Annotated in this window: 52 protein-coding genes, 2 tRNA genes and 5 pseudogenes (2 of these 59 running past the window's edge); 31 read left to right on the top strand and 28 right to left on the bottom strand. The window is 55.5% G+C overall.

The window, feature by feature from the left end:
• A protein-coding gene (locus tag A1830_RS14305; RefSeq protein ID WP_067707353.1) for a glutamine amidotransferase-related protein crosses the window boundary here: on the bottom strand, positions 1-690 show its 5' portion. It extends 450 nt beyond the left edge of the window; only the first 690 of its 1,140 coding nucleotides appear in the window; the start codon lies at positions 688-690; the stop codon falls past the left edge of the window.
• A 75-nt stretch (positions 691-765) separates the two neighbouring features.
• On the opposite strand from A1830_RS14305, the gene A1830_RS14300 reads away from it, so the two are divergent.
• Entirely contained in the window at positions 766-1,977 is a 1,212-nt protein-coding gene (locus A1830_RS14300; protein WP_067707349.1) for a pyridoxal phosphate-dependent aminotransferase, read from the top strand.
• Between the two features lie 62 nt (positions 1,978-2,039).
• Here A1830_RS14300 and A1830_RS14295 read toward each other — a convergent pair whose 3' ends face one another.
• Positions 2,040-3,584 carry a methyl-accepting chemotaxis protein gene (locus tag A1830_RS14295; protein WP_067707346.1) on the bottom strand — a complete coding sequence of 515 codons (1,545 nt, stop codon included), beginning with the start codon at positions 3,582-3,584 and terminating at the stop codon, positions 2,040-2,042.
• A gap of 287 nt (positions 3,585-3,871) precedes the next feature.
• Here A1830_RS14295 and zinT point away from each other — a divergent pair, with 287 nt between their 5' ends.
• Positions 3,872-4,522 (top strand): metal-binding protein ZinT, encoded by a 651-nt coding sequence (gene zinT, locus A1830_RS14290; protein WP_073981020.1) that lies wholly within the window; start codon positions 3,872-3,874, stop codon positions 4,520-4,522.
• Positions 4,523-4,542: 20 nt separating this feature from the next.
• Here the strand turns inward: zinT and A1830_RS14285 are convergent, their stop codons facing one another.
• The 7 genes from A1830_RS14285 to A1830_RS14255 form a co-directional block, all read right to left on the bottom strand.
• Positions 4,543-5,286: a fimbrial biogenesis chaperone gene (locus tag A1830_RS14285; RefSeq protein ID WP_067707340.1), complete on the bottom strand. Its 744-nt coding sequence runs from the start codon at positions 5,284-5,286 to the stop codon at positions 4,543-4,545.
• A gap of 1 nt (position 5,287) precedes the next feature.
• A complete protein-coding gene (locus tag A1830_RS14280) occupies positions 5,288-6,565 on the bottom strand; it encodes a fimbrial protein (protein WP_067707336.1) in 1,278 nt (425 codons plus the stop codon).
• Positions 6,566-6,581: 16 nt separating this feature from the next.
• A complete protein-coding gene (locus tag A1830_RS14275) occupies positions 6,582-9,107 on the bottom strand; it encodes a fimbria/pilus outer membrane usher protein (RefSeq protein WP_067707333.1) in 2,526 nt (841 codons plus the stop codon).
• The gene (locus tag A1830_RS14270; protein ID WP_067707330.1) at positions 9,104-9,808 is read right to left on the bottom strand and encodes a fimbrial biogenesis chaperone; all 705 of its coding nucleotides are present in this window, start codon (positions 9,806-9,808) and stop codon (positions 9,104-9,106) included. Before A1830_RS14270 ends, A1830_RS14275 begins: the two co-directional genes overlap by 4 nt.
• Before the next feature lie 41 nt (positions 9,809-9,849).
• Complete coding sequence (locus A1830_RS14265) at positions 9,850-10,401, bottom strand: fimbrial protein (protein WP_067707326.1); 552 nt, start codon at positions 10,399-10,401, stop codon at positions 9,850-9,852.
• 361 nt (positions 10,402-10,762) lie between these two features.
• Positions 10,763-11,215 (bottom strand): hypothetical protein, encoded by a 453-nt coding sequence (locus A1830_RS14260; protein ID WP_082804182.1) that lies wholly within the window; start codon positions 11,213-11,215, stop codon positions 10,763-10,765.
• A complete protein-coding gene (locus A1830_RS14255; protein ID WP_067707323.1) occupies positions 11,212-12,051 on the bottom strand; it encodes a transcriptional regulator in 840 nt (279 codons plus the stop codon). Before A1830_RS14255 ends, A1830_RS14260 begins: the two co-directional genes overlap by 4 nt.
• Positions 12,052-12,892: 841 nt before the next feature.
• On the opposite strand from A1830_RS14255, the gene citC reads away from it, so the two are divergent.
• The 7 genes from citC to A1830_RS14220 all read left to right on the top strand — a co-directional run bounded on the left by citC (position 12,893) and on the right by A1830_RS14220 (position 19,774).
• Positions 12,893-13,933, top strand: coding sequence for a [citrate (pro-3S)-lyase] ligase (gene citC, locus A1830_RS14250; RefSeq protein ID WP_067707468.1), 1,041 nt, complete (start codon positions 12,893-12,895; stop codon positions 13,931-13,933).
• Between the two features lie 29 nt (positions 13,934-13,962).
• Entirely contained in the window at positions 13,963-14,268 is a 306-nt protein-coding gene (citD, locus tag A1830_RS14245; RefSeq protein ID WP_067707319.1) for a citrate lyase acyl carrier protein, read from the top strand.
• On the top strand, positions 14,255-15,172 hold the full coding sequence (locus A1830_RS14240; protein WP_156485011.1) for an aldolase/citrate lyase family protein: 918 nt from the start codon (positions 14,255-14,257) through the stop codon (positions 15,170-15,172). Before citD ends, A1830_RS14240 begins: the two co-directional genes overlap by 14 nt.
• 44 nt (positions 15,173-15,216) lie before the next feature.
• Positions 15,217-16,674 (top strand): citrate lyase subunit alpha, encoded by a 1,458-nt coding sequence (gene citF, locus A1830_RS14235; RefSeq protein WP_369815715.1) that lies wholly within the window; start codon positions 15,217-15,219, stop codon positions 16,672-16,674.
• Positions 16,664-17,224, top strand: a complete 561-nt coding sequence (gene citX / locus A1830_RS14230; RefSeq protein ID WP_231877635.1) for a citrate lyase holo-[acyl-carrier protein] synthase — start codon at positions 16,664-16,666, stop codon at positions 17,222-17,224. The genes citF and citX overlap by 11 nt, the downstream gene beginning before the upstream one ends.
• 106 nt (positions 17,225-17,330) lie before the next feature.
• Complete coding sequence (citG, locus tag A1830_RS14225) at positions 17,331-18,281, top strand: triphosphoribosyl-dephospho-CoA synthase CitG (protein ID WP_369815714.1); 951 nt, start codon at positions 17,331-17,333, stop codon at positions 18,279-18,281.
• Between the two features lie 32 nt (positions 18,282-18,313).
• Positions 18,314-19,774 carry an anion permease gene (locus tag A1830_RS14220; RefSeq protein ID WP_067707307.1) on the top strand — a complete coding sequence of 487 codons (1,461 nt, stop codon included), beginning with the start codon at positions 18,314-18,316 and terminating at the stop codon, positions 19,772-19,774.
• A gap of 106 nt (positions 19,775-19,880) precedes the next feature.
• Here the strand turns inward: A1830_RS14220 and A1830_RS14215 are convergent, their stop codons facing one another.
• From A1830_RS14215 to A1830_RS14200, 4 genes are read right to left on the bottom strand one after another with little or no spacing between them, the layout of a single operon-like run.
• A complete protein-coding gene (locus tag A1830_RS14215) occupies positions 19,881-20,717 on the bottom strand; it encodes a metal ABC transporter permease (RefSeq protein WP_067707304.1) in 837 nt (278 codons plus the stop codon).
• A complete protein-coding gene (sitC, locus tag A1830_RS14210; protein WP_067707300.1) occupies positions 20,714-21,568 on the bottom strand; it encodes an iron/manganese ABC transporter permease subunit SitC in 855 nt (284 codons plus the stop codon). Before sitC ends, A1830_RS14215 begins: the two co-directional genes overlap by 4 nt.
• The gene (locus A1830_RS14205; RefSeq protein WP_067707296.1) at positions 21,568-22,374 is read right to left on the bottom strand and encodes a manganese/iron ABC transporter ATP-binding protein; all 807 of its coding nucleotides are present in this window, start codon (positions 22,372-22,374) and stop codon (positions 21,568-21,570) included. Before A1830_RS14205 ends, sitC begins: the two co-directional genes overlap by 1 nt.
• On the bottom strand, positions 22,371-23,282 hold the full coding sequence (locus A1830_RS14200) for a metal ABC transporter substrate-binding protein (RefSeq protein WP_067707292.1): 912 nt from the start codon (positions 23,280-23,282) through the stop codon (positions 22,371-22,373). Before A1830_RS14200 ends, A1830_RS14205 begins: the two co-directional genes overlap by 4 nt.
• A 364-nt stretch (positions 23,283-23,646) precedes the next feature.
• Here A1830_RS14200 and katG point away from each other — a divergent pair, with 364 nt between their 5' ends.
• A complete protein-coding gene (gene katG / locus A1830_RS14195; RefSeq protein ID WP_067707289.1) occupies positions 23,647-25,857 on the top strand; it encodes a catalase/peroxidase HPI in 2,211 nt (736 codons plus the stop codon).
• 243 nt (positions 25,858-26,100) lie between these two features.
• Complete coding sequence (locus A1830_RS14190) at positions 26,101-26,640, top strand: DUF2058 domain-containing protein (protein ID WP_067707458.1); 540 nt, start codon at positions 26,101-26,103, stop codon at positions 26,638-26,640.
• 110 nt (positions 26,641-26,750) lie between these two features.
• On the opposite strand, the gene A1830_RS14185 is transcribed toward A1830_RS14190, so the two are convergent.
• Positions 26,751-27,446 (bottom strand): RluA family pseudouridine synthase, encoded by a 696-nt coding sequence (locus A1830_RS14185; protein ID WP_067707286.1) that lies wholly within the window; start codon positions 27,444-27,446, stop codon positions 26,751-26,753.
• Positions 27,447-27,578: 132 nt separating this feature from the next.
• Here A1830_RS14185 and A1830_RS14180 point away from each other — a divergent pair, with 132 nt between their 5' ends.
• On the top strand, positions 27,579-29,381 hold the full coding sequence (locus tag A1830_RS14180) for a DNA/RNA non-specific endonuclease (RefSeq protein ID WP_067707283.1): 1,803 nt from the start codon (positions 27,579-27,581) through the stop codon (positions 29,379-29,381).
• A 231-nt stretch (positions 29,382-29,612) separates the two neighbouring features.
• Here A1830_RS14180 and A1830_RS14175 read toward each other — a convergent pair whose 3' ends face one another.
• The 3 genes and pseudogenes from A1830_RS14175 to A1830_RS24010 all read right to left on the bottom strand — a co-directional run.
• The gene (locus tag A1830_RS14175) at positions 29,613-30,119 is read right to left on the bottom strand and encodes an Imm15 family immunity protein (RefSeq protein WP_067707281.1); all 507 of its coding nucleotides are present in this window, start codon (positions 30,117-30,119) and stop codon (positions 29,613-29,615) included.
• 256 nt (positions 30,120-30,375) lie between these two features.
• Positions 30,376-30,571: pseudogene (locus A1830_RS24015) on the bottom strand (RHS repeat-associated core domain-containing protein); the annotation flags it as partial.
• Between the two features lie 245 nt (positions 30,572-30,816).
• Positions 30,817-31,179, bottom strand: a pseudogene (locus A1830_RS24010) (hypothetical protein); the annotation flags it as partial.
• 404 nt (positions 31,180-31,583) lie between these two features.
• Here A1830_RS24010 and A1830_RS21565 point away from each other — a divergent pair.
• Positions 31,584-31,805 (top strand): annotated as a pseudogene (locus tag A1830_RS21565) (transposase); the annotation flags it as partial.
• A 65-nt stretch (positions 31,806-31,870) separates the two neighbouring features.
• Here the strand turns inward: A1830_RS21565 and A1830_RS14165 are convergent.
• The 6 genes and pseudogenes from A1830_RS14165 to A1830_RS14140 form a co-directional block, all read right to left on the bottom strand.
• A complete protein-coding gene (locus A1830_RS14165; RefSeq protein WP_067707275.1) occupies positions 31,871-32,317 on the bottom strand; it encodes an SMI1/KNR4 family protein in 447 nt (148 codons plus the stop codon).
• An 8-nt stretch (positions 32,318-32,325) separates the two neighbouring features.
• Positions 32,326-33,592 (bottom strand): annotated as a pseudogene (locus tag A1830_RS14160) (HNH endonuclease); the annotation flags it as partial.
• The gene (locus A1830_RS22685) at positions 33,567-33,809 is read right to left on the bottom strand and encodes a hypothetical protein (RefSeq protein ID WP_067707268.1); all 243 of its coding nucleotides are present in this window, start codon (positions 33,807-33,809) and stop codon (positions 33,567-33,569) included. The pseudogene A1830_RS14160 and the gene A1830_RS22685, both read right to left, overlap by 26 nt.
• 17 nt (positions 33,810-33,826) lie before the next feature.
• Positions 33,827-34,264, bottom strand: a complete 438-nt coding sequence (locus tag A1830_RS14150) for a DcrB-related protein (RefSeq protein ID WP_067707263.1) — start codon at positions 34,262-34,264, stop codon at positions 33,827-33,829.
• Between the two features lie 226 nt (positions 34,265-34,490).
• Positions 34,491-35,144 (bottom strand): LysE family translocator, encoded by a 654-nt coding sequence (locus A1830_RS14145; protein ID WP_231877634.1) that lies wholly within the window; start codon positions 35,142-35,144, stop codon positions 34,491-34,493.
• Between the two features lie 78 nt (positions 35,145-35,222).
• Positions 35,223-36,071, bottom strand: coding sequence for an AraC family transcriptional regulator (locus A1830_RS14140; RefSeq protein WP_067707451.1), 849 nt, complete (start codon positions 36,069-36,071; stop codon positions 35,223-35,225).
• Between the two features lie 116 nt (positions 36,072-36,187).
• Here A1830_RS14140 and A1830_RS14135 point away from each other — a divergent pair, with 116 nt between their 5' ends.
• The 4 genes and pseudogenes from A1830_RS14135 to A1830_RS14125 all read left to right on the top strand — a co-directional run bounded on the left by A1830_RS14135 (position 36,188) and on the right by A1830_RS14125 (position 38,727).
• On the top strand, positions 36,188-36,673 hold the full coding sequence (locus tag A1830_RS14135; RefSeq protein WP_255362084.1) for a glutathione peroxidase: 486 nt from the start codon (positions 36,188-36,190) through the stop codon (positions 36,671-36,673).
• A 40-nt stretch (positions 36,674-36,713) separates the two neighbouring features.
• Positions 36,714-36,857 (top strand): annotated as a pseudogene (locus A1830_RS23395) (TetR/AcrR family transcriptional regulator); the annotation flags it as partial.
• 117 nt (positions 36,858-36,974) lie between these two features.
• A complete protein-coding gene (locus A1830_RS14130) occupies positions 36,975-37,907 on the top strand; it encodes a DMT family transporter (RefSeq protein ID WP_369815713.1) in 933 nt (310 codons plus the stop codon).
• Positions 37,908-38,256: 349 nt separating this feature from the next.
• Positions 38,257-38,727: a DUF1203 domain-containing protein gene (locus A1830_RS14125; protein WP_067707257.1), complete on the top strand. Its 471-nt coding sequence runs from the start codon at positions 38,257-38,259 to the stop codon at positions 38,725-38,727.
• A gap of 139 nt (positions 38,728-38,866) precedes the next feature.
• Here the strand turns inward: A1830_RS14125 and A1830_RS14120 are convergent.
• Positions 38,867-38,942: transfer RNA gene (locus tag A1830_RS14120), tRNA-Asn, on the bottom strand.
• A gap of 11 nt (positions 38,943-38,953) precedes the next feature.
• A tRNA-Asn gene (locus tag A1830_RS14115) sits at positions 38,954-39,024 on the bottom strand.
• A 314-nt stretch (positions 39,025-39,338) separates the two neighbouring features.
• On the opposite strand from A1830_RS14115, the gene A1830_RS14110 reads away from it, so the two are divergent.
• Both A1830_RS14110 and yajD read left to right on the top strand, forming a co-directional pair.
• The gene (locus tag A1830_RS14110; protein WP_067707252.1) at positions 39,339-40,460 is read left to right on the top strand and encodes a Gfo/Idh/MocA family protein; all 1,122 of its coding nucleotides are present in this window, start codon (positions 39,339-39,341) and stop codon (positions 40,458-40,460) included.
• 445 nt (positions 40,461-40,905) lie between these two features.
• Positions 40,906-41,253 carry an HNH nuclease YajD gene (yajD, locus tag A1830_RS14105; RefSeq protein WP_067707249.1) on the top strand — a complete coding sequence of 116 codons (348 nt, stop codon included), beginning with the start codon at positions 40,906-40,908 and terminating at the stop codon, positions 41,251-41,253.
• A gap of 186 nt (positions 41,254-41,439) precedes the next feature.
• On the opposite strand, the gene A1830_RS14100 is transcribed toward yajD, so the two are convergent.
• Together A1830_RS14100 and A1830_RS21550 are read right to left on the bottom strand one after the other, a co-directional pair.
• Positions 41,440-41,838 (bottom strand): VOC family protein, encoded by a 399-nt coding sequence (locus tag A1830_RS14100; RefSeq protein ID WP_067707245.1) that lies wholly within the window; start codon positions 41,836-41,838, stop codon positions 41,440-41,442.
• Between the two features lie 182 nt (positions 41,839-42,020).
• Positions 42,021-42,200, bottom strand: a complete 180-nt coding sequence (locus A1830_RS21550) for an alpha/beta fold hydrolase (RefSeq protein ID WP_304439244.1) — start codon at positions 42,198-42,200, stop codon at positions 42,021-42,023.
• Positions 42,201-42,632: 432 nt separating this feature from the next.
• Here A1830_RS21550 and A1830_RS14095 point away from each other — a divergent pair, with 432 nt between their 5' ends.
• From A1830_RS14095 to A1830_RS14075, 5 genes are all read left to right on the top strand, one after another.
• Positions 42,633-43,748, top strand: a complete 1,116-nt coding sequence (locus A1830_RS14095; RefSeq protein WP_067707241.1) for a branched-chain amino acid ABC transporter substrate-binding protein — start codon at positions 42,633-42,635, stop codon at positions 43,746-43,748.
• Positions 43,749-43,879: 131 nt separating this feature from the next.
• Entirely contained in the window at positions 43,880-44,794 is a 915-nt protein-coding gene (locus A1830_RS14090) for an ABC transporter permease subunit (protein WP_067707238.1), read from the top strand.
• A 10-nt stretch (positions 44,795-44,804) separates the two neighbouring features.
• On the top strand, positions 44,805-46,091 hold the full coding sequence (livM, locus tag A1830_RS14085) for a high-affinity branched-chain amino acid ABC transporter permease LivM (protein WP_067707235.1): 1,287 nt from the start codon (positions 44,805-44,807) through the stop codon (positions 46,089-46,091).
• Entirely contained in the window at positions 46,088-46,963 is an 876-nt protein-coding gene (locus A1830_RS14080) for an ABC transporter ATP-binding protein (protein ID WP_067707230.1), read from the top strand. Before livM ends, A1830_RS14080 begins: the two co-directional genes overlap by 4 nt.
• A complete protein-coding gene (locus A1830_RS14075; RefSeq protein ID WP_067707227.1) occupies positions 46,960-47,676 on the top strand; it encodes an ABC transporter ATP-binding protein in 717 nt (238 codons plus the stop codon). The genes A1830_RS14080 and A1830_RS14075 overlap by 4 nt, the downstream gene beginning before the upstream one ends.
• Before the next feature lie 72 nt (positions 47,677-47,748).
• On the opposite strand, the gene A1830_RS14070 is transcribed toward A1830_RS14075, so the two are convergent.
• Positions 47,749-49,209 (bottom strand): AMP nucleosidase, encoded by a 1,461-nt coding sequence (locus A1830_RS14070; protein ID WP_067707223.1) that lies wholly within the window; start codon positions 49,207-49,209, stop codon positions 47,749-47,751.
• A gap of 978 nt (positions 49,210-50,187) precedes the next feature.
• On the opposite strand from A1830_RS14070, the gene A1830_RS14055 reads away from it, so the two are divergent.
• From A1830_RS14055 to A1830_RS14025, 7 genes are all read left to right on the top strand, one after another.
• Positions 50,188-50,835, top strand: a complete 648-nt coding sequence (locus tag A1830_RS14055) for an RES family NAD+ phosphorylase (protein ID WP_067707213.1) — start codon at positions 50,188-50,190, stop codon at positions 50,833-50,835.
• 145 nt (positions 50,836-50,980) lie between these two features.
• A complete protein-coding gene (locus tag A1830_RS14050) occupies positions 50,981-51,592 on the top strand; it encodes a TetR/AcrR family transcriptional regulator (RefSeq protein WP_067707444.1) in 612 nt (203 codons plus the stop codon).
• A gap of 159 nt (positions 51,593-51,751) precedes the next feature.
• Positions 51,752-53,743, top strand: coding sequence for a sigma-54-dependent Fis family transcriptional regulator (locus A1830_RS14045; protein WP_067707210.1), 1,992 nt, complete (start codon positions 51,752-51,754; stop codon positions 53,741-53,743).
• Positions 53,744-54,071: 328 nt separating this feature from the next.
• Positions 54,072-55,133 carry an ATP-NAD kinase family protein gene (locus tag A1830_RS14040; RefSeq protein WP_067707205.1) on the top strand — a complete coding sequence of 354 codons (1,062 nt, stop codon included), beginning with the start codon at positions 54,072-54,074 and terminating at the stop codon, positions 55,131-55,133.
• Positions 55,134-55,183: 50 nt separating this feature from the next.
• Entirely contained in the window at positions 55,184-56,149 is a 966-nt protein-coding gene (locus A1830_RS14035; protein WP_369815712.1) for a thiamine pyrophosphate-dependent dehydrogenase E1 component subunit alpha, read from the top strand.
• 11 nt (positions 56,150-56,160) lie between these two features.
• Positions 56,161-57,273 (top strand): alpha-ketoacid dehydrogenase subunit beta, encoded by a 1,113-nt coding sequence (locus A1830_RS14030; RefSeq protein ID WP_067707441.1) that lies wholly within the window; start codon positions 56,161-56,163, stop codon positions 57,271-57,273.
• Positions 57,273-57,671, top strand: the 5' end (the start) of a protein-coding gene (locus tag A1830_RS14025) for an acetoin dehydrogenase dihydrolipoyllysine-residue acetyltransferase subunit (RefSeq protein WP_067707198.1). 717 nt of this gene lie beyond the right edge of the window; the window shows 399 of its 1,116 coding nt (coding positions 1-399); its start codon is at positions 57,273-57,275; its stop codon lies beyond the right edge, outside the window. Before A1830_RS14030 ends, A1830_RS14025 begins: the two co-directional genes overlap by 1 nt.

Here is a 57,671-nt window from a genome sequence, read left to right as displayed (position 1 = left end):
CATACCGAGGCACAGGCCCAGGGTGGGTAGATGACTCTGCAGGGTGGCGTGGGCCACGCGGATCTGCCCGCTGACGGCCGCCATGGAGGCACCGCCGGGCAGTACTACCGCGTCCAGTTCGCTCAGCTCATCCAGAGGGGCGGACAGGTCGGCAGGCGGTAAAAAACGCAGGCGGAGCTGAATGCCGAGCGGGTGGGCGGCATCGTCAAGTGCCGCCAGGGTGGCAGGATAAACCTCACGGTGATCCGCTTCCCGTCCCACCAGCCCCAGTACCAGGGTTTCACCGACCGGCTGGGTGCGTGAGCGGCCGCCAGGCGCAGGTTGTCGCAACAGCACGCAGCCTGCGGCGTCGCAGAGCTGTAACAGCCCGCCTGCGTGCTGAGCGTAAAGCCGGTTTCCCGGCAGGTGCGCCACGCGCTCAGCATCACCTGCGGCAAGCACCACGACGGCATCATGCGCAGGAAGCTGCGCGATATCGCTCACCTCCCGCAGCTGCGGGTCGCAGGTATAAAGCCCGCTGGTGACGCAGTAACTGGCCGCGACCACGTGCTGATGGCTGTCGGGGTAGTCGCCGCTAAAGGTCGGCCGCAGGCTCCACAGGGGCAGGCGCTGCTGCCTGGCCCAGGTTACCGCACAGGCACCATAGTGGGCGGGCAGTCTGGCATCGTCGAGGATAAAAGTCAGTGACACGGCAAGCTCCTGGCTGTCTGGGATGAGGTACGCAATCGATTGTATTCACTGAGTCAACATATACAAAGAGGATTTATGAATAACACCACTACCGCCCGCCGTATGCAGCGGGTAAGACCTTCGCCGACCGCTGCGATTTCCGATCGCGTTCGTGAACTGGAGGCCGCAGGGAAACGGATCATCAACCTGGGAGAGGGGGAGCTGGACTTTGCCACTCCCGATGTCATCAGCTATGCCGGGATAGCGGCCATTGTGGGGCAGCAGACCAAATACACCGCCGTGGCGGGCACCGCCGAGCTGAAACGGGCCATCGCGCATAAGTTTGCCCGGGATAACGGCCTGACGTTCCAACAGCATGAGATCATCGCGGGCAGCGGGGCTAAACAGCTGATCTTCAATGCGCTGCTGGCGACGGTTGACCCGGGTCAGCAGGTGATTATTCCCGCGCCCTACTGGGTCTCTTATCCGGATATGGTGGCGCTGGCCGAGGGCGAGCCGGTAATCGTGCCCTGCGAGGAGCAGCACGGCTGGAAACTGCGACCGGACACCCTGGCGCAGGCCATTACCCCGCAGACGCGCTGGGTGATTCTGAACTCCCCCGGCAACCCTACCGGGGCGATCTACAGCCTTCAGGAGCTGCGCGCGCTGGCCGGTGTGCTGGCCGACCATCCGCAGGTACTGATTATGGCCGATGATATCTACGAGCCGCTGCGCTATAACGGCGCGCCGTTTGCTACCTTTGCTCAGGCGGCGCCGCAGCTGGCAGAGAGAACGCTAACGATTAACGGCGTCTCGAAAAGTCATGCGATGACCGGCTGGCGGCTGGGCTATGCCGCCGGACCCGCCTGGCTGATCGCAGCGATGCAAATTCTGCAATCGCAGAGTACCTCCAACCCCAGCAGTATTTCGCAGGCGGCGGCCGTGGCCGCCCTGCAACAGCCCGCCGCCTTTTTTACCCAATGGCTGGAGAAGCTGGCCCGCCGTCGCCAGCGCGTGATGGCATGGGTGGCGGCAACGGACGGGCTAAGCGCCACCCCGCCCGAAGGAGCATTCTATCTGTTTGCCAACTGTAAAGGGCTGATTGGGCGCATCACCCCGACGGGCGAATCCCTGGCTGACGATAGCGACGTGGCCCGCTGGCTGCTGGCAGAGGCGGGTGTTGCGGTACTGCACGGATCGGCCTTCGGCATGCCGGGCTATCTGCGCATCGCCTATGCGGTAAAAGACGAACTGCTGGAGGAAGCCTGCCAGCGGCTTGAGGCCGCCTGCCGTCGCTTAACGGCCTGAAAGAGGCGTCGGCAGAGATAGCCGACGCCGTGTTTTAGCCTGCGGTGTTAGCCCGGCGGGATTCAGACCCGGAAGGTGTCCACCATGCTCCGCAGCGCATGAGCCTGCCCGGAAAGGGAGTGTGAAGCCGAGGAGGATTCCTCAACCAGTGCCGCATTATTCTGCGTGACGCCATCCATCTGACTCACCGCGATGCTGACCTGCGAAATTCCCTGCATCTGCTCTGATGACGCCAGTGATATCTCCTCCATCGCGTCGGCGAGGCTGCCGACCATATTAACGATTTTGATGATGCTTTGCCCCGTTCCCTGTGCAACGGCCACGCCGCCTTCCACCTGCGTCACGGCCTGCTCGATCAGCGCTTTTATCTCTTTTGCTGCCACCGCACTGCGCTGCGCCAGCGTCCTGACCTCGCCGGCGACCACCGCAAAACCTCTGCCCTGTTCTCCGGCTCGGGCCGCTTCGACCGCGGCGTTCAGCGCCAGGATATTAGTCTGAAAGGCGATGCCTTCAATCACGCTGGTAATATCACGCACCTTACCCGCACTGAGGGAAATATCGCTCATGGTCACCGTCATTCGCTGAACCTCGGCGTCGCCGTTGCGGGCCAGTGACGCCGCTTCCCTGGCGGAGTTTGCCGTCTGCTGTGCGCCGACGCTATTGCTTTTCACCGTTGCGGTTAGCTGCTCCATGCTTGCAGCCGTTTCCTGCAGCGCTGCCGCCTGCTGTTCGGTTCGGGATGAGAGTTCGGTATTACCCCGGGCTATTTCGTCTGAGGCGAGCGCAACGGAAACCGCAGCCTCTTTAATCTGCGACACCAGGCCGCGCAGATTTACCTGCATACCCGCCAGGGAGGCCAGCAGACTGCTGCTGTCGTTGTGGCGTAAAGCGACCGACGTTGTCAGATCGCCGCTGGCGATGGCGGCGGCCAGACGTTGAGCCTGAACCGGTTCACCGCCCAGCTGACGCATCAGCAGACGTACGGTCAGGATACAGACGATCGCTGCGGCAATAACGGAGACAACCATCATGATGCCTAACAGCAGTGAAAGGCGGTTTACGGCTGCGCTGTTTGCCCTGGCCGTCTCCTCGGCCTGTTGGGTCTGAATATCTGTCAGGGCATTAAGACTGGCGACCAGCACCTGCTGCGGGGGCCTCACCCCGTGAGTGAGATAATCTGCGAACCCCTGGAGCTGACGCTGCTGCGCCATATGGGCAGCGGTATCAAGGGCGGTGAGAGCGGCTTTCTCTGAATCACTGACGTCTGCCAGCAGCTTCACTTCAGCGGGGGCCCCTTCGGCATGGATGATGACGGCAAGCGCATCACGCGTTTGCAGATACACCTGCTTTTGTTGATCGAAGCGGGAAAGCTCCGACTCAATGGCCTGAGGATCGGTAAAGAGCGCCATGTTCCTTATTTCGACCAGCATATTTCGCAGCGTGGTACCCATTTCGTTAACCAGCACGACTTTTTTCAGCTTAAGGTTAACGACGGTGTTCATACTGTCTCTGGACTGACTCAGACCATTAAATGCCAGGCCCAGACAAAGAATAAAGAGCAAAATTAACAGGGAAAAACCTGCTGTCAAACGGGTCGATATTTTCATGTATCCATCCAGCTAAAGGTTATGGGGCAGATCTACTATCGACAGCAGCCTTAGAGAGCAACAGGGTGAGAGGGATAATTATTTAAGCGATGTTACCCTGGCTGTGGGGGAGGCGTCAGGGTATTGGATATTTTAATAATTCCTTACAAAAGAGTCACCTGTGTACATTTTGCAGTAACCTGACATGGCTTATCCCTGCTACCGATCCTCCTGAGTTTCGCGCTCACTTGCTTTGTGTAATGTTATATCATAACATTTTGTATCTTTACTAAAGCGAGGGTCGAACGTTGAAGAGTCATCTGGGTAAGTGGGTGTTGGCATCGGGGATGCTGATCGTCAGCAGCGAGGCGCTGTCACATGCGCATCATTCACACGGCAAGCCGCTGAGTGAGACAGAACAGCACGCGGCGGAAGGGGTGTTTGCCGATCGGGATGTGCAGGACAGAAATCTGACCGACTGGGAAGGGATGTGGCAGTCGGTTTATCCGCTGCTGCAGAAGGGCACTCTGGATGCAGTATTCCGTAAAAAGGCCGAAAAGGACAACAGCAAAACCTTTGCGTCGGTAAAGGAGTATTACCGCACCGGCTATGCCACCGACGTCGCCACCATTGGCATTGAGGATGGCGTGATGGAGTTCCACGTCGGGGACAAGGTCAGTGCCTGTCACTACACCTACGCGGGTCATAAAATATTGACCTATGTCTCCGGTAAAAAGGGCGTTCGCTACCTGTTTGAATGTCACGACGCCAACAGCAGCGCGCCAAAATACGTGCAGTTCAGCGATCATATTATCGCGCCGCGAAAATCCAGCCATTTCCACATTTTCATGGGCAACCGCTCGCAGCAGGCGCTGCTGGAAGAGATGGACAACTGGCCAACCTATTACCCGTATCAGCTGTCGGATAAAGAGGTGGCAGACGAAATGCTGCATCATTAAGCCTTTCGCCTGAACCTGGCTCAGCTCCCACGCAGCAGAAAGGAAAAGGCATGCAAGGCGCCCTGGTCGTCTATTGCGGTATAGTTGAGTGTCGATTCACCGTCGGGCAATGTTCCGGCTTTATTCTGCAGGGGAAACGTCCTGGTGGAGAACGGGGCAACGTTTTTCTCCGCATCCAGGTAAACGGGATAGGTATTCTGGCCGAGGGTGATACTCATCTCTCCGGGCGTAAAGTAATAGGGGGTGTTGTTAACGGCGATCACCCCCTCCTTACCCGCTAACCGCTGAAGTTTGAAAACCACTCTTTTGGTCCTCTGCTCAAATGATTCCGTTTCTTTAAACGGGCGATTAATCACTTTGAGCTGGGTATTTAAGGCAATACTCACCTTATTATTTGCCTCCCTCAGGATGCTTTTTTTGACCGAGCTTATTTCATAGATATTCAGCCAGTAGAGCGACTCCCGATCGGTGGGGAGTTTATCTGCCAGCGCACTTCGCATGATTGTGATCTCCTTTTTTTCGCCTTTATTGAGCGTAAACACGCCGGGAAGCGCGACGAAAGGAAAAGCCTGGCTTCCCGGATCCTTGTCCGGCGTCCCCCGGTCTACCCAGCTCTGGACCAGCGCCGGGGTGTCGGCGCTGTTGACCAGCAGTAAAGGAGCACGCACCTGGTGCGGATGGAAAATAACCCGGCTGGCCTGAGGAATAATAGCGGCAGGACAGGCCGTGGCAAAGGATGCGAGGAGCAGGAAGAGTTTTTTCATTCTACTGTAACCTGATTAAGAGATAAGCGGTCGCGTCAATTTTGCCCACGCTGACGTTTTTTCCCGGCAGCTGAGCCAGCTGCGCAACGAAGTTTCTCTGATACATGTTGCTGTCTCCCTGACCGCCGCGGGTTCGTTGAGCGTCCTCCAGCACGGGCCGCCATCCGGCATTGCTGCTGTAATCACTCCAGCCGAGAAATGAGACCGGTTCGCCGCTGGAGGTATTGAGTTTGATACCCACGCCAGTGGCAAGGGAGGGGTCTGAATCATAGTGATCAGACACCAGATAATCTGAAATGCCATTGCTCCCGGTCAGCCCCAGCTTTTGAGCCTGAAGCCAGGCCGCATAGCTGGACTGAAAACCCAGTGAGATCTGGCCTGAAGCCACACCGGATTGCGTCTCTGCTGCATTTGAGCATTCGAGCGTGACGCTCAGCGGCGCACTTACCGACTGACCCTGCGAGAGCGCGTTAATGCTGACCGATGGAAAAAGGACGTGGGCGGTATAGTTTTCCACCCGGCATCCCTGACTCCGGTTCTGCGTAAGGGTTGCGACCGGCGCGGTATTCATCCCGAAGGCCATATAACGCCCGGTGATCCAGGTGTCAAAGTTATTCCAGCTGTCTTTTCCGGCTTCGGGAACATTCTGGCCCGGCCCCATAAAAACCACGTAGCCATTGGGCTGATTGCAGTTATAGGACCCCGTATAGCTGTCCTTTGCGGCAGAGGGACAACCCCATGACGCATAGCCGCTATCCCGATTGTTTTTATCTGTCCTGATCAGTTCAGCGCCGATCGGGCTGAAGTGCTTGCCTTTAATCAGTATTTTATTGCCGCTCACGTCATAGTCAGTCAGCGGGACTTTCTGCCAGATCCGCGTAAAAGGCTTACCGCTGCGCAGATGAACCAGCTTCAGCGCGGTAAAGGGGAAATAGGTCTGGAAATAGTTATCCCCCATATTCCATGCGCCCCCGACGTTACTGTCGCCATTGGTGGCAAATACCTCAAAGATCTTGTCCTTATCCGCCAGGTCGCACTCATAGAGCACGCGTTCGGGATCGCTATTTTTAATCGAGGGAACAACCTGAAATACGGAACGGGCCAGCACCGTACCGGCAGGCTGATATCGCAGGTCCATCAGGCCAATGTTACCCAGATTCAGCGATGCGCCACAGGCATCACACCCCTGATCGACCGCCCTGACGCGGGTACAGTTTGCCTGCAGCGGCGTACAGAGGCTGGAAATAAGGACAACGAAAGCATAAATACAATATTTCATTTTTTATCCTGGTAAATCAGAAACGACACACGGCGTTTGCATAGGTAATAACCGCATCCGGTTTGGGCGTTGGGATATGATAATTAATGGTGCATGAATCATTTTTACCCGCACCCCAGACGGCCTTCAGCGTTCCCTGCGTCTCACTCAGCCGCAGATACGCATTACCTGCCTGGCCGAAGGTCCCAATGATTTTTCTTTGTTCATTGATAATATCGGCGCCCATTGGCACTGAAATATTCCGGTTAGTGGTCGTTTTTATCATCACCGGATAGCCGCGCAGCGTCTGAAATTTAACCCTGACCATGGCACCGGCATAAGGCGCGATGGTTTTCTCGCTGTTCTGCACCTCAACCTGACTGTCGCTGCCGCTGGCATCCAGCGCGATAGCGTTATAGTGGTAAGGGATCAGGGAGGGCACCAGGGCGTATCCCGAACCGTCAACGTGAATGCCGGGGCTACTGATAACCCGCGCTCCCTGAGCGCCTTTTGCCTCAATCAGCGCAAAGGTATCACTGACATAATTTCCCAGCGTCAGTCCGCCGCTGTGCAGTACCGCCGCGCCCATCGCATTCACCGACATCTGATTAAACCGCGACGACGTTGAGGCGGTGGCCGTAAGACTGGCCAGGGACATTTTCCTGTTTACGCTGCCGCTGAAGGTGGTATCCCTCTGGCGCTGGTCGCGATTAACGTTCAGGCTGTAGCCGGTTTGATCTTCTCCGGCCACGCCGCTCAGCGAGGCGTTATAGCTGCTTCCGCTACTGCTGTCATGGGTGCCTCCCAGCGTGAGGTACGGTGAGTTGGTGGCGGAGCCTAACGGCATTGAAAAGCTAATCTGTAGCTGGGTATCCTTGAAATATTCATTCCTGCGCGTCGGTGCTGCAAATCGCCGAAAAGCGTCATGCGAGTGCGATCGGACCGTATACTGCCTGGAGAGGGACAGGTTCATTGAAATATTTCCCGGCATAACGGTGCTGTATCCGGCCTGGTACTGCGTGTCACGCGAGCGCCCGTCATAGTAATTCTGCCTGGAACCAGAGAGATAAATACTGCCCCAGTCGCCCAGCGTTTGATTAATGGTCATCTGCAGACGATTACGCTGCATGTATTCGCTGCGGGTATTATCCTGCCCCGGGGTCGCGTTGTTATTTAACGCAATGACGTCGTTAAGGTCACGGTATCCGTGCGTGGAATACTGATACCCGGCAAACGTTAGCGTGGTGTGGGTCGGCTCAAAGGTTCGGCTGTAATTCAGCTCATAGCGCCATCCCTGGGCGGTATTGCCCTCGTTCAGATCGGCTGAAGAATAAGCACTGTTGAATCCAACGGCGCCCATTTCCGAGGCCCAGACGCCACCCGCCAGCAGCGAGCGGTAGTCATTTCCCAGCCGCATTCCACCATTGATGGTGATGGCGTTGGTCAGGCCCCGTTTAACCGTGAGTTCAGTGAAGTTATTGTCTTTGCGGTAATCTGTGACCTTACCGGCAGAAAAGCTGTAATCGGTTCGTCCCGGGCGTAATGATTCAGGTAGAACGGCAAAGGGTACGGTATAGCGGTGACGACTGCCATCGGACTCCAGCACCTCCACGCTGAGGTCGCCGCCGTAGCTCACCGGACTCAGGTCATTGATGAGGAAAGGGCCGGGCGGCACCGTGGTCTGATAAATTCGCTGCCTGCCCTGCCAGACAGAGACGCGGGCATTGCTGTTAGCCACCCCACGGATTTCCGGGGCATAGCCGCGAAGGGAATCCGCCAGCATCCTGTCGTCCGAGTTCAGATTGAGCCCACGAAAGCTGACCGCATTAAACAGATCTCCGGCGCTAAAGAGCTCCCCGACTGACACTTCACTCTTTACGGACGGCAGCGCACGTTGCACCCAGCTTCGGGTGTTTTGCCAGCGATTACCATATTCATTATGGGTAAAATTACCCTGCTGACGGAAACGCCACATGCCGATATTCATCCCGCCGTTAATACCCAGCCAGGTGGACTCGAAGCGCTGACCATTTTTATAATCAGAATAGAACTGATTCACATTGTAATTAACGAAGGCCATCGTGGATCCTTCGGAAAGATTGTCAGGCGCAATGTAGCCTGCGGGCTGAGTAACAAGCATCGCCTGCGGAATAGTGATATCCACGCGCAGTTTACCCGTATCGACCCGCACCGACGCCGCCGGGAGAAAGCGTTCGGGATGGGTACATCCTTCTGCAGGCAGGTCAGAAAGATAACGCTCCCTGACGGCAAACGCCCGGTAAAAACGGGGAGGAAGGCACAGGGTAAACTCTCCGTTTTCCCGTTGCAGCTTTAACGGCGTGTTACTCTGAAATTTACCATTGAGGTAAAGGTCAACATCATATTCACCTGACTGGAAATAGGGATCCCCGGTGCCATCTTGAATATTCAACTGGCCTGGCAAAGCAGCACGAATCAGCGAGGGATCGAAAATATAATCATTATCTGCTGACGTTTTTGCGTAGCCCGCAGGTACCCCATACAGCATCAGCAGTAGCGTTATAAGTAAAGATTGGTTTTTCATTGCGATTTATTTTTTGCGATTTCTTTTATATCGTCTGAACCAAAATCATTAATCAAAAGTGCACGCATGCTCCAACCTGAAAGCGTACTGTCTTTTCCTTTTCGGCTGACGTTAGCTTCACTGAAGGGGGCAATCGTCACCGCGTCACTAAAATTCACTTTTTCCGTACCGCGCTGTAGAGAAAAAGAGCGGAGATTGGCATAAAAAGGAGAGCGGTTTTTAATGATGATATCGGCGCCGTTGAGGCTAAAGGAGAGCTTCTCACGTATTTTATCGACTGTGGGTGAGATACCATCCGGACGAACAAATACTTTGACCCTGCTTTTAACAATAAGGTAAAGCTTGTTTTTATCTTCATCATTTTTTTTTACTGAGGGAATATCAATGTACTCAAGATAAAACATGGACTCTCTGTCCTGTGGCAGGTTTTCCCTGGTGATTTTTATTTTCACGCTCTGACCGGCATCAGGTAAAATTCTGAATACCTGAGGCAGAGCAACAAAGGGCGGACGATCAGCGTTTTCCTCATTCCCTGGCATAATCTGAACCAGGGCAGGGTGGTGACCTGAATTAGTAAACTGTATATTTTTCTCCTGTCGGGTATTATCAATTATTATGCGGGTGCCGTTCAGGACAACGCTTGCCTGCGCGGTGCTTATTAGAAATACAGCGATTAAAGAGAGAATAAAATGCCTGAGCACAATGGACTCCGGCCCCTCGCATTAGGGAGGGGCAATAAGGTTTATGGATAGCTAATTGCGTACTGCACGCTGCTCAATACTGACCCTGCTGAAACACTCCCTGCATCAGTATAATATTCCACGGAATAATCCTGGGAAGTGCTGGTCGCTCCTTCGGCAAGCTTCATTCCCGACACCTTTGCCTGGCCCGATGAGAGATCAATCACTTTATCGCTGGAATCTAACAGGCGCAGATCAACATTTTCAGCCGTGCCGGTATTTCCAAGATTACCATTAGTGGAAATATTGTTTCCCTGGAAGAGAACATTAATATCCTGGCTGCCGGAGGCAGGGGCGGGGCAGCCTGAGACATTAATAGTGAAGCTGGTTTTACCCGCGGTGGCTTTTGCAGTGCTTAGCTGACCTGTTGACACGGTCGGCAGTAAAACCACCGGGCTGCCTGATGCACCATTAACATCAACATTACAGGTCTGGGCATTGACTTCACCCTGGAAGCGAATAGTATTTTGTGATGCCGCCTGCACATTGCCTGAAATTACCCCTGTAACACAGGTGGTAAGCGCTAAATATAATGATACTGAACTGGTTTTCATTAAATTCCCCTTGATTTAGTAGGCTGCTGAAAGTGAGGAGGTTCAGCTCTCTCATCAGCGGAGGGAATGTTAACACCTCGCTTTTTTTTATCGTCTGAAGTAATTTGAATCTATCTCATATGAGAGGCGATGAGTAAAGCTGAAGCCTTTTTCATGCGATAAAATCCACATATAACAATAAGTTAGCGCATTTCTCTGACGTGAACGATGCGGCGGGGTAGATTTGTAGCGGATTGTAGATCGAATCAATCTTTCGGCTGTTTGATGGATGTTATAATAAAGCGCAATACTGAGGTAGCGACCTGAACGACAGGAAGAGATAACACACCTTCATCCTGAAGTTCAGATTTTATATGAATCGCTACTTTTCGCAGATAAAGAGTGGCACAGGATTTGAGTAAAAAATCCAGGTGTCTATTCCCGTTCTCTTTATGGTTAAGGGAAGCTTTCCGCCCTTTTTGACAAAGAACTCCGGGAACCACTTTTTTTCTTCCTCGCCTTTTATCTCATTCATTGGGGAGTTCTGAATAAGCGTTGACTGCGCGATAAGGATGTTATTTTCCTCATGATAGTCAAATTGAATGACCTTACTGACATTGATGCGGGACTCTTTTCCCTCATAAAGGGCACCGGAAAGGGTGAGCAGTCCTTTCCCATCATTCATTTTCTGCCCGATGATAAGAGAAAGCTTATCATCACCCTTAAAGTAATTAATGTTGCCTACGCAGCTGATCTCCCTGTCCTCACAGAACCTGTAAAAAAATAATTCACCTATTGCAATCATAATAATAACAAAGGTCAGAGTCTTCCTCACAGGGGGTTACCTATATAGTAATAAGAAATGCAGTTAGGTCTGAGGAAGGGACCTATCTCTTTTTCACACTGTATCACTGACATTCTGCTCCCACCCGGAAATAGCGTGATGTAGACATATTTTCGTTCATCACATCGTATTTTCTTTTTTATCACTGCTTGCATAGTGATGTCATCATCCGCCATATTATTGCTGTAAAACGCGCAGCCATTAAAATCGAATCTCTTCACGTAATCCACGCTGTAAGTGATAAAATAAAGACAGGGCGTCAACACGATGGCGGCAAAGGCCACGCCATAAGCGATCCAGAAGAGAGCGTTATTTATTTTCAGTCTGATACGCTCAGGCTGTGAATATGTCCCGGTGGAGGCTTCTGAAACGTGATTTTCCTCAGTGGGAAGAGGAAGCTCCTCGGGAAGAATGGTGACGTTTTCATTGCCCTCAGGCTCTGCCTGCCTGGGAGCGGGATCATTTTCACCCTCAGTTGAGGAAGGCTCATTCTGTAACTCGGTGCAGGTGATTTCTACCTTTCCCGACAGCATAAATCCGCGCCGGGGAACGGTGCGAATAAAGTCCTCACTATTACCGCAGGCTAACAGTGCTTTCCTGAGCATTGAAATGCTTTGATACAGCGCATTGGGACTGACTTCCATGCCGAACCTTCTCCAGGCAAAGTCATAAAAAGCCTCATGCTCAATCACCTTCCCCTGATTTTCAATGAGCAACTCCAGACAATATACGGAGGATGACTGGATTTTTAATTCTTTGCCACCGCCGCGCATAACTCTTCTGCCGGGTTCAAATTCAACTTCTCCTCCTATGGAAAACTTTCTCATCGGGACTTCTCCGTGATGTAAGATCAGAAATTGATAAGTTTCATTAAATATTAAGGTTTGCTATTAATGCCGCTTTATGCTTTGAGGTCGCTGTGCTGTATATCATTGGTTGGGCTATCTCAGTTTTGTTTATTCAGGGTTTATCTGCGACCTGTAAGCGAATAACGTCGCAATGGTGAAACCTCAGCAGTGATTAATAAATTATACCGTTTTCTCAGGCTTAATAAGTTATAAAAAACTAAGAAAATTGCTAAATTGTATGAATGCCAGCGGGTCTCGGGGAAGTGTCAGGGGCGGGATGCGTTATTCCTTTTAGGTTTATGTAACTGCATCGTCCTGAATCTAACAGAACGACTGAGTATTCCAGTCTTACCGCGGCCGATAGAACCCTCGCGCCGCGCCTGTCAATTGCTGGTTTAGTATACTGCTATGCACGCTTTCCAGAGGAGACAATCGACCCTGGTGCTTCATTGGATAGGAGGGGGGAAACTAAACAGCACAAACCTTAAAGATAAGATTTGCGCTCAATACCGTCTCATGGCGCTTACCCCGAAAGGGTAAAATAACTATGCATGTTTAAATTTTATATTCAATGTGCAGGTGTGGTTAATGCGGCGTTCCTTTTGGTTGTTTAATTATAATTAAATCCAGGGGTGTCTGTGATATTCCCTTCAGGTGTGCGAGATTAAATGCGAAGTGTGAATTTGATCACCAAAGAAAATTTATAATTGTTTACTATCCCTGATGTTTAATTTTACAAGGATATTTTTCCTGTATTACCTGCTTGATTATTCCCGATGATGGGAATTTATTATTTATTACGGGGTGTAGTAACATTATTATGGATAGTCATGTGGTATTTAATCGGGTATACCGGACTGACGAACGCACCGTTTCGGCAATAAAAACCTTTCTGCGTGAAAGTGATCTGAGCATCGACAGGACCATCAGGGTGTTTGTGACCGCCACGCAGGCGGGCAGGCTGGTGGCCTGCGGCGGCATCGCTGACAATATCATTAAGTGTGTCGCCGTCTCGCCAGAATTACGTGGTGAAGGGCTGGGGTTGAGCCTCGCCACTGAGCTGGTTAACCTGGCCTGGGAGATGAACCAGACTCAGCTGTTTCTCTGTACGAGCACGCAAAATGAGTCTTTGTTTCGGCAGTGCGGATTCTACCCTGTCGCCCGCGTACCGGGGGTGATGGTACTGATGGAAAACAGTCCCTGTCGGCTGGCCCAGTATGCTGCGCGGCTTGCGCATCTGCGAAAACCCGGTAAGAAAATTGGCGCTATTGTGATGAACGCCAACCCCTTCACCCGCGGGCATCAGTATCTGGTGCAGCAGGCGGCGGCGGCCTGTAACTGGTTACATCTGTTCCTGGTCAGAGAAGATACCTCCCGCTTTCGCTATCAGGACAGGTTTGATCTGGTTGTGGCCGGAACGCACGGTATAACCAATCTGACAATCCATGAGGGCTCACAATATATAATTTCACGGGCCACTTTCCCCTGCTATTTCATTAAAGAAAAAGGCATCGTCGATAATTGCTATACCGAGATCGACCTAAAAATATTCCGACAGTCTCTGGCTCCCGCCCTGGGCATTACTCATCGCTTTGTGGGGAGTGAACCTTTTTGTGCCGTGACGGAAAAGTATAACCGCGATATGCATTACTGGCTAAAGACGCCTTTATTAACGGCACCGCCCATAGAACGGGTTGAAATTGAACGGCTGAAATATAAAGGGACGCCTGTCTCGGCCTCATGGGTAAGGAAACTGCTGCCCGCCGGTAATATGCAGGCTATTTCACCGCTGGTGCCGGAAGCAACACAACACTATTTAGAACGCCTGCTGGCAAAAGGTCAGAAAACTGCCGCGACGTAAAACAGAAAGCCAGATAATCAGAGGACGGAATGAAAATAATCAGGGAAGCCATGGCCGGAACGCTTGAGTCCAGCGATGTGATGGTCCGCATTGCGCCTGCGGAGGGTGCACAGCACGATTTACTGATTGCCAGCAGCGTGGAAAAGCAGTTTGGCGAAGCCATTCGACAGACGCTGCTTCAGCTGCTGAGGCGCTATCGGGTTGAGCCGGTGCAGGTGATAGTTGATGATAAAGGTGCGCTGGACTGTGTGATCCGTGCGCGAATGGAAACGGCGCTGATGCGCGCCAGCGGGCTTGAAACCCTCCCATGGGAGGTGAGTCATGATGAAGCTTAAGCCACGCGTCCGGCGAAGTATGCTGTTTGTTCCCGGTGCCAACGCCGCCATGATCAGCAACGCCTTTATCTATCAGGCAGATGCGCTGATGTTCGACCTGGAAGACTCCGTTATTCTTCGTGAAAAGGATGCCGCACGGCGGCTGGTTTACCATGCGTTGCAGCATCCCCTCTACCAGCAGGTGGAAACCCTCGTTCGGGTAAATGGCCTGGATAGTCCTTATGGCCTGGCAGACTTACAGGCCGTGGTACGGGGAGGGGCTGATATCGTGCGCCTGCCAAAAACCGATCGTGCACAGGATGTGCTGGATATGGCGCAGGCCATCGGCGCCATTGAAACCGCCTGCGGGCGTCAGCAGGGCAGCACGGGCCTGCTGGCGGCGATTGAATCCGCAGAGGGGATAACCAATGCGGTGGAGATAGCACAGTCATCACCGCGATTAATGGGCCTCGCGCTTGGCGCAGAGGATTACGTCAGGGATCTGCGAACCGAACGTTCGCCTGAAGGCACTGAGCTGCTTTTCGCTCGCTGCACCCTCCTCCAGGCTGCCCGCGCAGCCGGTATCCAGGCCTTTGATACGGTCTACTCTGACGCCAGCAATGATGCGGGCTTCCTGCGCGAAGCCGCTCTGATTAAGCAGCTGGGTTTCGATGGGAAATCCCTGATTAATCCCCGGCAGATCGCGCTGCTCCACAACCTCTACGCGCCCACCGCCCGCGAAGCTGACCATGCACAGCAGGTTATAGACGCCGCCGCCGCCGCTGAGCGGGAAGGGCGGGGCGTGGTTTCGCTCAATGGCAAAATGATCGACAGCCCGGTGATTGAACGCGCCCGGCTGGTGCTGGAGAGGGCAGCGCTTTCCGGGCTGCATCAGGAAGAGAGCGACAGTAAGGAGACCCGATGAACCGACAACAACGTTTGATGACTTTGCCCTCACGGCCAGAAGTTATGCTTTTCCAGGATGCGGTAAAAGCAGAGCAGCGGGCAATAAAACCTGCCGATATGAAGCGCTGCGCCTCTCTCCAGGAATCTGTCCGCCGCAGTGGATTGCAGGATGGCATGACCCTCTCTTTTCATCACGCCTACCGCAATGGCGATCTTGCGCTTAACCAGGTGATGGACACGCTGGCGGAGATGGGGCTGCGCAATCTGACCCTGGCCTCCAGCTCGCTCAGCGACTGTCATGCGCCACTGATCGCGCATATTCGCAGCGGTGTGGTGAGCCGCATCTACACGTCAGGCCTGCGTGGACCGCTGGCGGAGGCGATATCGCGGGGTCTGCTGCGCGAGCCGGTACAGATCCATTCGCACGGCGGGCGGGTCAATCTGATCGCGTCTGGCGAGCTGCATATTGATGTCGCTTTCCTGGCGGTGCCGGGCTGTGATGAATACGGCAATGCGAATGGCTACAGCGGTGAGGCCTGCTGCGGCTCGCTCGGTTATGCCCAGGTTGATGCGCAGTTCGCGGACAGGGTGGTATTGCTTACCGAAGCGATACTGCCTTATCCGCATTCTCCTGCCAGCCTGACCCAGGATCGGGTTGACCTGATTGTCCGTCTGGCGCGGGTGGGGGATGCCGACAAAATTGGGGCCGATACCACGCGCATCACCTCCAATCCGCGTGAGCTACTGATTGCACGACGTGCGGCAGAGGTGATTGCGGCATCCGGCTCACTTATCGAGGGTTTCTCTCTGCAAACTGGCAGCGGCGGTGCTTCGCTGGCGGTCACCCGTTTTCTGGCCGATAAAATGCGTGCGCGAGGGATCCACGCGGCCTTTGCGCTGGGAGGCATCAGTTCAGCCCTGGTGGAACTGCATGAGCAGGGACTGATCGGCAGCCTGCTGGACGTGCAGAGCTTTGACCGTAAGGCCGCGATGTCGCTGGCCCGCAACCCGGGCCACATTGAAATCAGCGCCAGCCAGTACGCTGACTTTTACTCCAAAGGGGCGGTGGTCGATCGGCTTGACGTGGTGGTGCTCAGCGCGCTGGAGATTGATACGGGCTTTAACGTTAACGTTCTCACCGGCTCCGACGGTGTGATCCGTGGCGCTTCCGGCGGCCACTGCGATACCGCCGCCGCCGCGGAGCTGGCGATCGTTGTTGCTCCGCTGGTGCGCGGGCGTATGCCTACCGTGGTGGAGGCGGTAACGACCTGCATTACGCCGGGTTCGGGCATTGATATCCTGGTCACCGACCATGGCACGGCGGTTAATCCTTCCCGTCCGGCGCTGGCGCAGCGCCTACGCGATCGGGGCATTGAGCTGGTCACTATCCAGTGGCTTTATGAGCGGGCAAGGCTGCTGACGGGCGATCCGCGGCCTGTCGCGTTTACCGACAATGTGGTAGCGGTCGTGCGCTACCGCGATGGCTCGGTGATTGATGTGGTGCATCAAATTGCTGAATAACGTCGGGCAGGCAACGATCCCGGCACAGGCTACCGGGCGCGCCATCAGCCTGACGGAACTGCTCGCCAGCCGCGATAACCGCCAGGCGCGTCAGCAGCAGTGGCTAAAGCAGCATCGGGTCACGCTGCTGGTGCTGACCGTCGTGATGCCTGGCCCGATTAAAGACAGCGCGCTGACCCGTCGGATATTCAACGCCGGCTGGACGCAGATCCAGCAGGCGGGTCAGCCGCTGGCAGGGCATTTTCTTCGGGGAGACGCGTTTGCGCTGGCGACGGGCTGCGAGGGGTTTTGGTCGATACAGGCTGATGCGAAAGAGGTAAAACAATGGGCGGTGGCGCGGGAGTCAGATTCTCCTGTCGGACGACTCTGGGACATTGATGTCCTGACCACGGACGGATGCATTCTGTCCCGACGGACCAGCCAGCTGGCTGAACGTCAGTGCCTGTTGTGCTCGCTGCCCGCCAGCGTCTGTGCCAGGCAGCGGACGCACAGCCAGGCTGAACTTCTGGCAGAGATAATCAGGCGGGCAGATGCAGCCTGTACTCTATGATCGTCCGGGCATCGTTGATGCGTTGCCGCAGCCTGAGCTGCTGGCTACGGATGCCGTTGTCACGTTGCCGCATCCTGAACGCTTTACTACGGATGCCGTTGTCACGTTGCCGCAGCCTGAGCTGCTGGCTACGGATGCGGGGGGCAGCCCCCCGGATCCCGCTCAGTTTGCTGCCGATGCCGTGCGGGCATTACTGGCGGAGGTGACGCTGACGCCTAAGCCCGGCCTGGTTGACTGCCGCAACAGCGGTGCGCATCGCGATATGGATATCGGCACATTCCGGCGCAGCGCCGCCGCGATTGGCGCATGGTTTCCCGTTTTCATTAACCAGGGCAGGGAAGATGCCATGCTGCCGGAAGAGCAGCTATTGGCGCGCCTGCGTCCGGTGGGAATGGCGTGTGAAACGCATATGTTCCAGGCTACGGGCGGGGTGAATACCCACAAGGGGACGATTTTTTCACTGGCGCTGCTGTGCTCGGTATTTGGACGGCTTTATCAGCAGCGGCGGCCGGTGACTGCACCGGCGCTGTGTGCCGGAGTGGCAGCCCTCTGTCAGGGGTTGGTGTCCCGGGAGCTGGAACATAACAACCCCGGAAAAACGGCAGGCCAGCGCCTGTTTGCGGCCTGCGGGCTACGCGGTGCGCGGGGGGAGGCCGAAGCCGGATTTCCGCTGGTGATGAATGGCGCGCTCCCCCTGCTGCGCCAGCGCAGAGAGAACGGCTGGGACGAACAGGCCGCGCTCACGGACTGCCTGTTATGGCTAATGGCGCATAACGCGGATACCAACGTGGTGTCTCGCGGAGGTATGACCGGGCTGCGCTGGCTACAGCAGGCGTCGTCGGCTCTGCTGGCACAAAGAGAGAGCGGCCAAGCGCAGGCAGGTACAGGAAAGCATTGCCATACGCAGGCAGGAACAGGAAAGCATTGCCATGCACAGGCAGCCACCAGGGCGTTAGAAAAATTCGACGATGCCTGCATCGCCCGTCATCTCAGCCCCGGCGGGAGCGCAGATTTACTGATAGTAAGCTGGCTGCTGGCCCGTTTGCCGCAGTGTTGATGACCCCGGAGGGTCGCCTAAGGAGAGGCTAAATGTCTGAGTTAACTTCGAAAATAATGAAATCCCTGGCACCGCTGGTGGTGCTGGCCGCAATTTTACTGCTACCTGTCCCCTCGGGTATGCCTCCCCAGGCCTGGTATTTTTTCGCCATCTTCGTTGCCATGATCGTCGGGATGATCCTGGAGCCTGTTCCGGCCACGGCAGTCAGTTTTATTGCGGTGACGGCCAGCGTGCTGGCCGCTGACTGGGTGTTGTTTGACCCGGCGGAGCTGGCCGCACCGGGCTTTAACGCCGGTAAAGAGGCGCTGAAATGGGGGCTGGCGGGGTTTTCAAGCACGACGGTCTGGCTGGTATTCGGTGCGTTTATCTTTGCGCTGGGCTATGAATCTACCGGACTCGGCAGGCGTATTGCCCTGTTTATGGTTAAATTTATGGGCAAACGGACGCTGACGCTGGGCTACGCCGTGGTTATCGTCGATATTCTGCTGGCCCCCTTTACCCCTTCCAACACCGCCCGTACCGGCGGCACCGTCTTTCCGGTGGTGAGAAATCTGCCGCCGCTGTTTGACTCCTTCCCGAACGATCCCTCATCCCGCCGCATTGGCGGCTACCTGATGTGGATGATGGTCGTCGGAACCAGCCTCAGCTCGTCGATGTTTATCACCGGGGCAGCGCCAAACGTGCTGGGCATTGAGTTTGTCAATAAAATCGCCGGGCTGCAAATCAGCTGGATGCAGTGGTTCCTGGCCTTTCTGCCGGTAGGACTGTTGCTGCTAATTGTGGCACCGCTTATCTCCTGGTATCTCTATAAGCCCGGCGTTACGCACAGCAATGAAGTGGCGGTCTGGGCCGGTGGCGCACTGCATGAGATGGGCAGGGTGACGCGTAAAGAGTACAGCCTGATCGCGCTGGTGCTGCTCAGCCTGTGCCTGTGGGTCTTTGGCGGAAAAGTGGTGAATGCCACGGCGGTCTGTTTGCTGGCAGTCTCACTGATGCTGGTCTTCCAGGTCGTTGCCTGGAAGGAGATAACCCGCTACGCCAGCGCCTGGAATACGCTGGTCAACCTCGCCACGCTGGTGGTGATGGCCAGTGGGCTGACCCGATCCGGTTTTATCGACTGGTTCGCCACCACCATGAGCACCCATCTGGACGGGTTCTCGCCGGATATGACCATCATCACCTTAGTGCTGGTGTTCTATTTTGCTCATTACCTCTTTGCCAGCCTCTCCGCCCATACGGCGACGCTGTTGCCGGTGATTCTGGCGGTAGGTAAAGGTCTTGACGTTCCCATGGAGCAGCTCTCGATGCTGCTGGTCCTCTCCATCGGCCTGATGGGCGTGCTTACGCCCTACGCGACCGGTCCTGGCGTCATCATCTACGGCTGTGGCTATGTGAAGTCGAAAGACTACTGGCGTCTGGGCGGCATTCTCGGCGTGGTTTACATCGCCGCACTGCTGCTGGTGGGCTGGCCGATTCTGCGTCTGTGGTACTGAGTTCCCGCCGCACCGACGCCAATCCGTGAGCACAACGTTCACCGTGCCCCGTTCCACGGGATGACATTCAAATGCGCTGCCGCAACGGGCAGCGCTGTCTGATAACTCAGCACAGGGTCCTGTGCCGTTCGCGACGGACCGAGAAGATAAACGCCGCAATAAACAGCATGGCGAACAGGAGCACGATGGTTGGACCTGGCGCGCTGTCGAGGAAAAAGGAGAGGTAAGTGCCGCTAAAGCACACCGTGACCGACAGCAGCACGGCGCAGATCATCACCGACGAAAAGCGGCGCATCAGCAAAATAGCGATAGCGCCGGGCGCAATCAGCAAGGCGATCGACAGAACAATCCCCACCGCTTTCAGCGTTCCAACAATGGTCAGCGCAATCATACTCAGCAGCCCGTAGTGCAGCAGCGAGGTGTTCAGCCCGCAGGCTTTAGCCTGCTGTGGGTCAAAGGCATGCAGCAGCAGATCGCGCCATTTCGTTCCGACAATCAGCGCAATGGCGCAGGCGATGAGGCCGCTTTGCCAGAGATCCTGTGAAGCGATGCCAAGCATATCGCCAAACAAAATATGATCGAGGTGCACCTCAGACTTCACGGAAATATAGACGATCAGGCCTGCGGCAAACATCCCGGAGAAAACGATACCCATCACCGTATCCTGCTTAATGCGGCTGTTCTCCTGAAGGTAGCCGGTAGCCAGCGCGCAAAACAGCCCGGCACAAAACGCGCCGATGGCGAGAGGAATGCCGATAATCCAGGCAATGACCACACCGGGAAACACCGCGTGACTCATGGCATCGCCCATCAGCGACCAGCCCTTGATCACCATAAAGCTGGAGAGCAGGGCGCAGGGAATGGCGACAATGACCGAGATGGCCAGCGCCGTGCGCATAAAATCAAACTGTAGTGGACTGAGTAACACTTCTGTCAGGGTCATACTGCCTCCTGCCCGCCGCTAAAACGCCTGCGCCTTGCCAGCAGGCCATGTTTCGGTGCAAAGACGAATGCGGTAAGAAAGACCAGCGTCTGCGCGACCACGATGATGCCGCCAGTTGCGCCGTCGAGGTAGTAGCTGAGCCAGGCACCGAAAAAGCTGGTGAGACTGCCGATAACCACGGCAATAAGCAGCAGCCACTGAAACCGGTCGGTCAGCAGCCAGGCCGTCGCGCCGGGCGTTACCACCAGACAGATCACCATAAACGCACCGACGGTTTGCAGCGCGGCAATGGTACAGGCCGCCAGCAGGGTGAAGAACAGCAGTTTTAAACGGGTGGGATTCAGGCCAATGGATCGCGCATGGTTTTCATCAAAGAAGGTCACCATCAGATCCTTCCATTTGATCAGCAAAATCATCAGGGAGGTGAAGCCGATAATCCCCAGCTGGAGGATATCCTCCGGTGCAACGGCCAGAATATTGCCCAGCACGATGGTCTGAATATTCACCGAGGTGGGATTCAGCGAGACCATAAATAAGCCGAGGCCGAAGAATGACGAGAAAATTAGGCCGATAATGGCATCTTCTTTCAGCCGCGACCGCTGGTTAAGAAACAGCATGCTTCCCGCCGCCAGCCCGCCGGAGAGAAACGCCCCCAGCGCGAAGGGCAGGCCAAGCATATAGGCGCCCGCCACGCCCGGCACGATTGAGTGCGAAAGGGCATCGCCAATCAGCGACCAGCCCTTCAGCATCAGGTAACAGGAGAGAAAAGCACATACTCCGCCGACCAGCGCCGACACCCACATGGCGTTCAGCATGTAGTGATAGTGGAAGGGTTCGGCCAGCCACGCCATCAGCGCACCTCCCCAACGGCCGCCAGATCCTGGGGCTGATGCGGCGGATCGCTGAACACCACCCCGCGCAGCGCGCCGCTAAAGGCGTTTTCCAGGTTTTCCCGGGTAAAGGTCGTGGAGGTCGGCCCGCAGGCCAGCACCGTGCCTTTCACGATTGCCGTATGGTCGCAGTAGTCGCTAACCGTGGCGAGGTTATGGGTCGAGACCAGCATGGTGCGGCCCTCTACCCGCAGCTCATGCAGCAGGCTGATAATCTGCCGTTCGGTATTAACGTCAACGCCGGTAAAAGGCTCATCCAGCAGGATCACCTGACCGCGCTGGGCAATGGCGCGCGCCAGGAAAACCCGCTTTTTCTGGCCGCCGGAGAGTTCACCGATCTGCCGGTGGCGAAAGTCGGACATGCCCACTCTTTCCAGCGCCGCATCCACCAGGCGTTTATCTTCCGCGCGGGCAATACGCAGCATGCCCATATGACCGTAGCGGCCCATCATTACCACGTCCTCCACCAGTACCGGAAACGACCAGTCCACCTCTTCGGACTGCGGCACGTAGGAGACAAGATTGCTTTTAAGGGCGCGTTTGCCCGGCATTCCCAGCAGCGTAATTGATCCGCCGGAGAGCGGTACAAAGCCCATAATTGCCTTGAACAGCGTAGATTTACCCGAGCCGTTAATGCCCAGCAGCGCCGTAATACTGGCGGGCGGAACCGCCAGGGTTGCAGCGCGAAGGGCGGTATGACCGTTGCGGTAGGTCACCGTCAGATCGTCAACCCGTATGCCGCTTTGAAGAGCAGAGCGCGGATTCATTTTGCTAAACCCTCAGTGATGCCTTTAACGATGGTGTCGCTGGTCACGCTCAGCAAATCGAGATAGGTCGGCACCGGGCCGTCGGCGGTACTGAGTGAGTCAACATAGAGCACGCCGCCGTAGTGGCTGCCCGTTTCACGCGCCACCTGACGGGCAGCCTTATCGGAAACGGTACTTTCACTGAACACCGCCGGGATATGCTGCTGCTTAACGACGTCAATCACCTTCCGCACCTGCTGCGGCGTCCCCTGCCGATCGGCATTTATCGGCCACAGGTATAGCTCTTTCAGCCCAAAGTCGCGGGTCAGATAGGAGAAGGCGCCTTCGCTGGTCACCAGCCAGCGCTTATCTGCCGGGATCTTCGCCAGCGCCTGCTGAACCGGGGCGACGGTAGCGCGAATTTTTTGCTTATAGGCGGCGGCGTTCTGGCGATAAATCTCCGCGTTATCAGGATCGTATTTCACCAGCGCATCACGGATATTATCGACGTAGATCAGCCCATTTTCCGGCGACATCCACGCATGGGGGTTAGGTTTACCGCTGTAGGGGCCTTCGCTGATACCCATGGGCTGAATGCCATCGGACACCACCACCTCCGGCACGCCAGCGAGATGGCGATAAAAGCGCTTAAACCATAATTCCAGATTCAGACCGTTAGCGAGGATCAGCTGTGCGCCCAGGGCGCGTTTAATATCGCCGGGAGTGGGCTGGTATTCGTGGATCTCTGCACCCGGTTTGGTAATGGAGGCCACATCGGCGGCGTCACCGGCAACGTTTTTCGCCATATCCGCAATGATGGTGAAGGTGGTGATGACTTTAAACTTCTCCTGCGCAGCGGCAGGCGTGAGCGACAGAAAGGTCGCCAGCAGGGCGCAAATCCCTGATTTTAACCACGGTGCAAACGGCATAAAAATCCCCCATAAGGCTTATAAAAACAGCATAATTAGCATTTGCTATAATGTATAGCACAGGCTATAAGTTGGAGCGAAGCGTTTTTTTATGAGGGTCACGCCAGGTTAGAAGCGGGCAGGGAAAGCAGAAGCCGGGGCAGGCGGGCACCGTGACATTCCAGTAAATTTTGGCCTCAGAAACAAAACCCTGGTCGCTAAGCGGCTATTATTAAAATGGTACTGATTACGGTTGGTTAAAATTCGCAGAAGGCGCCCAAAAATTCCGAAGGGAAGCTCTATCAAATACATAGGGTATTTCAGATGTGACTGCGTTATTTCCGCGTATAGAGTAGCGACAAGAATACATAAAAGGGGTGTGAGAATGAGCAGTTCTATTGATGAAGCAGCAAAAGACGCAAAACCGATTGTTGAAGCAGACAGAGAAGCCGATATTAGCAAATGTCCTTTCCATGCAGGAAACTCAAATAAAACGGCGGGTGGCGGTACCAGCAATCGTGACTGGTGGCCCAATCAGCTCAGAGTCGATCTGCTGAATCAGCACTCAGCCCGCTCTAACCCACTGGATGAATCCTTTGATTATCGTAAAGAATTTGCCAAATTAGATTACGCTGCACTTAAAGCCGATCTCAAAGCGCTGCTGACTGAATCACAATCCTGGTGGCCTGCCGACTGGGGCAGCTACATTGGCCTTTTTATCCGTATGGCATGGCACAGCGCAGGCACCTACCGTGCGATTGACGGGCGAGGCGGTTCAGGTCGCGGACAGCAGCGTTTCGCTCCCCTGAATGCCTGGCCAGACAACGTGAGTCTGGATAAGGCACGCCGCTTACTGTGGCCGGTTAAACAAAAATATGGCCAGAAAATTTCCTGGGCCGATCTCTATATCCTGGCGGGCAACGTTGCGCTGGAAAACTCTGGTTTCCGTACCTTCGGTTTTGGTGCCGGACGCGAAGACGTCTGGGAGCCGGATATGGATGTGAACTGGGGTGATGAAACCACCTGGCTTGAACACCGCCATCCTGAATCGCTGGCGAGCGCGCCGCTGGGTGCAACGGAAATGGGGCTGATTTACGTTAACCCGGAAGGCCCAGAGCACAGTGGCGATCCTGCGTCGGCGGCACCGGCTATCCGTGCCACCTTCGGCAATATGGGTATGAACGATGAAGAGATCGTTGCGTTAATCGCTGGCGGTCACACGCTGGGTAAAACTCATGGGGCAGCGGCAGCCAGCCATGTTGATGTCGATCCTGAGACCGCACCTATTGAAGCGCAGGGCCTTGGCTGGGCAAACAGCTATGGCAGCGGCGTTGGTGCGGATGCCATTACCTCCGGTCTGGAAGTGATCTGGTCACAGACGCCAACCCAGTGGAGTAATTACTTCTTCGAAAACCTGTTCAAATATGAGTGGGTACAGACGCGCAGCCCGGCCGGTGCTATTCAGTTTGAAGCGGTTGATGCCGGGGATATTATTCCCGATCCTTTCGATACGTCGAAAAAACGCAAGCCGACCATGCTGGTGACCGATCTGACCCTGCGTTTCGATGCGGAATTTGAGAAAATTTCGCGCCGTTTCCATAGCGATCCGCAGGCCTTTAACGAAGCCTTTGCCAGGGCCTGGTATAAACTGACCCACAGGGATATGGGGCCGAAAGCGCGCTATATCGGACCAGAAGTGCCTAAAGAAGACCTGATCTGGCAGGATCCGCTGCCCGCGCCGGTGTATCACCCAACGGTTGCCGACATTGCACAGCTGAAGGAAAAAATTGCGGCTTCCGGCCTCTCCATCGGTGAGCTGACCTCGGTTGCCTGGGCCTCGGCTTCAACCTTCCGTGGCGGTGACAAACGCGGCGGCGCAAACGGCGCTCGTCTGGCGCTGCTGCCGCAAAGAGAGTGGGAGGTTAACGCCACTGCCGCCCGCGTACTGCCGGTTCTGGAAGCTATTCAGCAGTCATATCCGAAAGCATCCCTGGCAGATATCATTGTCCTGGCAGGCGTCGTGGGCGTAGAAAAAGCCGCGAAGGCGGTCAGCATAGACGTTGAGGTGCCTTTTACCCCGGGTCGCGTGGATGCCCGTCAGGAACAGACGGATATCGAATCGTTTGAACTGCTCAATCCGGTAGCGGATGGCTTCCTTAACTACCGCCGTACTTTTGGCAAGACCTCAACAGAGGATCTGCTGATTGATAAGGCCCAGCAGCTTACACTTACCGTGCCCGAATTAACGGTGCTGGTCGGTGGATTACGCTCGCTGGGAACAAACTTTGACGGCAGCCAGCACGGCGTCTTCACTGATAAGGTGGGCGAACTTAACGCCGACTTTTTCGTGAACCTGCTGGATATGCGCACGGAATGGAAAGCTACCGACGCCTCCGGTGAACGCTTTGCAGGGCGCGATCGCGTCAGCGGTGAGGTGAAATTTACCGCCACGCGCGCCGATCTGGTGTTTGGCTCCAACGCCGTATTACGCGCCAGCGCCGAGGTTTACGCCAGCGCAGATGCCAAAGAGAAGTTTGTTAAGGACTTTGTGGCGGCATGGACCCGGGTGATGAACCTGGATCGCTTCGACATCTGAAGTCTGTCGGCCCGCTAACGGCTAAAACTGTTGTGCAACAGGCCCGCTTAAGTGCGCTTAAGCGGGCTTTTCTGATCCAAAGCAAATCACAACAGCCTGCCCAGACCAGAAAGCTTGTCACACCAGGTGCGGATAAACCCCTCCATACTCTCACCCTCCTGGCGATCCGGTCCGACAGGCTGGTACAGCTCTGAAAGTTACAGGTATAATCCCCTAAATTTTTTTATGGGTTTAGAGACGAAGATGACAAAACTCACCTTACAAGAGCAGATGCTTAAGGCTGGATTAGTGACCAGCAAAAAAATGGCCAAAGTGCAAAAAACGGCTAAAAAATCACGCGTTCAGGCCCGTGAGGCCAGAGAGGCGGTGGAAGAAAATAAAAAGTCACAGCTTGAGCGTGATAAGCAGCTCAATGAACAGCAGAAACAGGCCGCTTTATCGAAAGAGTATAAAGCTCAGGTGAAACAGCTTATTGAAATGAACAGGGTGGTCATTGCAAAAGGCAGCATTGATTTTAACTTTACAGACAATAACCTGATTAAAAAAATAGCCGTTGATAAGACGACGCAAACCCAGCTTATCAATGGTCGCCTGGCCATTGCCCGTCTGGTCGCCGATAACGGTGGCGAAAGCCAGTACGCTATTATCCCGGCGAGCGTGGCCGATAAAATTGCCCAGCGGGATGCGAACAGCATTGTATTAAATAGCGCACTCAGTCAGGAAGAGCAGGACGAAGACGATCCCTACGCCGATTTTAAAGTGCCTGATGATCTGATGTGGTAAATTTCGGCTAGCGTCTTCACGTTCAGCGCTAGCGGGCAAACGCTTCACGCACGGGCGTTAGCCTGACGTCGGGCTTCTCCGCTCTGGCATCGTAACAGCGATTTTCGCATTCAGAACGGGCAGGGATGTATGGCCTTAATCTCTTCTTCGCTGACAGGATGAACAAAGTGTAATTCACCGGCGTGCAGCATCAGGCGCGGTGTCCCTTCGGTTCCTGGCAGCAGGCGACCACCATACAGATCGCAGCCCAAAATAGGGTGGCCCAGCTGCTGGCAGTGAATGCGCAGTTGATGGGTGCGCCCGGTCTCCGGGGTTAGCTCGACCCGCGTTAATGGCAGCATCCTCTCTTCCAGCCGGTGATAAAAGCGCTCAACGACCCGATAGCGGGAGCGGGCGGGTTTGCCGTGGATGGAGCAGACAGACATCAGCGGGAACAGCGCCGGATCTTTAGCAATCGCAGCATCTATCACCCCTTCGTCATCGTCCAGATGTCCACAGAGCAGCGCGCTGTAGACTTTAGTCACCGTGCGCTGGCTGAACTGATGGCAGAGAGCGGCGTTAATTGCTTTATTACGGGCAATCACCATCAGCCCGGATGTGCCGAAATCGAGGCGGTGGACGAGCGTGCAGCCGGGAAAGGTCTGTACCAGGCGATGATGCACCGAATCGAGATTTTGCGGATTTTTCCCCGAGAGGCTCAGTAGCCCGGCGGGTTTATTTATAAGTACCAGATGCTCGTCCTGATAGAGGATCTCTATGCTGTCATGGCACGGTGGGGCAATAAACGTATCGAAAATCACAGACATCAGGCCGCCCGGATGGAGAGTGGGAGCGGATAGTAGCGGATTTCTGGCCGGGTAGCGAATCAGATCGCCGCTTGTTCCGTCAGAAGTAGCAGCTATGGTTAAAAGGCTTCACACCCTACCATGGAGATGCGAATGAACGAGCAACAGAAAGAATTGATTGCCTCACGGCTGGCGCTAACCTCAGAGCAGCGACAACAGACCCGCACAGCCCTTGCGCAGGGAAATCAGGCAGATCCGGATCGGCGACGCGCGCAGCGCTACGCGTTTCAGCAACGTACCCGGCAGAGCGTGATTGTCGGTGATACTAACGATCTGCTGCCGATTTCATTTTTGCAGCAGGGGCTAACCTCGGCCCGGTCAGTAGGATTGTTAAGGGAGGATGGGGTACCGAAAGGCAGCGGTTTTCTGACGCATGGCGGTCTTTTTGTCACCAATCACCATTTATTGCCTGACCCGCCAGCGCAGGGCATCATGACGGTACAGTTCGGCTATCGCCAGAGCGAAACGGGCGAAATTATTGCTGGTCGCCTCTATTCACTTGATGCGGAACGCTTCTGGCTGACCAGCCCGACAGCAGAGTTTGACTGCACGCTGATTGCGTTGGGCGACGCCCTGCAGGGCAGCGGCGAAACGCCATTGCCGCTGGCGCTTAACGATCGCAACGATAAACATGCGCTGGGCATCAACCTTAATCTGATCCATCATCCGGGTGGCGCGCCACAGCAGATTACGCTGCGCAACAATATGTTGTTGGCCCGGCACGAACAGTTTCTGCATTACGAGGCCGACAGTGAGGGCGGATCGTCCGGTGCGCCCGTGTTCAACGACGGTTGGCAGTTGGTGGCGCTGCATCATGGGGGAGTTAAAGACAAAGGAAAATGGGTTAACGAAGGGATACGCATCAGCGCGTTGACCGACTGGCTGAAAGGCGAACTGCCGCAGCTTTCTGCTGATATGCAGGTACAGCTGATGCAGGCGTTAACCTCTGATGCTACGCCCCAGCGGCCCGCTGCCAGCGCTGCTGCCCCGGACGGAAATTATGGCAATCGTGACGGCTTTCAGGCCGGTTTCCTTGCCGGTACGCATATTGATATGGCAGAGATTATCGCGCCGCGCGTGGCGGAAGTGGCACCCTTACTCGACGGCAGCAAAGGCGCAGAGGCGAGGCTCAACTACCAGCACTTTTCCCTGCTGATGAACGCGCAGCGAAAGCTGGCCTTTTTTACCGCCACCAACATCGACGGTGCAAGCTATATCAGTATCGATCGAAGCAGTGGTCAGCCCTCGCTGTTGCCTGAAGCGGACAGCTGGTATCAGGACAGCCGTATCGACAGCCGATATGTAACCGGTCAGGCTTTCTACAGCGAGTTCAGCCGCTGGTTCGATCGGGGCCACCTTACCCGCCGCAGCGATCCCACGTGGGGGAGCGCTGCCGAAGCGGTTCGTGCTAATAAAGACACTTTTCATTTTACCAACTGCTCACCGCAGCATTTTCGCTTTAACCAGAGTCAGCAATACTGGCAGGGGGTTGAGCGCTATATCCTTGAATTTGGCGTGTTGCAGACAAAAAAGCAGATCAGCGTTCTCACCGGCCCGGTTCTCAACGAACAAAGCAGACAGTATGGGGAGTTACAGGTGCCGCTGATGTTCTGGAAGGTTGTCCTGCGCATTGGGCCACAGGGCAATCCGCAGGCCACCGCGCTGCTGGTCAGCCAGGATAAATTGCTGGACGAACCGCGCCGGGTGTTGCCGCTGGCGAATCCGGAGGCAGCGCCCAACGTCGATGAATTTCGCGTTTCGGTCAGCTCGCTGGAAACCCTGACCGGGCTTAATTTCAGCGCTTTCCGTGACTGGGACAGCTGGCAGCCGGATGCCGCACTGTTGGCGGAGCCGCTAACGGCGAAACTGATTATGACGTGGCAGGATCTGTTGTAAAGGGCGGCAGGAACGATAGCAGCAATCAGGTTGGTGTAATGCCAACCTTTAGCCGGGTAATACACATGTCAGGGCGTGGTGCGATGTGGTGACTAACTGACGCGTGCAGGGATGCCAGAAACTGTCCGGATTGCCTGAGGAAGTCAGCGACGGGAGGCGCTTTCAACTAAATCCGATTTATTCAACAAAGCCTTCTATAATATGATTGAGGGTTTTTCTCCAGCATATTTTTCATAATGTCGAGTTTAGGTCAGCTATAACATAAACTCTTTTGTTATTATCAAAGCCATCGGAAGTTAAAGCTTTAAAGTTGAAAGCCGAAATGGATGAAAGGTAATCTTTCGTCAGGTTTTCCTCAGGCACACCGGATCGCTTTAGGTTAAGATTGGATAATAACCAGTTTTTTCTTCTGGTGAATAGAATGTTAGGTTTTAAACTACCCATTTCTAAAGCATCGTCCCATCCGGTAAGTGTGATGCAAGCAAAAAAATCAGCTAACTGACTATTGGTGATAATGCTATTAATAACTCTTTGATTCTTTGTAACTAAATCAATTGCGCTTTTAAGTAAAATCTTGTTTTTTTCATCGAAAGATAAGTGTGATAAAAATTTAATATCATTCCATCTTGAAAAAAATGGTACTTCTTCGAAAGTGTCATACTCTGCAAGAAAAATATCAGGATCGTCCAATCCTTCTTTTTTTATTAGTTGATGAATTTTTTTATCAATATCACTCATAGCCAGCCCTCTACATTCCACCCGTGATTTTTTAACCAATTAAGTGTTTTCTTTGAAAAAGAAGGTGAGCCATCATGAGTTGACCCATCCTGATTCAACGCCGGGTTTTTTCCCTTTTCCGTTTTAGTTTGATGGGCATGCCATTTTCTACCCGGAACGCTTTGCTCTGGTTCGTCAATACGTTTGATGTCCTTAGGACCCTGACCTCTGTCTACTTTCTTCTGAGCATCTTTAGGTGTGCCTACGCAAGAATTTTTAGCCAGCCCCCAGGGATCAATCCACCCCAGCGGATTCGGCGCATACTGATAAAGGTTCCAGCCACCCGCCAGCCCAATCGGATCCTATACCGTAAAGCGTCCAATCTGCGGGTCGTAATACCGGAACAGATTATAGTGCAGCCCGGTTTCGCTGTCAGCATACTGCCCGGCATAGCGCAGCGGCTGATGGTGCAGGGCAGTTTGCTGCACGAATTTGTGAAAACCTTCCGTCTGCCGGGTAACCTCGCCAANTACTGCCCGGCATAGCGCAGCGGCTGATGGTGCAGGGCAGTTTGCTGCACGAATTTGTGAAAACCTTCCGTCTGCCGGGTAACCTCGCCAAAACTACCGTAATGCCCACTCCACCGGAGCTGGCCTTGTTCATCAGTGACATCCAGCGGGTCACGCCAGGCGGCAGGCTGACCATGTTCGTTCCACAGCAGCGTTTCCCTGCTGCCATCGGCACGGATAATCTCAGTAAGCTGACCGGCGTCGTTCAACTCGCAACGGGTGAGCTGACCTTTCGCGTCCACACTGTTCAGGAGTTGCCCGAAGCGGTCATATGTGAAGCGGGTCATGCTGCCGGAACAGTCTGTGCGTTGCGCCAGCATCCCCTGGCGGTTCCACTCCAGCAGTACTTCGTCGCCGCTGGCGTCGGTGATGCGGTCATGCAGCGTCTCTTCATCGTCCGGATAATGATACGTGGTGGTATGATTCAGCGCGTCGGCATCCGATAGCAGCCGACCGCGCAGGTCATAAGTGGCCTGCGTAGTCTTTCCGTCCGGGGAAAGGGTCTGCGCAATGCGGTCGGTTCCACCGAACCAGTGATAACGCGTGGTACGGCCCGCCGGGTGCCGTTTTAAACATCGTAATCAACATTAAGCCGCTCACCTGCGCTGTTACGATCAGCCGCAACGTGTGGCAGCCCATTAATGTTCTGCCACAGATATTCATTCAGCAGACCGTTGCCGTCCTGATGGATGCTCAGTAAGTCCGTGCCGTCGTCATATCAGGAGAACCGGCGACATGGTATGCCCATTGGCTATATGCGCAACGGGTTTTCATTAACCCGGAAGCAGGGGCAGGAGACACAACAGTTCAAAGAATAACGGTCAGTAAGTATCAGTTTTCATCTTACAAAATCTGAATGAGAGTTTACTTGCTGGCGTGTCCCCTATTGCTGGGTAAGATCACTTCAGCTATGGGCAAGGCTATCTACACCACGAATGTCATCGAATCGCTGAACAGCGTGATCTGTCAGGGGATATAGAAACGCAAGGTGTTCCCGACAGATGACTCGGTGCGGAAATTCATTTATCTGGCGGACAGGGATGCTTCAAAAAAATGGAATATGCCGATCCGAAACTGGCGGCTGGCGATGAGTCGCTTTATTATCAAGTTCGGTGACCGCCTGAGCGATCACCTCTAATGCTGTGGCAGTTACACAGGATTATTTACAGGGCCAGCAAGAAAATATTAACAAAAACTTTAGCGTTATCCCCAAGCTTCGTCCTCGGTGAATATTTTTCCTACGAAACTATCCAGATCCGGCTCAAGAAGATTTTCCTCCTGGTTTTCCAGATCGCAGAAATATACTGTCTCCTCATTTCTTTCAATACAGTAAGGAAACCCGCCCCCATCTATTGCAAATGGAATAAAATTCTCAGGTAATAGTTTCTTCTCGTAGACTAAGGCTTTATAGAATGTATCAACCGTTAATGTTCCTGCATTTTTTGCATGTAAGACGGGCAGAAAGTATTTTATGTCATTCTCGTACTTTGTGCTCTGGTAAACTCGCCGCCCTCCCTCCAGGACTCCTCCATTGTTTGCTAGCCATACAGACTTTAGAGTTGGAGGGAAAGTAATTCCCAGCTTTGATTCAATTTTGTCAAGTTCATCCGCAGTTAAAGCAGGCGATGAATCAATTAGTTTTATCGTCATATTTTCACCTATTGGCAATATTTAGGAATTCGACCTCTCAGCCATCCCTTACTATGAGATATTTTCACAGCTTCCGGCGAGCCATACTTGACGCCAAAGTGTTTTTCAAACTGAGACACTGACCCTTTGTGAGGAAAAGAGGCAACATGCGTATCAGTAGTAACCAATTGCATTGTTGCTTTACCTGTTTCAGGATCAAAATCATCCAGGTGGTGCCATGTATATTGCCATGCGTCAGCTTCATTTATTCCCGCTAATTTGTAAGCTTCAGTAAAATATCGCCCCCTTGCCCCTTGAAGAGTAATCTCAACAATATTACACTGTGAGCCGGTCACTGGATAGAGGGATGGGCTTCCGCTAAAGTCCACACCACTCAATGCCAAACCTAGCGGGTCTATCCATACATAAGGGTTAGGCGCATAGTTATATAAATTGAGATCGCCNATCTGCGGATCGTAATACCGGAACAGATTATAGTGCAGTCCGGTCTCGTTGTCAGCGTACTGCCCGGCATAGCGCAGTGGCTGATGGTGCAGGGCAGTTTGCCGTGCAAGTCGGTGAAAACCTTCCATCTGTCGGGTAACCTCACCAAAGCTCCCGTAATGTCCGCTCCACCGGAGCTGGCCTTGTTCATCAGTGACATCCAGCGGTGCACCGTTCAGATCGGTACTGAACCAGAGAATATCTCCATGACTGTCGTCGCGTAAATGATCAACCCGCGCCAGCGGGCTGTATGCCTCATTCGGGTCGTATATGTATGTCAGATACTGACCGTTATGCTGCTGCTCCTGTAACAGTCGGAAGCCCTGCCACAGGAAGCGGGTCTCAGTAGTGCCACGCTGTGTGGTGACGGTTTTACGGGTACGACGACCCAGGGCATCATAATGGTAGTGCGCCGTGAAGCCACCTTCCGGTCCGCTGCCTTCTGCTTTTATCAGCCGGTTTTCCGCGTCGTATTCGTAATGCTGTTCATGCAGCCCGCTACGGCGGCTGACCAGGTTGCCCCACCCGTCGTATTTCATAAACAGATTTTGCCAGTGCGTCAGGCGGTTCTCCGTCAGTGGCAGGGCAGACAGGTCATTATCCGGCAGCAGATTATCCGCNTTGCCAGTGCGTCAGGCGGTTCTCCGTCAGTGGCAGGGCAGACAGGTCATTATCCGGCAGCAGATTATCCGCAGCGTCGTAGCGGAACGTCCTGGTGCTGTGACCCGGACGAGCTTCGTAGTGCCTGAGAAGACGACCTTCCTCATCATAGCCATAAATCGTGCTGCCACGTCGCCAGTTCACCTGTCAGGTATCCCACCGCCATGCTGGCCCCGACCAGAAGGACGCCAATGCCGAGACAGGACGCACCGAGACCGGCAATCATCATTGCCCCGGCGGCAATACCGCCCGCAGCCGCAATCAGTCCACCGATAATCGTTCCGGCAATCATCCCTGCCAGCGCATGGGAATGGCCGATATCATCGCCCACGCGTGCCGCTTCAAACATAACAACGTTCCTTATTGTCAGGTGTTAAACCGAAAACTGCCGAGGAGTGCCTGAAAGCACTGGCTGTCCATGTCCCTGATTTTTTCCACACGGGACATAGTGAACACCAGAATATGGTTCTCAGACGTGTTAAATACCGCCTGTTGCTGGAAGACCCGTTTACCGTCACGCAGGTAGCTGGCATGCACACATTCACCCTGCAACAGGTTATTGCCGAGAACGACAGACACCCGTTCGGTCTGCTTCCAGCCTTTCAGATGCTTCTGCATCAGGGTTAACTGCCGGTCAATATAAGCCGACAGCGTTTCGTCATCATTCATCGAGTCGCGGGAGATATTAAAGGCAGGCGTGTTCTTACCGGGGAGGGTGAAGACATTAACGGTGCGATCCTGATAGTGGTCAGGAAGCGTTATATTGCCTTCGGTAAACCGACAGGTGGTGTGGCTCTCAGGCATAAAGCAGGTTCCCTGTGCTTCAGAAAACCTTAAGTTTGCCACAGGCTGTGGGGGATGGCTACCTTGTGTATATGGCGGGTAATCATCCGAATAATGATTATCGAATAGGGTTGGAGCGATCCCCGGCATGGGAGGATCGCATTGCTGTCTTATCCTGAACAGTAAGCGTTATCAGATCGCGCCTGGAAAAGTCGGCCCGCAGATCAAAGGCGGATTACACTGATTTTCAAGCCAGTGCGATGACATTGACCACGATGACACTCAGCGCCACTCCAATAAGAATGACTCCTGAGATACGTTCCAGCCAGGGTAATAACTGCGAAAAGTATTGTAGTACCAGACGATTGCCAATGAAGAGAGCTATCAGTAAATCCCACAACAGCACGATACTAAACATCCACACCCCATATAAGACCTTCAAACTCATCGTGGTATGAGAACCTTCAATCAGCGTAGCCAGGCTGACATAGAACAGTGCGTTTTTTGGATTGAGAATACCCGACAAAAAGCCCAGGCTGAATACACGGCAGAGACGCAATACATCGGCAGATTCTGTTATAAGGTCATGGGTTTTAACATTATTTTCGGCGATGGGACTCGTGCCGGCGAAACGGATGAAAAGTATACCGAGATACAGTAAATAGGCACAGCCTGCGAGCTGAATGGCAACAAAGCTCATGCTGCCAGAGCGAAAAAGCGTAAGACCGCTGAAAGCAGCGAGAATAAACACACCGTTAGCTATCGCTATTCCGAGACAAGCTTGCGCTGCGTGACGCCAGCCAGCTTTGATTGATGTTCGGGCAACCAGAAAGAAATCCGGGCCGGGTGACAGTAGCGCCAGAAAATGCGCTGCTGCCACGATAAAAAATTGTTGCATCATGATATCACCCTTTTAAAAGATATATTTAACAGGGTGTAGATCTGGACCAGCGTTGTATTGAATAAAATTGCAATATTTTCAGGCCCGATAGCAGCCCGGCGTTACGCCAGTATAAGCCTTAAACACGCGCTGAAAGTGGCTTTGATCGGCAAAACCCAGTCGATAAGCAATATCGGTAATTTCATGCCCGGACTGAAGCCAGCGGCGTGCCTGATTAATGCGCACATTGAGTTGGTAAGAATGCGGTGTCATTCCGGTAGCAGCGCGAAACCCCCTGATGAGCTGATAGCGACTCATGCCTGCGATATTTGCCAACTCTGCTAATGCCCACGGCTGCCGGTCAGTCTGTTGTAAAACATCGATAACGCTTTGTAGCGCCAACCTGACGCAAGGCGATAATACAGGAAATGTCTCCACCAGATTAATGCCATAATCACAGTCGCCAATAAACTCTATCAACGCCGTATTTTTGTCTTCTGCACTGGACGTCGAAAACAGGGTGGTATTGAGTTCACAAAACCGGCCATACATATCTTCATTTTCAAAGATTCGAATTTCACTTTCACTGATGAAACCACATGGCGTGGGGCTTATTTCGGCCACTAAAGCAGTTAACCATGCAGCATCGAGATGCAGCATCTGGTAGCTCCAGCACCGGTCGGGCAATGGATTACAGGCATGAACGCAGCCGGCAGGAATGAAAACCATCATTCCCGGCCGTAAAGCGCAAGGGCCACCTGAGGCTCCTGAAAACGTGCTACCGCCTGCATCAACTGCGCCAATTGAAAAGGTTGGGTGACTGTGTGGTTTATAACACGCGCGGCTGTTACAGGCGCGACGACTTTCCACATAACCCCTAGTCGAGTCACGCCAGAAGTCTGCCTGGCTGGGGGAGGTGTTATTGTAACTGCAGTTGAGCAAATCCATAGAGACTGGAGCGGGCCTGATAAACATGTCTGCTTTCATCCTGATGAAAATTGACGTTATCATGCCAGCATGGCGTAAAGTCAAACACGTTGCCATTAATTAAAAAAGAGAAACCTGTGCTAACCACTTTTTATCAACTTACCGCCACCAGCCCTGGCGGCCAGCTTATCTCTATGGTCGACTACGCTGGTAAGGTCGTTCTTGTAGTGAATACCGCCAGCCATTGTGGCTTCACGCCACAATACGGCGGCCTTGAAGCACTCTACAAGAAGTACGCCGGCCAGGGTTTGGTAGTGCTTGGTTTCCCCTGCAACCAGTTTGGTAAGCAGGAACCGGGCGATGCCGACGAAATCGCGCAGACCTGTCACATTAACTTCGGTGTGAGCTTCCCGATGTTCGGGAAAGTAGAGGTCAACGGAACCGCAGCGCACCCGGTGTTTCGTTATCTGAAAAACGAATTGCCTGGCGTGCTGGGTGGGCGGATCAAGTGGAACTTCACTAAGTTCCTGATCGGACGCGACGGTAAACCGCTCAGGCGTTTTGCACCGATCACCACCCCGAAGAAAATGGAAGCCGCCATCCTTGCTGCACTTGAAATCTAAGTTTTTCGGTAATTCGAACCTTTCATTCTGTAGGATAGGGATTTCTACCCTTCCTGGGGGTGCCGGATCCGCCTGTGAAAAACTGCTCAGTGCGGCTCGGATCTTTTTTTACAACCATAGCCTCAAGGGTACCGGCATTGATGGCATCGTGAAACGCGCAGGTGTGGCCAATAAGAACCTGTACGGGTTGTGTTTGGTGCCTGTGGGGGCCAGGCAGCATCTCACGCGCCGGTCTGGAAGGTAATAGTGACTGTTTAACCCAGGCCGACGTCATAGCCGGTAAAATAATGGAGGCATACTGATAGTGGCATCAGGACAACAGTTGAGCGGCATGGCTGGCGTACTTGTCGCGGCAATTCTCTGGGGAACCACCGGTACCGCTGCCACCTATGCGCCCGACCTGAGCCCGCTGGCCGTGGGGGCGGTGGCGATGGGGGTTGGCGGGCTGCTTCAGGGGTTGATTGCCGCAACCACCATCATTCGTCAGCGCCGGCTGATTGCGCGGCACTGGCCTGGTTTGTTGACTGGCGCACTCTCGGTGGCTATCTATCCTCTCGCCTTCTATACCTCGATGCGCTATGCCGGGGTGACGGTTGGCACCGTTATCTCTATCGGCTCGGCGCCACTGTTGTCCGCGCTGATCGAGATCCGTCTTGACGGGCTGCGCCTGACAAAGCAGTGGGCGAGTGGTGCATTGGTTGGCGTAGCCGGAATGGCATTGCTGTGCATTGCAAAAAGCGGTGGCCACAGTTCAGGAAGCGGATCGGCGATGGCCGGCATTGCTCTCGGCCTGCTGGCTGGCTTCACCTATGCCCTTTACTCGTGGTCAGCCAGGCGATTAATGCAGGGCGGTGTGCGCCCACGCGCGGCGATGGGTGCCACGTTTGGGGCAGGTGGTCTGATGCTGATGCCCGTGTTGCTGATGACGGGCGCGCCGCTGCTGGCCGCCTGGAATAATGCCGCCACAGGAATTTACATGGCGCTGGTACCGATGTTTGTAGGGTACGTCTGCTATGGCTTCGGGCTGGCACGCATCCCGGCCAGCATGGCAACGACAATCACCCTGCTGGAACCGGTCATTGCTGCGCTGCTGGCGGTAATGCTGGTGGGAGAAAGGTTGCCGACGTATGGATGGGCCGGCGTTGCCCTGATAGTCGTCAGTCTGGCGGTGATCACCGCGCCTGCCGACATGCTGCGTTTCCTGTCCGGCAGATGCAAATCGGGCACTTTTTAATCGGCTAATAAGAAAACATAAAACAGATAAAGTGTTGACCGCTTCATGGTCAGGGAGTGGGGATAAACATTTCGATTCATCGTGAATTCACGGCACGGATACATGATTTTGTGCCCAAAAAATTGGATGATGTAGTGGATAAGTGGAAACGTAAACGGGGACGGTAAGAAGTGTATATCAGTGCCTCGCTCTGCGCCTGACGTGCTCCTGCGCAATGCTGCTTCTTCACAAACGGCCCTGACATATACTACTTTTACCCTGGCAAATCACTGCTATTTCCCTGACCGAAAACAGCGAGTTCCTCCTTCAAATAGCAGCTAATATAATGCTGAAAACGACAGGAGGTATTATGAAATACAGAATTTCCGGGCTGAGTGCCGAGCCGTTTACCCATCTTTATGGACAGAGCGATGCCTATCTAAAAAGATATGGTGCAATCAGACAAACTGTAGTTAGCTGCCCCGGATTTCCAGACAGAATCTCGTTGTGTGATATACCTGCTGGCGAAACCGCTCTTCTTATCAACCACATCTATCAACCCGCAGAGACACCCTATTTCGGCTCTCATGCAATATATATATGGGAAGGATGTACCAAACAAGGCATTTACATCAACGAATTACCTGAAGTTATGAAAGCCAGAGTTTTGTCATTGCGGGCATATGACGAGACACACTTATTAAGACAGGCAGATATCTGTGAGGGACATTTGGCTGAAAATCTTTTAGATCTTTTTTTCGCCGATCCGCTGATTAGTTATATCCAGATACATAATGCGAAACAGGGATGCTATGCCTGTTGCGCCGAGCGTTCTGAATGAACCTTCAGAGATAAGCAGGGTGCCTCAGGCATATCTGTATCTGTTAACGAACATCACAACTTAACGTCCGCCGGTCGTCTATAAATTGCGCGTAAAAGCAAAAAGCCCGCTTAGTTTCCTAAGCGGGCTTTTCTATGTATGGCTCCTCTGACTGGACTCGAACCAGTGACATACGGATTAACAGTCCGCCGTTCTACCGACTGAACTACAGAGGAATTGTTTCAACGGNCTCTGACTGGACTCGAACCAGTGACATACGGATTAACAGTCCGCCGTTCTACCGACTGAACTACAGAGGAATTGTTTCAACGGGGCGCATGTTATCGACCCGGGCGGGGGATGTCAAAGCCTGTTTTCACCTTTTTGATCAACTGCTGAATAAAACAGCATTTTGCTGAATTTTCACGGGTTGACGGGCGGGGACGGGCTTCTAAAGCTATTCGGGCGCTTTCACATTCGCTGCTGGCGCTCTCGCAAAGCGGTATTAAGAAACAGCATCCGTTACAGTAACTTTCGCCAGAATGGTCACGTTTATTTCATTTGTTGATTGCTGAGCCTGTTTTTGAAATATACATTCCAGTTTACCCCTTATTAATGCGCAGGAAACTCCGATGGTAAAGGTCAGAATTGGGTTGATTGGTACAGGCTATATTGGACGCTGTCATGCGATAGCCTATGCTCAGGCCCCCACCGTTTTTGCGCTGAAAGGGGAGGTCGTTCGTGAAATGGTCGCGGAGATCGACCCGGAAGTAGCAAAGGCTCAGGCCGCCGCGCTGGGTTTTAACCGTTCCACGGGAGACTGGCACGAGCTGGTGGCCGACCCGAATATTGACGTGGTAGATATCTGTGCGCCTAATTTTCTGCATAAGGAGATGGCGCTGGAGGCGATCCGTCACGGTAAGCATGTTTACTCAGAAAAGCCGCTGGCGCTGAATGCCGCAGATGCGGAAGAGATGACGCGCGCCGCGGAACAGGCCGGTGTGAAAACGCTGGTGGGCTTCAACTATATGAAGAATCCCACCAGCCAGCTGGCAAAAGAGATCATAGCGCGGGGGGAGATCGGGGAGGTGGTGCACTTTTATGGCACCCATAACGAAGATCATCTGGCCAGCCCGCTCACGCCGCTGGACTGGCACTGCCTTAAATCACGGGCGGGACTGGGGGCGCTGGGGGATCTGGCTGCCCATATCGTGAATATGGCGCACTATCTGGTGGGAAGCATCAGCGAAGTTTCCGGCGATATGCAGACGGTGATTAAGCAGCGACCCGACGCTGCTAATCCCTCCCTGATGCGTGAGGTGGAAAATGAGGATCAGGCCAGTGCGCTGCTGCGTTTTGCGAACGGTGCGCACGGCGTGATTGAAACATCGCGTATCGCCTGCGGCAGCAAAATGGGGCTGACCTACGTGGTTACCGGTACACGTGGCGCTTTGCGCTATACCCAGGAGCGTATGGCGGAGCTGGCTGTCTACCGACACGACGATCCGGTCGGGCGGCAGGGGTTCAAAACGCTGCTGACAGGCCCGGCGCATCCGGACTATGCCGCCTTTTGCATTACGGCGGGTCATGGAATTGGCTTCAACGATCAGAAGACGGTGGAAATTCGCGACCTGATTAATGGCGTTGCGGCTAACGATCGCATGTGGCCGGATTTCGCCGAGGGTTTACAGGTATCGCGGGTGCTGGAAGCCATCGCCCTGTCCGCGCAGCAGCGACGCTGGATGAGCGTGTGATAACCTGTGCCGGATATAGCACGAGGGGTATCAAGGCGATGGCTTAAGGGATTAATCCTCTATCCGATTAGAGGATATTAACAAGGAGTATTACCATGAAATTTTTCTGGCCGCTGGTCGCATGCATGGCTGTTATCATTGCATCGGGTTTTTTAAAAGGGCGCAGGTGTGGGGTATGGTGCAATGTTCTCATTTCCGCAGGCGCTCTCCAACTTTACTGTCACCCTGTCCACTTTCTACGCTTTCACGCATGTGTCCGTAACGATTATTGCGCTGTTAGCTAAAAAGAGGGGCCTGCACAGGGAGTAAGCGTTGGCAGATGTTCTTGTCTTCATGCAGCCGCGCCGCGGTTGCTGAGCTTACCGAAATCCGCTGACGCTTTGATGTCATTTTGGGATATATTGGTGCACTACGAAAATTTTCTTGATCACAGGTAACATCGTCAATGGCTCTGATCCCTAAAAACTACACGCGTTTGGAAAGCGGATACCGTGAGAAAGCGCTTAAAATATATCCGTGGGTGTGTGGGCGCTGCTCGCGAGAGTTTGTTTATTCAAACCTGCGTGAATTGACGGTTCACCATATCGATCATGACCATACCAATAATCCAGCAGACGGCAGTAACTGGGAGCTGTTGTGTCTGTATTGCCATGACCACGAACACTCGAAGTACACAGAAGCAGACCAGTACGGCAGTACCGTTGTGGCAGGGGAGGATGCGCAAAACGATGTTGAGGCCGCCACCTACAGCCCCTTTGCCGATTTAAAATCGATGCTGAATAAGAAGAAATAGCGTTAGAAGGCTGTCCGCCGCTGGGGAAAATCTGGTAGCAACAGTCGCTTAGATTGGCTACGAACAAGGTGCGGAAGTTATATTAGAGGAGAGATCCAGGATTGAACCTGTTCGCAAGTGTCATGGTTGACCATTACGGTATATTCAGGTTCACCGATTATCACTGACCCTCTCTGTTGTACAGGGCTAGAAAAACTCCATATTTTTATAAGGATGCTGCATGCAAGCATTAAGACGGCTATTTAAATCGCCGGCATGCACTTCCAGCTTATGTCCATCGGGATCTAAAAAGTAAAATGATTTTCCTTCGCTCTGGTTTGTTTTCCACTCCGTAACGCCCGAGGATTTCAGGTGATTAACAAACACATCGAAATCTTCGCTTCGGATGCTGAATGCGTAATGAGTGTAATCTTCTCGTCTATCGACTGAGTCAGCAGAGAGGCACAGCCACAGATTACCCAGAAAAAGGTAAGCCCCACGGCTCCATCTGGCCTTAGGTGTGAAACCAAGTGTTTTGGAGTAAAAAATAAAGCTTCTTGAAACGTCATTTACAGCGATTGTTATGTGGTTCAGCCCGTTCAACATACAGCGTCACCTCAGCAGACTCTATGAAATTACACGTTATCATATTTATACTTTTGCTCACTGCCTGTGTGAGCCGAAAGCGTTACTGTCCGGTTTCGCACTGAACAGTCTTCATATCCTCACGGACGACTGAAGGCATCGCGCGATTCATGATATTAAGAATTGGGGCGAACAAAAAGTGTTCACTTTAATAGTAGGCGTATTCCCAGGAATTCAGTAATCGCATCCGTGACGGACTGCGCTGCTTCAGTCGGTGGATGGTGGCCGGCTCCAGCAAGAATGAGCAAATCGGCTTCAGGCATCAGGTCTGCTATCTCCTGACTTAACCCGACAGGTGTTGCCTTGTCCAGCTCTCCGCAAATGATTAATTATACCCTTTTATCAACGCATGCTTACCCACAGTATGCGAACCCGCACATAACCGCTGCATCACATGCGATCCTCCTCGCACTTTTGCACCAGCCGGGTGCGCACCCGGGTAAAGGTGCAACTATGTTGATTATGCGGTCGGCACGGATGCTGGATTTCTCCCTTCGCCACGCAGTGGCAACGTTATTCCCACCGGCTCTGCGCTTACTGCGCGCTGCGGGTTAATTCGGTGCTGGAACGTCATTGCGGTGTGAGCCTGGTCATCAATCGACAATAAAAAGCGCCTGCTGTTAACGACTGGCGGGTTTTTTGCTTAATAAAAGCGTCCCTGGCGCAGCTTATGCCTGTGCAGGGGAAAATAATGACAATGATCTCTCCCATGCCACCCGGTGGCTCAAGGTTTTTTACCGCTGAGGATTATCGCAATGTCTTTTAAATTTAACAGGTTGTCTCTTTCTGTTTTGTTGGCAAGCAGCCTGAGCACGGCGTTTTATGCTCAGGCGGATGTGGTGATTGGCGTGGGAGGCCCCTTTACCGGGCCTAACGCCACGTACGGTGCGCAGTACTGGAAAGGTGCATCGCAGGCGGCGGCGGATATCAACGCTGCGGGCGGTATTAAGGGAGAGAAAATTGTACTGGTACAGGGCGATGACGCCTGTGAACCCAAGCAGGCGGTAGCGGTTGCAAACCGCCTGGTCGATCAGTCAAAAGTCTCTGCCGTGGTCGGCCACTTCTGCTCCTCATCCACCATGCCTGCCTCAGAAGTGTATGACGAGGCGGGCGTGTTAAGCATTACGCCGGGCTCCACCAACCCGCAAATTACCGAACGCGGGATGAAAACGCTGTTTCGCATGTGTGGCCGTGACGACCAGCAGGGAGACGTTGCCGCAAACTATATGCTGGACGTGCTGAAAGCGAAGAAAATCGCGGTGATCCACGATAAGGATACCTACGGCCAGGGCCTGGCGGATGCGACGAAGGCCGCACTGGAAAAGCGCGGTACGAAGGAAGTGCTGTATGAGGGGCTGTCCCGTGGCGAGAAGGACTTTAATGCGCTGGTCACCAAAATCGGCTCCCTGAAGCCGGACGTCGTCTACTTTGGCGGCTGCCACCCCGAGGCCGGGCCGCTGGTACGGCAGATGCGCGAGCAGGGCGTGCAGGCGAAATTCTTCTCCGGCGACTGCGTGGTCACCGAAGAGCTGGTCACGGCAGCGGGCGGCCCGCAGTACACCAACGGCGTGCTGATGACCTTCGGTAAGGATCCCCGCACGCTGCCCAGCGGTAAAGCGGTAATTGATAAATTCCGCGCCTCGGGCTTTGAGCCGGAAGGTTACACCCTCTACGCCTATGCATCCATTCAGGCCATCGCGGCGGCCTACAACGGCGCCGGTAAAGACAATGAAAAAGCCAGCGAATGGCTGAAAAGCCACAGCGTGAACACCGTGATGGGGCCAAAGTCATGGGACGGCAAGGGCGACCTGAAGGTCTCTGATTACGTGGTCTATCAGTGGGATGACAAGGGTAAATACCACGCGCTCTGAGCAGGCCAGGCGATGCGGTATTAATGCTTCAATCAACGTTCCGCCCGTAAAGGGCGGGATATGACACCCTTTCAGGTGATGCGCTGGAACAGATTTCCGGCGCGGCCTGGCCTTCGGCGAGACCCTTTAAAATGGAAGCATTCTTTCTGCAACAGCTGATCAATGGCCTGACGCTGGGGGCCGTCTACGGCCTCATCGCCATCGGCTATACCATGGTGTACGGCATTATCGGCATGATTAACTTCGCTCACGGCGAGGTCTATATGATCTCGGCCTATCTCTGCGCCATCGGTCTGGCGCTGCTCTCTTACTTTGGCATCCACTCCTTTCCGCTGCTGATCTTCGGGACGCTGCTGTTTACCATCGTTGTGACCAGCGTCTATGGCTGGGCGATTGAGCGCATTGCTTACCGGCCGCTGCGCAACTCCACCCGGCTGGCCCCGCTGATTTCAGCCATTGGTATGTCGCTGATCCTGCAAAACTACGTGCAGATAAGCCAGGGTCCTAACCAGCAGGGGATCCCGACGCTGCTCACCGGCGTGCTGCGCCTACACGTCGGCGAGGGTCTGGTGCAGATAACCTGGACCAAAGTCTTTATTCTGGCGGCGGCCATCATCGGCATGGCGGTTCTCACCTGGATAATTCAGTACACCCGGCTGGGGCGCATCTGTCGTGCCACGCAGCAGGACCGCCGTATGGCAGCCATCCTGGGAATAAATACCGATCGGGTTATCTCGCTGGTGTTTGTCATCGGTGCGGCGATGGCGGGGCTGGCTGGCGTACTGGTCACCATGAACTATGGCACCTTTGATTTTTATGCCGGATTTATTATCGGCATCAAGGCGTTCACCGCTGCGGTGCTAGGCGGAATTGGATCGCTGCCGGGGGCTATGCTGGGCGGCCTGCTGTTAGGGGTGGCGGAAGCGCAGTTCGCCGGGCTGGTTAACTCTGATTATAAGGATGTGTTCTCATTTGCTCTGCTGGTGGCGATCCTGATATTCCGCCCTCAGGGGCTGCTGGGCCGTCCACTGGTCGCTAAGGTGTAAGGGGATGAGCATGTCTGACGCTTCAATGCATCCAGGGCTGGCCGTCAGGCAGATCCTGACGGAGTCCGTGCTGGCCGGTCTTTGCGCGCTGGTGGTATTTGGTCCGATCGTGGGAATTGTCCTGAAAGGCTACAGCTTCACCCTTGCACCGGGACGCGTGGCGCTGCTGGTCGCCATCGTTATGGCGGGTCGGCTGCTGCTCAGCCTGCTGCTGCAAAGCGCGGCGGGACGTAAATTTGTTATGCGCTTTGAAGGGACAAACGATGGCGTCTACGTGCGTCCGGCCAGCCACCGCTCGCCGCTGCGCTGGGCACTACCGCTGCTGCTGGTACTGGCGCTGCTGTTCCCGTTTGTTGCCACAAAGTATCTGCTGACCGTGGCGATCCTGGGGCTTATCTACGTGCTGCTGGGCCTGGGCCTGAATATTGTGGTGGGCCTGGCCGGGTTGCTTGACCTGGGTTACGTGGCCTTTTATGCCATCGGGGCCTACGGGCTGGCGCTGGGCTACCAGTATCTGGGGCTGGGGTTCTGGTCAATGCTGCCGCTGGGGGCTTTAATGGCGGCGCTGGCGGGCGCGCTGCTTGGGTTCCCGGTACTGCGCATGCACGGAGATTATCTGGCAATTGTCACCCTGGGATTTGGTGAAATTATCCGTCTGGTGCTGACCAACTGGGTAAGTTTCACCGGCGGACCAAACGGCGTCTCCGTTCCCGCCCCGACGCTTTTCGGGCTGGAGTTTGGCCGACGGGCGAAGGAGGGCGGTACGCCGATCCATGAATTTCTGCATATTGCGTTTAACCCTAACCTGAAGTTTATCTTCCTCTACACGGTGCTGATTCTGGTGGTGCTGCTGGTGTTGTTTATTAAGCACCGGCTGACGCGCATGCCGATTGGTCGTGCCTGGGAAGCGCTGCGGGAGGATGAAATTGCCTGTCGGTCGCTGGGGCTGAATCACGTACTGGTTAAGCTGTCGGCCTTTATGATCGGTGCCTCTACCGCCGGTATTGCCGGAGTATTTTTTGCCAGCTATCAGGGGTTTGTTAACCCGACCTCCTTTACCTTTTTTGAGTCGGCGCTGATCCTCGCCATTGTGGTGTTGGGCGGAATGGGATCAACGCTCGGCGTGGTGCTGGCGGCCTTCGTGCTGACCGTGGCACCGGAGCTGCTGCGCAGCTTTGCTGAGTATCGCGTGCTGCTGTTTGGCATCCTGATGGTGCTGATGATGATCTGGCGACCACGCGGGCTGGTGCGCACCAGCCGGGCGGGCGTAGCCGTGCGCAAAGGGGAGGCACCATGAGCAATGCGATTTTGCAGGTGTCGCACCTGAAGATGCACTTTGGCGGGATCAAAGCGCTAAACGACGTCAGCCTTGAGGTGGAGCGGGGGTCGATAACCGCCCTGATTGGCCCGAACGGGGCCGGAAAGACCACGGTATTTAACTGCCTGACCGGTTTTTACCGCGCTTCCGGGGGTTCAATTCGGCTGAACGCGCAGGCAAAACTGACCGATGTGGTTCAGGTTCTGGGTCAGAAAATCCGTCCGGCCGACCTGATTAATCCGGCGCGGCTGGGGTCGCGCATCTGGTACAAAATGTTTGGCGGTGCGCATCTGGTTAATCGCGCTGGCCTGGCGCGAACCTTCCAGAATATCCGCCTGTTTCGCGAGATGACGGTGATTGAAAACCTGCTGGTTGCGCAGCATATGCAGGCCAATCGCAATTTGATCGCCGGTATCTTCAATACCCCCGGCTATCGTCAGGCGGAAAGCCAGGCGCTGGATCGGGCATTTTACTGGCTGGAGGTGGTGGGGCTGGAGGATTGCGCAAATCGGCTGGCGGGCACCCTCTCTTATGGGCAGCAGCGCAGGCTGGAGATCGCGCGCGCCATGTGTACCGGGCCAGAGATTATCTGTCTTGATGAACCCGCCGCCGGGCTGAATCCGATTGAAACCGAGGCGCTTGCTCGTATCGTGCGCTTTTTGCGCCAGCAGCATGGCGTAACGGTACTGCTGATTGAGCATGATATGGGGATGGTGATGACGATCTCCGATCGGGTGATTGTGCTTGACCACGGCGAGGTGATTGCCAGCGGCGCGCCGCGTGAAATCCAGGCTGATACGCGGGTCATTGCCGCCTATCTGGGTGCCGATGAAGAGGATCTCAATCCATGAGTCAGACGCTGCTCGAATTCCGCCAGGTGGATGTGTTTTATGGCCAGATTCAGGCGCTGAACGCCGTTTCCCTGACGGTAAACGAAGGGGAAACGGTAGCGCTGATTGGGGCGAACGGGGCCGGAAAATCCACGCTGCTGATGTCGATCTTTGGTCAGCCGCGGATTGCTGGCGGTCAGATCCTCTATCGCGGTGAAGATATCAGCCGCAAATCGACCCACTTTATCGCCAGTAACGGTATTGCCCAGGCGCCGGAAGGGCGGCGGATATTCCCGGATATGACGGTAGAGGAGAACCTGCTGATGGGTACTATCCCGATTGGTAGCCGCTACCAGAACGCCGACAAGGCCCGAATGTATGGGCTGTTTCCCCGGCTGGAGGAGCGGCGCGCCCAGCGGGCGATGACGCTCTCCGGCGGCGAACAGCAGATGCTGGCGATAGCCCGCGCGCTGATGAGCCGACCCAAACTGCTGCTTCTGGATGAGCCGAGCCTGGGGCTGGCACCGATTGTGGTAAAGCAGATTTTCCAGATACTGCGCGATCTCACCCGCGAAGGCATGACGCTGTTTCTGGTGGAACAGAACGCCAGCCACGCGCTGAAGCTCTCCGATCGTGGCTACGTGATGGTTAACGGCCAGATCCAGCTAAGCGGCAGCGGTCAGGCGCTGCTGATGGATCCGGCGGTGCGCAGCGCCTACCTTGGAGGAGTATAGGTGACGCCGCCCGACGTAAAGTCGGGTCGGCACCGCGATCATCAGGTCGGCAGCCAGCCGCCCTGAGCGCCGTTAGCGGAAGGGCGGTTCGTTAAAGGTGCGCAGCTTGCGGGAGTGCAGCTTGTCACCCTCGGCGCGCAGCAGATCGATAGCGTAGATACCGATCTGTAAGTGCTCTGAGATGGCGCCCTCATAGAAGCGATTCGCCTGGCCCGGCAGTTTGATCTCGCCGTGAATTGGCTTATCGGAGACGCAAAGCAGCGTGCCGTAAGGCACGCGGAAGCGATAGCCCTGGGCGGCGATCGTTGCGCTCTCCATATCCACTGCCACCGCGCGGCTAAGGTTAAAGCGCCGCGCCGAAGCCGCATAGCGCAGCTCCCAGTTGCGGTCGTCGGTGGTCACTACCGTGCCGGTGCGCAGCCGCTGCTTAACCTCTTCGCCCGGCCTGCCGCTGACGTGCCGGGTAGCGTCGTACAGCGCGCGCTGCACTTCAGCAATGCTTGGGATCGGGATATCCGGCGGCAGCACTGCATCAAGAACGTGGTCATCGCGCAGGTAGGCGTGTGCCAGCACGTAATCGCCCATGCTCTGGCTCTCGCGCAGCCCACCGCAGTGGCCGATCATCAGCCAGGCATGCGGGCGCAGCACCGCCAGATGGTCGCAGATGGTCTTGGCGTTAGACGGGCCAACGCCAATATTGATCAGCGTAATTCCTTTACCCTCCTTCGCAATCAGGTGCCAGGCGGGCATCTGATGATTCTTCCAGGCAAGGCCGGAGAGCGTCTCCTGGGGGTTCGGCGTGTCGGCGGTCAGGTAAACCGTACCCGCGCAGGAGAGCGCCTCATAGGGAGAGTTCGGGTCGGCAATCTGCTCGCAGCTCCAGCGCACAAATTCGTCCACGTAGCGCGTGTAGTTGGTAAACAGCACCCACGGCTGGAAGTGCTCTACCGGCGTACCGGTATAGTGGCGCAGCCGGGCCAGTGAAAAGTCGGTGCGCAGCGCATCGAAATGCGACAGCGGAAACTGTTCGCCGGGCTGATAGAGGCCATCGGCATTTTCATCACCGATCTGTGCCAGCTCGGTATTCGGGAAGTGTCTGGCCAGCCCGGCGCTCATGGATCGATCCAGCGTCATACTGGAGCCATCAATCACATAGGGGTAGGGGATCTCCTGCTGTGAGGGGCGAACGTCAAGCGTGATCGGGTATTCGCTGGCCAGCATTTCCAGCTGTTCGGTCAGATAGTGACGAAACAGCGCCGGACGGGTGACGGTGGTGGTATAGCGGCCTGGCTGGGTAAAGCGGCCAAAGGCGCGCGACAGTCGGTGTCCGGGGCCGTCGCCGTGCCAGCTGACGCGCAGTTCGGGGTAGACAAACAGTCCGCTGGCACGCTGCGCCTCATCCGGCAGCGTGCCGCTGCTGACGTAGTCAACAATCGCCTCGCGCAGCGCGGTTACCGCCTGTTCATAGAGTGAATCGAGTTTATCCAGCGCCTCGTGAACGCTAAGGCCCTGTGGAGCAACAGGCTGAGTCATGGTTTTGTCCCGCTCTTAATTGGTGGCTTTACAGTATGTTAGCTGATAACAGACAGAAACGCCTGACGGATACCGGCTCAGAGAGGGAATTTCAGACAGTACGCCATCCGCCGCTGCCTGCTTAATGAACACCACCTCAACCGCGATCCTGCCTGTGTTATAGTCTACTGGTGCCGGGGGAAAGCGTAGCGCTGAACGGCTCACCCATTCCTGGCTTACCCTCTACACGCCTCGCTTGATGTTTAAAAAGTATGCTATATACTCAATATACACAACATCATCAGGCTATCAGGAGTGGGTTATGCCAGCGAAAGAGAAGAGGGTCGCGCCGACCGTGCGCTATCAGTGGCCCGTACTGGTGGATGCACGCGCCATGCGGATGCTTGAAACCGATACTGACGTGCAGTACCTGGTTATCCCGGTAAGGAACCGTTCCGGGCGTAAGCCTGACGCGCAACTGCCGGATGAAAAGGGTGTTGAAGATAAAACTAACGCCTTCCTGGCCTCGCTNGGAGGTCAAGGCGACCCCTGACGCGAAGCAAGACGCCGCCTTTGATATTTTTGCCGGGTTTGAGGAGTACCGCGCTGAGAATAACCAGCGTAAGGAGAACCTGAGAAACCAGATCGTCGCGGAAACAGAGTGGCTGGATGCCAGCCAGCTTTCTGATGCCGTGGGGTTTGAAAACAAAAACCGCAGCGCCGGACCGAATACCTGGAAGCGTCGAAACAAAATCTTTGCTATCTCGTGGCGGGGGAAAAACCTGTATCCCCGGTACTGTCTTGACGATGCCTATCAGCCGCTGCCGGTGGTAAAAGAGATACTGGATATTTTTGGCGATGAGAAAAGTGGCTGGTCGCTGGCATACTGGTTCAGCAGCGGTAACAGCTGGCTGGGCGGGCAGGAGCCCAGGGATCTGCTAACCCGCGACAAAGGTCAGGTTATACGTGCAGCCCTGGCGGCTAAGGATGGCATCCAGCATGGCTAAAAAGGGTCTGCCCACACCCTTTCCCAAACCCCATGGCAACCTGGAGATTGAAAGGAAAACCCTTGATGCAGGGATGCATCTGTTTCGGCTCCATCCTTCCCTCTATCAGGGAAACGGCTTCAATAATACGCTCAACGGCGATGCGCGTTTCAGCCCAATCGGCAACAGCGTTACGCAGCGCGTTATCCCCACCCTCTACGCCGGCGAAAGCACCGCGGTCGCCATCTGTGAAGTCCTCTTTCATGATGTCGACGTCTCACAAAGCAAGATCGTCTTTGCGCAGAAAAACCTGATCGATAAAAGCCACAGCGAGCTGATCCTCCAGCAGGATCTGGTCGTGGCCCGTATTGATCACACCTCGGTGGTGAAAATGCGCGCCGGTAAGAAGCTGATCCACTGTGAGGCCGATGAATATGCCTTTACCCGGGAGTGGGCTGAACACATTTATCAGCAGCATGCGGATATTCAGGGGCTGGAGTGGCCATCACGCCAGCATCAGGGCAATGCCTGGGTGTTCTTTGGCGATCGCATTCAACACGGCGCGCTGGCGATAGTGGAAACCCGGGCTGTTATTCATGACCGAAAGACGCTTGAGATCCTCCTGCGCCTGGCCGCCCGCATGAATATCGTCATTGATTAATGCGGCCTGAAGGGGGAACGGGTCCATCCCATTTCACCGCAGAGCGGCTGGCAGACTATCCCAACGTTGATGGGATGGTGTTGCCGACGTATTACTTAGCCGGAACCTGTTCCTTCGGAAACGAGCGTTCTCTATAATGATTCGCATGAATACGAAAACCGCACTGACTCTTCGCCCTGGCCGTCCCCGTGAATTTGACGGGGACGCGGTACTGGATAAAGCCATCATTCGCTTTAGCGAATATGGCTACCATGGCTCGTCCATCTCGGATCTCAATGGCGCGCTGGGGCTGACGTCCGGCAGCATCTATAAGGCCTGGGGCGACAAGCGCGGGCTGTTTCTGGCGGCGCTGGACCGCTATATGCTGCTGCGGGCGGAGGCAATCCGCACCTGCCTGGCGGAGCAAAGCAGCGGCCGTAACAAAATCGAGGCGCTGTTGCAGCACTACTCCCGGGACAGTACCGGGCCGGCGGGCCGGACGGGCTGCATGGTGGTTGAAACCGCCGCGGAGCTGGCCGTGGCCGATGAAGAGATCGCCGGGCGCATTGCGGCCCAGCATCGCAAACGTGAAGCACAGCTCTGCGAACTGGCGGCGGAAGCGCAGCGCGACGGTTCGCTGCACACCGGATTGGAGGCGGCCGTTATCGCTAAGCTGCTGCTCACGCTCCAGCAGGGAATGCGGGTGCTAGGGAAAACGGGCGCGACGCCCGAAGAGATGCAGCCGATGATCGCCGGGCTGATGCAGCTGCTTAGCTAACACGCCACGCTTTGCAGGCGATCACAGAATCCCCTCCTGTCCCTTGTAAAACCCGACTCGCTTATTACTCTGCATAAAGACAGGGGCTGTTTATGCCGCTTTTTCTGTTGCCTGCCGTGAATGTCCGGCATACCCGTAAGCCCCGCAGGAGAGTCCAGCGTGAATCAGAGCCAGCGCGACCATATTGCCACCGTCGTAGACAGCCTCAGCAATACCGCCCTGCGGCGGGGCGGTTTTCAGCAGGATCCTACCATCCGGGAGTCCTGGCAGCGCTGCGTCGAGTCACACGGCCTTGACCCGAGCCGGATGCAGGATGTCCGCATTCTGCCGTGGCATGAGCTGCGCGAGCACCGTGACGATCTCGACGAGTTTCGGCGTATTGCGCATCACGGGCTGAGCGTGCTCTATAAGCAAATCGCCGGGGCCGGGTATGTGGTGTTGCTGAACGATGCCCGGGGCGTCACGGTTGATTACCTTGGCGATTCCGCGGCGGAGGACGGCCTGCGCCGCGCCGGGCTGTACCTCGGGGCGCACTGGTCAGAGGCCTGGGCGGGCACCTGCGCAGTCGGCACCGCGCTGGCAACCGGCAAGGCGCTAACCGTGCATCAGGCCGATCACTTCGACGCCACGCATATTCCTCTGACCTGTAGCGCGGTGCCGCTGTTCGATCCGCAGGGGCAGCTCAACGCCATCCTGGATATCTCCGCGCTTAGCTCGCCGCAGCCAAAAGCGAGCCAGCAGCTGGCGTTGCAGATCGCCAAACTCTACGCTCATCAGATAGAGAACGCCTGGTTCGGGCATCGACACCGCTCAGACTGGGTGTTACAACTCAGCCCGGCCTCACCCTTTGTCGAGGTCAGCCCGGATTTCCTGATCGCCTTTGACGCCAGCGGTCGGGTGGCCGGTCATAATCATCGCGCCCAGCGCATGTTGGAAAAAGAGCTGGGGATCGCGGCGCCATCGCCTCACGCCCGCAGTACGCTACTGGGCATGCCGATTGAGCAGCTGTTTAATACCACCCTTGACTGCCTCCCGGACTGGCTGGCCAGCGCCAGGGGTCAGCAGGGCACGCTGGAGAGGATTAACAGCGGTGAACGGCTCTATGTCATGGCACAGCAGCCTGCGCGACGACCTGCACGACAGGTGATTACCGCGCCAGCACGGCTGCCTGCCCCGCTGGCAGCGCTGAGCGGGGGCGATATGTTGCTGGAGCAGCAGCTACAGCGCGCGGCTCGGCTGCTCGCGGCGCCGCTGAATCTGGTGGTGCACGGCGAAACCGGCTGCGGTAAAGAGGTGTTTGCCCGGGCGTATCACCAGGCCAGCGACCGCCGCGACAGGCCGTTTATTGCGGTCAACTGCGCGGCCATCCCGGCGGCGCTGATCGAAAGCGAGCTTTTCGGCCACCTGCCCGGCAGCTTTACCGGGGCGGGCAGTAAGGCGCGGCGCGGGCTGATCCGCGAGGCCGACGGCGGTACCCTGTTTCTCGATGAGATTGGCGATATGCCGCTGGAGATGCAAACGCGGCTGCTGCGGGTGCTGGCCGAACGGGAAGTGCTGTCCGTGGGTGCCTCACAGCCGGTGGCGGTGGATATCCGGGTATTATCCGCTTCGCATCACGCGCTGGAGAAGCGGGTCGAAGAGGGGCGCTTTCGTGCCGATCTCTACTATCGCCTGCAGGGCGCGCTTATCTCCCTTCCGCCGCTGCGCCAGCGCAGCGATCTTGACTGGCTGATCGACAAAATGCTCGGCGGGAAGGTGCAGCTCAGTGCGGCGGCCCGGGAATGTCTGCGTCAGCACCGCTGGCCCGGCAACCTGCGTGAACTGAGCAACGCGCTTGATTACGCCACGGCGATCTGCGATGGCGAACGTATTGAAGTCCATGATCTGCCGGAAAGCCTCCTCAATCGCGGAGCGAATGCCCCGTCGATAGCGAGTCATGAGATGGCCTTACGGCATCCGCCTTATCCACTACCGCCCGATATCGCTCCCGCCCCGCTGCCTGAGAAACAGCTGCTGATGCAGTATCTGCGCGCCGCGCGCTGGAACCTCAGCGCCGTTGCCCGCCAGATGGGCATCAGCCGGATGACGCTCTATCGTCGTATGCAGCGTTTTGGCATCCGCTCTCCCAATCGTAACGACGCTCTGCATTAATCCCTGGATTAACACCCGTTCAGCACATTGTAACCGCAGGCTGTATCAGTCCCGCGGTAACACCCGTTCAGCACATTGTCATCGCAGGCTGTATCAGTCCCGCGGTTAACACCCGTTCAGCACATTGTCATCGCAGGCTGTATCAGTCCCTGGGGTGACACCTGTCCCGCTGTGACAGCCTGTACCCGGTGACACCTGTAACACTTCTCGCTGGCCCCCTGGTGATGCCCGGTCGATAACCTTCTGATAAACATATATTTAACATGTAATTTACAGTATTGGCACATCCTTTGCGTTGTCTCTGACAGATAACCCCGGAGGAAAGCCGATGACCGCGCCAGATACAGCCCCTTCCGCCCCCTGGGTCGGCATCATTGCCAACCCGGTATCCGCCCGCGATATTCGCCGCGTTACCGGTCATGCAGGCTCGCTGCCGCTGGCCGAGCGGGTCAATCTGCTGCTGCGTATGATGGTCGCGCTGGCAGGCTGCGGCATCCGGGAAGTGCGCATGATGCCGGATCGCGAAGGGCTGCGCGCGCTGCTGCTGCGTGAGCAGGCGCAGCGGCCTGACCGGCGGCTGCCGCAGCTTAGCTGGCTGCCGATGGCGGTCAGCGCCACGGTGCACGACAGCTTCCAGGCCGCCGCAATGATGTGCGAAACAGGCGCGGCGGCGATTGTGGTGCTGGGGGGCGACGGCACGCTGCGGGCCGTGGCGCGACACTGCGGCAGCGTGCCGATTGTCGGGCTTTCTACCGGCACCAACAACGCCTGGCCGGAGCTGCGCGAGCCGACGGTGCTGGGCCTGGCGCTTGGGCTGTACGCCAGCGGACGCATTCCTGCCGCGCAGGCGCTGGTGTGGAATAAGTGGCTGGATATCACCCTGAGCGATGGCCAGGGTGCCACACAGCGCGATATTGCCCTGGTGGACGCCGCCATCACTGACGAACGGTTTATTGGCGCGCGATCGGTGTGGGGCAGCGGCGGCCTGTCACAGCTGTTCCTTAGCTTTGCCGAACCGCACACGGTGGGGCTGTCGGCTATCGGTGGCCTGTTACAGCCGGTTGGGCGACGGGAAGCGGGCGGCCTGCAGATCACCTTTGGGCCCGGCGGCGGAGAGCTGCTGGCACCCGTTGCGCCCGGCATCGTCGATCGCGTGGCGATCCGCAGCTGGCAGCGCCTGAATGTGGCGCAGCCTCAGCGCCCCCTGCTCCGTGAGGGCACCCTCGCCGTGGACGGCGAGCGCGAGCTGACCTTCGGCCCGCAGCACCACCTTACGATCGCCCTGCGCGAACGGGCATTTCGCTCCCTTGATATCAACGCCTGCCTGCATTTCGCCGCCGCGGCCGGATTACTGCGTGCAGGGTTTGGCCCTGCACCCTCTTTACCCTGACCGATCTGGAGACAACGATGAACAACAGAGACGCGAGCAATACCAGCAGCCTGCTCAGTGGTGACCAGCTCCTGAGCGTTTACCGTCGGATGCGCACCATCCGTGATTTTGAGGAGCGCCTGCACGTGGACTTTTCCCGTGGCGATATCCCCGGCTTTGTTCATCTGTATGCCGGAGAGGAGGCCACGGCGGTAGGCATTATCTCGCACCTGAACGACGGCGATCGTATCGCCAGTACTCACCGGGGCCACGGGCACTGCATCGCCAAAGGGGTGGATGTTGTCGCGATGATGAAAGAGATCTACGGCAAAAGCGGCGGGGCCTGCAAGGGCAAGGGCGGCTCCATGCATATTGCCGATCTGAGCAAAGGCATGATGGGGGCAAACGGCATTCTCGGGGCGGGTGCACCGCTGATCTGCGGCGCGGCGCTGGCGGCTAAATTTCGCGGCCGGGGGGAGGTGGGGATCACCTTCGCTGGCGATGGTGCCGCCAACCAGGGCACCTTTCTGGAGAGTCTCAATCTGGCGGCGGTGTGGAACCTGCCGGTCATTTTTGTCATTGAAAATAACGGCTACGCCGAGGCCACTTCGCGCAGCTACGGCACGGCGGTGGACAGCTACATTGACCGCGCGGCCGGTTTCGGCCTGCCCGGCGTCACCGTGGACGGCACCGACTTCTTTGCGGTGTATGAAACGGCGGGCGAACTGATCCGCCGGGCGCGGGAAGGCGGCGGCCCCGCGCTGCTGGAGTGCAAAATGGTGCGCTTCTACGGCCATTTCGAGGGCGACGCTCAGACCTACCGTGCGGCGGATGAGCTGGCGTCTGTCCGCGAAAATCAGGACTGCCTGACGCTGTTTCGTTCGCAGGTGGAACGGCGCGGCGTTCTCAGCGCGGCGGCGCTTAACGACGTCGATCGGGAGGTCGCGGCGCTGATCGAGCAGGCGGTCGCCGCGGCAAAAGCCGCGCCGGAACCGGCCGCAGCCGAACTGCTATCCGATGTTTATGTCAGCTACTGAGGGGAACGATGATGGCGAGAAAATTAAGCATGAAAATGGCGATCAACGAAGCGATCGATCAGGAGATGACCCGCGACCCCAGCGTCATCATGCTGGGCGAGGACATTGTGGGCGGTATGGGCGCGGAGGGGGAAAAAGATGCCTGGGGAGGGGTACTCGGCGTCACCAAAGGGCTGTATGCCAAACACGGCGNGGACATTGTGGGCGGTATGGGCGCGGAGGGGGAAAAAGATGCCTGGGGAGGGGTACTCGGCGTCACCAAAGGGCTGTATGCCAAACACGGCGACCGCCTGCTCGACACGCCGCTGTCGGAGTCGGCCTACGTGGGCGCAGCGATTGGCGCAGCGGCCTGTGGCATGCGACCGATTGCTGAACTGATGTTTATCGACTTTATGGGGGTCTGCTTCGATCAGATTTTCAACCAGGCGGCAAAGTTTCGCTATATGTTCGGGGGCAAGGCGGAAACGCCGGTGGTGATCCGGGCGATGGTCGGTGCAGGCTTTCGCGCCGCCGCGCAGCATTCACAGATGCTCACCCCGATATTTACGCATATTCCCGGTCTGAAAGTGGTCTGCCCGAGCACGCCGTACGACACCAAAGGCATGCTGATTCAGGCGATCCGCGACAACGATCCGGTGATCTTCTGCGAGCATAAAAACCTCTATGGTCTGGAGGGGGAGGTGCCGGAAAGCCCTTACGCCATCCCCTTTGGCGAGGCCAGCATCGTACGCGATGGCCGCGATGTTTCCATTGTCACCTACGGCCTGATGGTGCACCGCGCGCTGGATGCCGCACAGCAGCTGGCAAAACAGGGCATTGACGTGGAGGTGGTCGATCTGCGTTCACTTTCGCCGCTCGATCTCGACACGGTACTGGAAACCGTGGAGAACACCGGACGCCTGGTGGTGGTCGATGAGGCGCATCCGCGCTGCAACATCGCCACCGACATTGCCGCGCAGGTCGCGCAGCATGCGTTTGCGGCCTTAAAAGCCCCGATCGAAATGGTCTGCGCGCCGCACACCCCGGTGCCGTTCTCGCCGACGCTGGAGGACCAGTATATTCCCAGCGCCGCCCGCATTATTGAGGCGGTAAAACGTACCATCAGCTACAGGGGGAAACAGTGATGAGCGAAGCCAGGATCATTCCGGTAGTGATGCCCAAATGGGGGCTGTCAATGCGTGAAGGTACGGTCAATGAATGGCTGGTAGCAGAGGGAGCGACTATCGTGCCGGGCATGCCGGTGCTGAATGTGGAAACCGATAAAATCGCCAACGCGGTGGAGGCGACAGACGGCGGCGTGCTGCGGCGCAGGGTGGCGGAAGAGGGGGATGTGCTGCCGGTGAAAGCGCTGCTCGGCGTCCTGGCCGCCGACAGCGTTAGCGAGCAGGAAATTGACCAGTTTATTCAGGCCTGGGTGTTGCCGGTGGGGGAGGAGGATGAGGACGAGGCGGTTTCCGCCGACCAGTTTGTTGAGGTCAACGGCCTGCGGATACGCTACCAGCGCAAGGGAGAGGGCGAGGAG

The organism is Erwinia sp. ErVv1 (assembly GCF_900068895.1).
Classification (GTDB): domain Bacteria; phylum Pseudomonadota; class Gammaproteobacteria; order Enterobacterales; family Enterobacteriaceae; genus Erwinia.
Note: the sequence above shows the minus strand (reverse complement) of the source record. Positions and strands in the feature narration are given on the sequence as shown.

Excerpts from the sequence above, each read along its gene's own strand:
- A1830_RS14300 (WP_067707349.1), top strand. The coding sequence starts at position 766 with ATGAATAACACCACTACCGCCCGCCGTATGCAGCGGGTAAGACCTTCG.
- A1830_RS14295 (WP_067707346.1), bottom strand. The coding sequence starts at position 3,584 with ATGAAAATATCGACCCGTTTGACAGCAGGTTTTTCCCTGTTAATTTTG.
- A1830_RS14285 (WP_067707340.1), bottom strand. The coding sequence starts at position 5,286 with ATGAAAAAACTCTTCCTGCTCCTCGCATCCTTTGCCACGGCCTGTCCT.
- A1830_RS14280 (WP_067707336.1), bottom strand. The coding sequence starts at position 6,565 with ATGAAATATTGTATTTATGCTTTCGTTGTCCTTATTTCCAGCCTCTGT.
- A1830_RS14275 (WP_067707333.1), bottom strand. The coding sequence starts at position 9,107 with ATGAAAAACCAATCTTTACTTATAACGCTACTGCTGATGCTGTATGGG.
- A1830_RS14265 (WP_067707326.1), bottom strand. The coding sequence starts at position 10,401 with ATGAAAACCAGTTCAGTATCATTATATTTAGCGCTTACCACCTGTGTT.
- A1830_RS14255 (WP_067707323.1), bottom strand. The coding sequence starts at position 12,051 with ATGAGAAAGTTTTCCATAGGAGGAGAAGTTGAATTTGAACCCGGCAGA.
- citC (WP_067707468.1), top strand. The coding sequence starts at position 12,893 with ATGGATAGTCATGTGGTATTTAATCGGGTATACCGGACTGACGAACGC.
- citD (WP_067707319.1), top strand. The coding sequence starts at position 13,963 with ATGAAAATAATCAGGGAAGCCATGGCCGGAACGCTTGAGTCCAGCGAT.
- A1830_RS14240 (WP_156485011.1), top strand. The coding sequence starts at position 14,255 with ATGATGAAGCTTAAGCCACGCGTCCGGCGAAGTATGCTGTTTGTTCCC.
- citF (WP_369815715.1), top strand. The coding sequence starts at position 15,217 with ATGCTTTTCCAGGATGCGGTAAAAGCAGAGCAGCGGGCAATAAAACCT.
- A1830_RS14220 (WP_067707307.1), top strand. The coding sequence starts at position 18,314 with ATGTCTGAGTTAACTTCGAAAATAATGAAATCCCTGGCACCGCTGGTG.
- A1830_RS14215 (WP_067707304.1), bottom strand. The coding sequence starts at position 20,717 with ATGACCCTGACAGAAGTGTTACTCAGTCCACTACAGTTTGATTTTATG.
- sitC (WP_067707300.1), bottom strand. The coding sequence starts at position 21,568 with ATGGCGTGGCTGGCCGAACCCTTCCACTATCACTACATGCTGAACGCC.
- A1830_RS14205 (WP_067707296.1), bottom strand. The coding sequence starts at position 22,374 with ATGAATCCGCGCTCTGCTCTTCAAAGCGGCATACGGGTTGACGATCTG.
- A1830_RS14200 (WP_067707292.1), bottom strand. The coding sequence starts at position 23,282 with ATGCCGTTTGCACCGTGGTTAAAATCAGGGATTTGCGCCCTGCTGGCG.
- katG (WP_067707289.1), top strand. The coding sequence starts at position 23,647 with ATGAGCAGTTCTATTGATGAAGCAGCAAAAGACGCAAAACCGATTGTT.
- A1830_RS14190 (WP_067707458.1), top strand. The coding sequence starts at position 26,101 with ATGACAAAACTCACCTTACAAGAGCAGATGCTTAAGGCTGGATTAGTG.
- A1830_RS14185 (WP_067707286.1), bottom strand. The coding sequence starts at position 27,446 with ATGTCTGTGATTTTCGATACGTTTATTGCCCCACCGTGCCATGACAGC.
- A1830_RS14180 (WP_067707283.1), top strand. The coding sequence starts at position 27,579 with ATGAACGAGCAACAGAAAGAATTGATTGCCTCACGGCTGGCGCTAACC.
- A1830_RS14175 (WP_067707281.1), bottom strand. The coding sequence starts at position 30,119 with ATGAGTGATATTGATAAAAAAATTCATCAACTAATAAAAAAAGAAGGA.
- A1830_RS14165 (WP_067707275.1), bottom strand. The coding sequence starts at position 32,317 with ATGACGATAAAACTAATTGATTCATCGCCTGCTTTAACTGCGGATGAA.
- A1830_RS22685 (WP_067707268.1), bottom strand. The coding sequence starts at position 33,809 with ATGTTTGAAGCGGCACGCGTGGGCGATGATATCGGCCATTCCCATGCG.
- A1830_RS14150 (WP_067707263.1), bottom strand. The coding sequence starts at position 34,264 with ATGCCTGAGAGCCACACCACCTGTCGGTTTACCGAAGGCAATATAACG.
- A1830_RS14145 (WP_231877634.1), bottom strand. The coding sequence starts at position 35,144 with ATGATGCAACAATTTTTTATCGTGGCAGCAGCGCATTTTCTGGCGCTA.
- A1830_RS14140 (WP_067707451.1), bottom strand. The coding sequence starts at position 36,071 with ATGGATTTGCTCAACTGCAGTTACAATAACACCTCCCCCAGCCAGGCA.
- A1830_RS14125 (WP_067707257.1), top strand. The coding sequence starts at position 38,257 with ATGAAATACAGAATTTCCGGGCTGAGTGCCGAGCCGTTTACCCATCTT.
- A1830_RS14110 (WP_067707252.1), top strand. The coding sequence starts at position 39,339 with ATGGTAAAGGTCAGAATTGGGTTGATTGGTACAGGCTATATTGGACGC.
- yajD (WP_067707249.1), top strand. The coding sequence starts at position 40,906 with ATGGCTCTGATCCCTAAAAACTACACGCGTTTGGAAAGCGGATACCGT.
- A1830_RS14100 (WP_067707245.1), bottom strand. The coding sequence starts at position 41,838 with ATGTTGAACGGGCTGAACCACATAACAATCGCTGTAAATGACGTTTCA.
- A1830_RS14095 (WP_067707241.1), top strand. The coding sequence starts at position 42,633 with ATGTCTTTTAAATTTAACAGGTTGTCTCTTTCTGTTTTGTTGGCAAGC.
- A1830_RS14090 (WP_067707238.1), top strand. The coding sequence starts at position 43,880 with ATGGAAGCATTCTTTCTGCAACAGCTGATCAATGGCCTGACGCTGGGG.
- livM (WP_067707235.1), top strand. The coding sequence starts at position 44,805 with ATGTCTGACGCTTCAATGCATCCAGGGCTGGCCGTCAGGCAGATCCTG.
- A1830_RS14080 (WP_067707230.1), top strand. The coding sequence starts at position 46,088 with ATGAGCAATGCGATTTTGCAGGTGTCGCACCTGAAGATGCACTTTGGC.
- A1830_RS14075 (WP_067707227.1), top strand. The coding sequence starts at position 46,960 with ATGAGTCAGACGCTGCTCGAATTCCGCCAGGTGGATGTGTTTTATGGC.
- A1830_RS14070 (WP_067707223.1), bottom strand. The coding sequence starts at position 49,209 with ATGACTCAGCCTGTTGCTCCACAGGGCCTTAGCGTTCACGAGGCGCTG.
- A1830_RS14055 (WP_067707213.1), top strand. The coding sequence starts at position 50,188 with ATGGCTAAAAAGGGTCTGCCCACACCCTTTCCCAAACCCCATGGCAAC.
- A1830_RS14050 (WP_067707444.1), top strand. The coding sequence starts at position 50,981 with ATGAATACGAAAACCGCACTGACTCTTCGCCCTGGCCGTCCCCGTGAA.
- A1830_RS14040 (WP_067707205.1), top strand. The coding sequence starts at position 54,072 with ATGACCGCGCCAGATACAGCCCCTTCCGCCCCCTGGGTCGGCATCATT.